This window comes from Rhizobium arsenicireducens, assembly GCF_964021225.1.
On record NZ_CAXHYK020000001.1, the window covers coordinates 1,357,158 to 1,413,253 of the forward strand.

Here is a 56,096-nt window from a genome sequence, read left to right on the forward strand (position 1 = left end):
GGGGAAATCGCCGAAGCGCCAGCCGAAATCGGTAAGCACGGGCTCGACCACCGAGACCGAGATGACCTCTTCGAGGCCCTTCAGCTTGCGGCCGATCAGGGTGCGCGAGGCCCAGGGGCAGATCAGCGCCACATAGAGGTGATAGCGGCCGGCCTCGGCCTTGAAACCGCCCGTACCGGTCGGTCCGGCTTCGCCGTCGACGGTCACCCAGTTGCGAAAACCCGAAGTCTGGCGCACGAAGCCGCCCTTGGCGTCGGTCGCCTGTACCGGCTGCCAGTCGGCCGTCCATTTTCCGTTGACGAGCATTGTGTGTCTTTCTCCGGGGTTGCGTGGAGACTACACATAGGGCACGCCGACGCTTGGCGAAACGTCTCAGGCTCGCTACAAACCGTTGCCGGATGCCGAACAATGGGCAGATCGGTGCGTGCGCAGGGTGACGACAGTGTCGCAGGCGATCAATATCGAATATATTCGATATATGGAGACGGCGGATTGACGGTGGAAGAGGGCGAGATCGAAGCATTGGTGCCGACGCCCCGCATGCTGGCCTGGTCCCGCAATTCTACGCTCTATCGGTTGTCGCGCCGGATGATGACCGAGCGAGAACTTTCCGACGCCATCGCCCGCAAGTCCAGGCAGAAGTTCGAGGGTATTTCGGAGGCGCAGGTGAAGGCTCTCTCGGCCGCGGCGGTGGAGTTCGGCCGCACCATGCTGGCGCTCGACGATACGGCCTATGCCGAGATCCGCACGCGCTCGTCGGCGCGCGGCGGCAAGTCGAAGCGCGCCATCGGCCGCAAGCTGATCGAGAAGGGCATCGATCGCGAGATCGTCCAGCAGGCGCTGGAAGAAACCGACGATTTCCACTCGGCCCTGGTCTTTGCCCGCAAACGAGCCTTCGGTCCGTTCCGCCGTCCTGACGTCGAGGTCGACGACAAACGTCGGGCGAAGGAGTTCTCCGCTTTCGCCCGCAACGGCTTCGGCTTCGAGATCGGCCGAAGGGTGATGGCGATGGAACGTGAGGAGGCGGAGGAGATTTTGGCGGACCGGCCGTTTGTCTGATGCCGGGGAACCCTGCGGATAAACCCAAGGGAAGCCCTGGATCGGACAGGGCCAACCCACACGATAGGATCGCATAAGATAGATTATGGAACTTTAGCGTCAGTCAATCGGCTGCGGCAGCGCAAAGCACCATGACCTTGGTCAATGTCAGAACGCGTGGAATGTCAGCGTCGTCAGCGTGCGATCGACATCGGGAATATCCACGAAGATCGCATTCACATATCGGCCGACATCCTCACCCTTGGGAACGTAGATCTTGGCCAGCAGATCATATTCGCCGCTCGTCGAATAGAGTTCGGAGACCACTTCCTTCTCGTAGATGCGATCGGCGACTTCGTAGGTCTTTCCCGGACGGCAGCGAACCTGGATAAAGATGCAGTTCATGATTTCTTCCTTCCCACGTTTCCGTCATGTTACCAATGATATACGACTGGTTCCTGAAGCCTTGGACAAGCCTATCAGAGTTCGACTGTGGTTTCGAACACCAGTTGGTCATAGGCCGGCTCGACATGCGGCGGCGTCTCGGCCATCACCGTCTCGTAGTCGAGCGGAATGTGCATGTGGGTCAAATAGGCGTGGCGCGGCTTCAGCCGTTCGATCCAGCCGAGCGCCTGTTCCAGCGACAGATGGCTCGGATGGTGCCGGTATTGCAACGCGTCGATGATCAGCACGTCGAGGTCGTTCAGTTTGGCAACGGTCTCGTCGGGGAAATCGCTGACGTCGCAGCAATAGGCAACATCGCCGATTCTGAGACCCAGTGAAGGAATGTCGCCATGTTGCTGGACAAGCGGCTGGAAGCGGATCCTACCGCCCTTGCCCGTGATCTCCAGCGGGCGCGACAGATCCTCGATGACGATCGGCAGGACGATCGGCGGATAGTTGCTACCGGCCGGCGTATCGAGGCAATAGCCGAACCCCTGTCGAATGCGCGCCATGGTGTCGGCCTCGGCATAGATCGGAATGCGATGCTTCTGCATGACGAAATAGCCGCGCAGGTCGTCGATGCCGTGCAGATGGTCCGCATGGGCATGCGTATAGATCGCCGCATCGACATGCTGCACCTTGGCGGCGATCATCTGCTCGCGAAAGTCCGGCCCGGTATCGACGATCACGGTGGTCATGCCGCCGTCGGGCGCGATCTGCTGCACCATGAAGGATGCGCGGGTGCGCCGATTGCGCGGATTGTTCGGATCACAGGCGCCCCAGTCGCCGTTGATGCGCGGAACGCCCGGCGACGACGCGCATCCGAGGATCGTGAAGCGGCGGCGATAGATCATGCTCAGAGCCTCGGCATCTTGGAAAAGATACGGAAGGCATTCTCTGTGGTGATCCGCGCCATCTCGTCGACGCTGACACCCATGGTCTCGGCCAGCACTTCGGCCGTGTTGACCACATAGGACGGTTCGTTGCGTTTGCCGCGCCAGCGCTTCGGCGCCAGATAAGGCGCGTCAGTCTCGACCAGCAGCCGGTCGAGCGGCAGGCCCTTGGCGATGTCGCGCAACTCCGTCGACTTCGGAAAAGTCAGTATGCCGGAGAAGGATACATAGCCGCCGAGCTCTATGCCCGTCTTTGCCAGCGCTTCACCGGACGAGAAGCAGTGCAGGATGAAAGGGAAGGCCCCCTTCCCCATTTCCTCGGTCAGGATCGCCGCCATGTCCTCGTCGGCGCTGCGGCTGTGGATGACCAGCGGCAGCTGCGTGCGGCGCGAGGCCTCGATCTGGCGCAGGAACCCGGTTTTCTGGTCTTCCGGCTTCTGCGTGTCGTAGAAATAGTCGAGCCCGCATTCGCCGATGGCGACGATCTTGTCGTGACTTTTGGCCAGGCGGACGAGGTCGTCGGCCGTGACGTCCAGTTCCTCGTCGGCATTGTTCGGATGGGTGCCGACCGAGCAGAAGACTCCCGGATAGCGTTCCGTCAGGGCCAGCAGCGTGTCGAGCTTCTTCACCCGGGTGGAGATCGTCACCATCTGGGCGACGCCAGCCTCTCTTGCACGGGCGACCAGTTCGTCGCGTTCCGCGTCGAAATCGGCGAAGTCGAGATGGCAATGGGTATCGATCAGCATCGCGTCATCAGGCCTTTGCTTCGGCTTCCGGTGCCACGTAGCGCGGGAAGACCGGCGCCGGCGCCTGAAGCTCGGTGCCGGGCGTCAGACGGCCGGCTTCTCCGAGCGCGGCGAAATCGCGCTTGTCGGCGGGCGCGGCGACCAGATCCAGGAGCTTCGCAGCCGAATCCGGCATGATCGGCTGGAACAGAATGGCGATCTGGCGCACCACTTCGGCCGTGACATAGAGCACGGTTTCCATGCGCGGCACGTCGGTCTTGCGCAGCACCCAGGGTTCCTGCGCGGCGAAATAGCGGTCGGCCTCGTTGACCGTGCCGATGATGGTGGCGACGGCCTTGTGGATCGCCTGCTCGGCCATTTCCGCGCGGCAGGTGGCGAGCATGGCGTCGGCGATCGCAAGCATCGCCTTGTCGGCGTCGGTCAGCGGACCGGGCGCGGGGATCTTGCCGTCGCAGTTCTTGGCGATCATCGACAGCGAACGTGAGGCGAGATTGCCGATGCCGTTGGCGAGGTCGGCGTTGATGCGGGTGGCGATCGCCTCGGCGCTGTAGCTGCCATCGTGTCCGAACGAGACTTCGCGCAGGAAGAAATAGCGCACCTGGTCGAGGCCGAAATGGTTGACCAGGTCGACCGGGTCGACGACGTTGCCGAGCGACTTCGACATCTTCTCGCCCTTGTTGAGCAGGAAGCCGTGAGCGTAGACGCGCTTGGGCAGCGGCAGGCCCGCCGACATCAGGAAGGCCGGCCAGTAGACGGCGTGGAAGCGGATGATGTCCTTGCCGATGATGTGTACGTCGCACGGCCAGTACTTGGCGCGCGGGCCATCCTCATCTTCGACATAGCCGGTCGCGGTGATGTAGTTGGTCAGCGCGTCGACCCAGACATACATGACGTGCTTGGGATCGTTCGGAACCTTGATGCCCCAGTCGAAGGTGGTGCGCGAAATCGACAGGTCCTTGAGACCGGATTTCACGAACGAGATCACCTCGTTGCGGCGCTCGTTCGGACCGATGAAATCGGGCTGGTCCTGGTAGAGCTTCAAGAGCTTGTCCTCATAGGCCGAGAGGCGGAAGAAATAGCTCTCCTCCTCGACCCATTCGACCGGCGTGCCTTGCGGCCCGTAGCGCACGCCATCGGCGCGCACCTCGGTCTCTTCCTCCTGGTAATAGGCTTCGTCGCGAACCGAGTACCAGCCGACATAACTGTCCTTGTAGATGTCGCCGTTCTTCTCCATCCGGCGCCAGACTTCCTGGACCGTCGTGTGGTGGCGCTGCTCGGTGGTGCGGATGAAATCATCGTTCGACGAATTGAGCATCCGACCCATTTCGCGGAATTCGTCGGAATTGCGCTTGGCGAGATCCTCGACCGCAATGCCTTCGGCCCGCGCCGTCTGCTGCATCTTCTGGCCATGCTCGTCCGTTCCGGTGAGGAAGAAGACGTCCTTTCCGTCGAGCCGCTGGAACCGCGCCATGGCGTCGGTGGCGATCAGCTCGTAGGCATGGCCGATATGCGGCTTGCCGTTCGGATAGGCGATGGCTGTGGTGATGAAGTAGGTGTCGTTCATGGTCGGTTTTATGATCCGCGTCGATTGCGCCTGTGGGAGTATCGCCGGTTCTTAGAGCATTCTTGCGCCTTTAGAAACAGGCGTTTTATCGAAGCCCTGCCCTGCGCCACGATGATGGCGCAGCACTAGGCCTGGGACCGGCGATCTAAGCGGTAACGACGGCGAGAATGTCGAGGATAGTCTGCTTGCGCTCGAGATTGTAGGCGCTGGCGATCGCCAGTTGCTCCGTGACCGTCGACGAAAGCCGGGCATAGTGCTCGGCGCGCGCCAGGTCGCCGACAAGAACTGCCGCGCGCGCCTGTTCCACCAGAAATTCTCCGAGGTGTTCGGTGAAGAAGCCGAAGACGACGTCGCTGTCCTTCGCGCTCATGGCCTCCGCGAGCTTGTACATGGTCTTGCGCGCGGTAGCCCCCTGCTCGCCGACCAACTTGCGGAAGGCTTCGATGATGTCGGCGCCGCCGTAGTTGGCGAGTTTCAGCGCCTGGGCGACGCTTCCCTTGGAAAGCGCGAGTACCGTTTCCGCCTGTGTCTGTGGGACCGCCAGTCCGAGCGCGCCAAGGGCCAGGCGCATGGCATCGTCCGAAAGGGGCGTCAATCTGAGCGGCAGGCAACGCGACCGGATGGTCGGCAAGAGCTTGCCCGGCGCATGGGACAAAACGAGGAACATCGCTCGTTTGGGTGGTTCCTCCAGGATCTTAAGAATAGCGTTCGCGGCGTTGCGATTGAGGTCGTCCGCCGGGTCGATGATGACGATACGCCAGTTGCCCGTGCCTGAGGTCTGCGAGAAGAAATGCCCTGCCCGCCGCACCTCGTCGATGGTGATCGCGGTGCGCGTCTTGCCGGTCTTCTCGTCTATCGGACGGGTGAGATAGAGCAGGTTGTGGCTTGCGCCCGAAGCGATCTGGCGGCTGACGGGCGACGCCGGATCTGGATCGCCAATGATTTCGGGAGCCGTTTGCGGGTCGGGATAGCACAGCACATGATTGGCGAAGCGGAAGGCGAGCGTCGCCTTGCCTATACCTTCCGGCCCCTCGATCAGGATGGCGTGGTGCCCCTTGCCCGATCTGTAGGTGCGCGCCAGAAACTCTTCTGCCGCTTCATGACCGAAAAGCCGCGTGTTGATGGCTGGCGCAATGGCCCCGTCGAGCACGCCGTAGCGTTCCTCGCTCATTCTGCGCCAACCGTTTCCAGCTGGACCGCCGGCTTGAGACGGGCGAGCAGAGGCTGGACGGCCTCGTTGATGCTCTTGGCAATCTCGCCGACGGTTCTATTGGCATCGATCACCCGGCAGCGCTCGGGATGTTCAGCGGCAATGTCGAGAAAGGCCTGGCGGCGCTTTTCGTGGGTATCGAGTTCCTCCCTCTCGAAGCGATCCGGCGCAGTAACCTCACTCGCCTCGGCGGCAAGCCTGCCCCGCGCGCGCTCCAGCCCGATGGCTGCGGGAAGGTCGAGCACCAGCGTGAGATCGGGGATGACGCCGTTGACCGCGATGCGCTCCAGCGCATCGATGAATTCGACCTCGAGATTGCCTGTGACACCCTGATAGACGCGCGAGGAATCCATGAAACGGTCGCACAGAACGACGAAGCCCTTGGAGAGCGCCGGACGAATCACCGTCTCGACGTGGTCGTTGCGGGCGGCGGCGAACAGCATCGCTTCCATGCGGATGCCGAAAGGTTCAGCCGCGCCGGAGAGCAAGACATGGCGCAACGCCTCGGCGCCGGCCGAACCGCCAGGTTCCCGAGTCGTTATGACGTCATGGCCCTTGTGCCGCAGCACGTCGGCCAGGCGGCGAATCTGGGTCGACTTGCCGGCCCCTTCGCCTCCTTCAAAACTCACGAACAATCCGGCACCCGTCGACAATCTCTTCGCCCTGCTCTTTCGGCTCGTCGCCCTGCTCTTTCGGCTCGTCGCCCTGCTCTTTCGGCCGCGACGGTCGTTTCGCCCTGTTTAGCGCATTACTTAGGGCCGCGAAACCGCATTCGAAAGCCCTAAAGCCAGAAGAACAGGAGTTCGAACAGGGCATCACCGGCCTTTTGCCGAAGCGTCCCCTCGCCCACGGCCTCCGCACTCTTCAGCGTCACTTCCCGCAGGAGGCGTTCTCCTTGCGAGATCTTCAAGACCCCGACATCTGAACCGGCGTCGAGCGGTGCCCGCAGTGGCCAGCGATAGACGATCCGCGCCTGCAGGCGCTCGGGATCGTCGGCAGCCACATAGACGTCGACAGGACCTGTCGCGAGAAGATCCACCTTCGCCTTGTCCCCACCATAGACGCTCGCCGCTCCGATCGTCTCTCCGGGGTCAAAGAGATTGCGCATCTTGAAGGCGGAGAAGCCCCAATCGAGCAGGCGAATGGCCTCCTGGGTCCGCTCCCGGTCGCTCGGCAGCCCAGCAATGGCGAGAAACATCCGGCGGCCATCTCGTTCGGCCGAGGTCACCAGGGCATAGCCGCTATCCTCAGAGAAACCGGAGGCCAGCCCGTCCACGCCGCCGCTGCGGTTGAGGAGTGGATTGCGGTTGCGCTGAAGGATCTTGTTCCACTCGAACTCGGGCTCTGAAAAAAGGCCGTAAAATTCCGGATATGTCGACTGCAGGTGGCGGGCGAGCACCATCATGTCGCTCAATGTCGTGCTGTTATCCGGATGCGGAAGACCCGTCGGGTTGGCGAAATGACTGGTCCGAAGACCAATCGCCTTTGCTCGATCATTCATCCGGGCGGCGAACTTCTCCTGGCTGCCGTCCATGCCCTCGGCCAGGATGATGCAGGCGTCGTTCGCCATCTGCACCGCAATGCCTCTGAGCAGGTCCTCGACGCGTAGCTGCGACTTCAAAGCCGCAAACATGGTCGCGGTCCGCGACGGCGCGCCGCCCGTGCGCCAGGCATGTTCCGACACGCTGTAAACGGTGTCGAGGCTGATCGCGCTGCGCCGGATGGCATTGAACACCACTTCAAGCGTCATCAGCTTGGCGAGCGATGCCGGCGCAAGCGGCTTGTCCTCACCCTTGGCAAGCAGCACTGTGCCGGTCGATGCCTCGATCATCAGCACCTGAGCGGCCTTCGTCTCGAACTGACGAGCCGGCGCATTCTGGGCGTGAGCAGATTTGACAACGAAAAAGGCGAAAAACAGCAGGGCTAGGGCAAGGCTATGTCGCATGGTCACTTCTGTTCATCGCCGTAGCGCCTCGAACCCCATCAGCGGCGGCTCGATTGCCCTCGTGTCTAGCGACGCGGGGACAGCCTGGTGGCGCCGCGCGCGACAGAAGACAGAATCGACGCCTCCGTCAGACCGTCATTGCGCACCATAATCGCGTCGAAGGCAAGTGCCGCAGGCGCGACAGGCATCTCGGCGGCATAGGCCGAGGCTGAAGTCGGACGCCAGTATTGGCCGTCAAGCGGCCTCTCACTCGGGAATGGACCGTATTCGGGCAGAATGAACATGCCGTCGAAGACGCCGTTTGATGCCACCTCCTGCCCGGAGGCCGAATAGGACGCGGAAGGCGTAGGACCGGCAAGACTGGTCATGGTCGGAACGGCATAGGACGGGCCGGTCGGCATCGCCGAATTGTCGGCAGAGGCGACCATGACGCCACTGGCGATCTGGCCCTCAGGATTGACCGCCGGCGAACGGTCTCCCTTCTTGATATAGGATGCCATCAGATAGGGCATGTCGTGACCGTCCATCCGCGCCGGCCCTATATATTGCACCCGCACCGTTCCGGTTCCGCTGTGCTGCATATCAAGAAGGTCGGCGGCCTTGTTCGACAGGTCGATGATGCGGCCGGCATGGAAAGGTCCGCGATCATTGATGCGTACGACCACCGAGCTGCCGTTTTGCACATTGGTGACGCGCGCATAGCTCGGCAGCGGCAGCGTCGGGTGGGCGGCGGACAGGTGATGTTGGTCGTAGAGCTCCCCATTGGCCGTCTGGCGACCATGGAAGGCCGAACCGTACCAGGAAGCAATGCCGGTCTTGTCGTAGTCCGGATTGTCCTTGGGCACATAGACCTTGCCCTTGATGTTATAAGGCTTGCCGACCATGTAGCGGCCACCGCCCTTGGGAACCGGGCCGCTCTTCACCACACGCGGACTGGCCTTCACGCCATATGCCGCTTCGGAGAAATATTCCTTGGAGCGCTTTTGCTTCGTGGTGCCCTTATCGCCGCTCGTTGCGCAGGACGCGAGACTGGCGCAGAGGAACGGCAATGCGAGCCATTTGGCTCCGCTGACCAGAGTTCTGCCGCCGACCTTGAATTTCATCTGTCCCACTTGCCATTGCTCCGGTCACGGCCCCCTGCCGCCGCCGTTTGCCCTAAAGCAAATGGCTGACCGTCCTGTAACCATGAAGTAATTCGGCGAGAAGATGGCAGAATTGCGAACAAGTGGTTTCGATTGTTCGGGAGTGTTCCTGTTATGGTTAATGCATCCCTAATCATTACTGCGTCATACTATGCCGAAGTTGTTTGTACCGAGACGACTGGACGATCCAGTGTCGGTGGCATTCGGCTGCTCTTCGGTTCGTGCAAATGGTCTTGCAATGCGTCGCCGCTTTGCGCATAAGGCGATGGTCCGGAGGAGTGTCCGAGCGGTTTAAGGAACCGGTCTTGAAAACCGGCGTGCGGGAGACCGTACCGTGGGTTCGAATCCCACCTCCTCCGCCACCCCATCCGCGTCCATACCGAAGACATAGGTAACCGTTTGTCCCTAAGACATGGGTGACAACCTCGGGCCGAACGGGTTGTCGATGGTTTGCCAGGTCGTCTGCTCCTGACCTGAGACCCCTTTTCCTACCGGCTTTTGGGGATCGGAGCAGCTCAGACGCAGATGGGGATCGTCGCGATCGCGGCCTGTCGAGACGTTTCCAGTTCTTTATGGACCGAGTGGAGGGTAATGGCGTCTTCCCCGATCGCCGCCTGGTCGACCGAACCGATGGACGATATGGTTCTGCTCGGTTAAAATGCCTCTGTCTTTGAGGACCGGGATCGAAAATATAGCCGGGATCCGTTCGGATTTTACCGATGCATTTAGGTGGACCGGAACCAGTTTTGCCGCAATGTCGTTATAGGAGAGAGCATCAGGAGCAAATAATGCGCGCCATATTCCTAGTCATCATTGCCTCGGTGCTCAGCATCCTGGCGTTTAAATACAACGACAACTCGATGGGCCAGAATGAGCTCATGGCCTCGCCGATGGATGTCGCCGCGCAAAAATGACCGTCGGACGGGGCTGCCACCTATGGCCGCCCTTGGCCGCCCCTAACCTATCCATTGGCGAAGCCATTCGGGCGAGAGCCGCATCTCCAGCTCTTCCGCCAGTGAATCGAGCGCATTCTCCACGCTCGCGCGATAGTCGCCTCCCCCACCACTGATGCCGAAACTCTCCAGAAGTCGTGCGCGGTAGGAATCGCTTGAGAACAGACCATGCAGATAGGTGCCCATCACGCGCCCGTCGGGCGAGCGCGCTCCGTCCGGCCGTCCATCGATGATGACCGCCGCGCGCGCGCAGTCCCGTCCTTCGGTCACCCCGAGATGGATCTCGTAGCCCGATAGATCCACATCGAATTCCCCCGACCGGGCGAGGCTGTTTCGCACCGTCTTTTCCGGCGCCATCACGGTATCGACATCGAGCAACCCGAGGCCGGCGACCGTGCGGCTTTCCCCTTCGAGACCGAGAGGATCCGAGACGCTGCTGCCGAGCATCTGATAGCCGCCGCAAATGCCGATCACCCGACCGCCGCGTCGGACATGGGCTGCCAGATCGGCATCCCAACCGTTGGCGCGCAGATCCTCGAGGTCGCCGATCGTCGATTTCGACCCCGGCAGGATGACCAGTGCGGCATCAAGCGGCAAACGCTCGCCGGGGCGGATATAGGCGAGTTCGACAGAAGCCTCGGCGGCGAGCGGATCGAAATCGTCGAAATTGGCGATACGCGACAACACCGGGACGGCAATCTTCAAAGCGCGCCGCCGCCCCGCCGCCAGACGCTCCAGCACGACCAAATCCTCGGCCGGCAGCCGTCCGGCCGCCTTCAGCCAGGGTACAATGCCGAAACATGGCCAGCCGGTGAACCGGCCGATGGCGTCGATCCCCTCGTCGAACAGGCTGACGTCGCCACGGAATTTGTTGATGATATAGCCGACGATCTGCCGACGATCCTCCTCCGGCAGAATCGTGTGGGTGCCGACCAGCGAGGCAATCACCCCACCCCTGTCGATGTCGCCCACCAGCACGACCGGCACGCCGGCGCGCGTGGCAAAACCCATGTTGGCGATATCGCCTGCTCGCAGATTGATCTCGGCCGGCGAACCCGCCCCTTCGACGATCACCAGGTCAGCGCCCGCTTTCACGGCTTCAAAGCTCTCCAGCACGGCGGAAAGCAGTTGCGGTTTGAGCCTCTGGTAGTCGCGCCCCTTGGCCTGCCCGAACACCTTGCCCTGCACTATGATCTGGCTTCCCGTCTCCGATTGGGGCTTGAGCAGGACCGGGTTCATATGCACCGACGAGGGCACCCGGCAGGCCAGCGCCTGCAACCATTGGGCCCGGCCGATCTCGCCGCCGTCGTCCGCGACTGCGGCATTATTGGACATATTCTGCGGCTTGAACGGCCTGACGATTAGCCCGCGATTGGCGGCAAGCCGGCAGAGGCCGGCAACAAGGACCGTCTTGCCGACGTCCGAGCCCGTGCCTTGCAACATCACAGCCTTCGCCATGGAGATCTCGTCCTCTTGACGGTCTGCGCCTTTGTCGACGGATGGTGGATTCGGTGGCACTCGGACCGGCCGTGCGGAGTTGCATGCCGGCGACGCGCGGTCAAGCCATCGATATTAGACCCAAACCGAAAGACCGGCTCCAAGACTTTCGCACGAATCGCCCGGCGCTTCTTCGCCGGGTTAAATCGCGCCCGGTACGCACTACCTTGACCGGGACGCGAGCGGCATGGCTGCCTCACCGACACAATTAGCCAGACAACCTTACCATAAGGTTTATGGCAGCCGCGCCAGGCCGAGGACGACCTGCGCGCTCCTCGCCACCGCCCCTGCCCCGACCCCCAACGATCCGTGCAAGTCGCTGGCGTCACAGCCTTTTCACAATCAGCTCCATCTCGCTCATGGCGCTTTCGAGTTGGGCGAACGGGGGCCGGAGACGGGCGCATGGCGGCACAACATATTGCGACATAGAGTAGATTTGTCGTCGTCCATTGTATTTTTGTGGCCCTGGACAGTTGATTTCCGCGACCGGGAGCCTACCCTACAAAGGTCGGCTTGAGGTCAGGCTCGTTCAAAGCCATGCGGTTTTTGCGTGGCCACTCGTCGTCATCGCACATCTGTTTTGCGCTGAGGTGCTTCACCTTGCGCCTTGTGCCATTCAACTTCACCAATCGCCTGGCCATGCAGCGCGCCGGCACGGTTAAACTATAACGCTGCGAAAGAAATTGAGACTTGGAGGTCTTGCACCATGAAGAAACTCCTGGCATCCACCGTATTTGCCGCCGGACTTTATGCCGCGACCGGCGCCGCCCAGGCCGCCGACTGCGGCAATATTTCGATTGCCGAGATGAATTGGGCCTCAGCCGGTATCGCCGCCCATGTCGACAAGATAATTTTGGAGAGCGGCTACGGCTGCGACGTGACCCTCGTGACCGGCGACACGATGCCGACCTTCACCTCGATGAACGAGAAGGGTCAACCGGATATGGCGCCGGAAATGTGGGTCAACTCAGCCCGCGAGCCGCTGGAGAAGGCCGTTGCCGAGGGGCGGCTGTTGCAACTCGCGCCGATCTTGAGCGATGGCGGGGTCGAGGGGTGGTGGATTCCGAAGTTCATTGCAGACGCCAATCCCAAGATAAAGACCGTGGAGGACGCCCTCGCACATCCGGAACTGTTCCCGGCTCCGGAAGATCCCTCGAAAGCCGCCATCATCAATTGCCCGTCAGGTTGGAGTTGCCAGATTTCAACTGCCAATCTCTATAGGGCGATCGGCGCCAAGGAGAAGGGTTTCGAGCTGATTGACACAGGTTGGGCCGCCGGTCTCGATGGCTCGATCGCCAGCGCCTTCGCGAAGAAGACGGGCTGGCTCGGATACTATTGGGCGCCGACAGCCATCCTGGGCAAATACGAAATGGTCAAGCTCTCTTTCGGCGTGAAGCATGACAAGGCGGAGTGGGACAGCTGCACGGCGGTTGCCGATTGCCCCGAGCCGAAGGTGAACTCCTACCCGGTGTCCGACGTCTTCACGGTCGTCACCAAGGAGTTTGCGGAAAAGGCGAGCGTCGCCATGGACTACGTGAAGACGCGCAAATGGGACAACCTGACGGTCGGCCAGGTCCTGGCCTGGATGGACGAGAACCAGGCCACCAATGAGGAAGGCGCCGAATACTTCCTCAAGACCTATCCGGACATGTGGACCGCCTGGCTTCCCGGAGACGTCGCCGAGAAGGTGAAGGCGGCCCTCTGATCCTGCCGCTGCGCGGTGGTGACGTTTTCACCCCGCCACTATCGACTTCATTGTGCCGCCCCTACGGGCTGCCTCATTTCTGAATACCCGTCGCGGGCACCACCACCGGTGCCCGCGCGCGTTGATGTTTGCCGTCTGGCCAACTGCCTTCGGTTTCGTGTCATCGGCGGTCCGCCATGCGTGAAGCGCGGCGGACCGACGGGGCTTTAAAGGGGGACCATGACATGGCTTCTGGTATATGCAGTTACCTTCCCGAACTGCTCTGCACATTTCCGTCCATCGACAACAACCTTCTGCGAGCGTTCAAGAAGAGCGTCGACAGCGGCTTCAAGTCCTTCGTGCGCGCCTATGGCGATACGCTGGATGCGGCCGTCCAACCACTGCAATGGTTCCTGAACTGGCTTCAGGACCTCTTCGTCGATGCGCCCTGGATCCTGTTCCTGCTTGCGCTGGCGGCCATCATTCATTTCACCGGCCGCAACGTACGGATCACCATCGGTACAATTGTCGCCATGATCGCCATCGGCCTGATCGGCCTTTGGGAAGACACGATGGTGACGCTCGCAATGGTGACCGTCTGTACCCTGATGGCCATCGTCATCGGTATTCCAATCGGTATCCTCATGGCCCGCTCGGATCGCGCGCAGTCGATGGTCAATCCGATCCTCGACGTCATGCAGACCATGCCGAGCTTCGTCTATCTGATCCCCGTCGTCATGATCTTCGGCATCGGCAAGGTGCCAGGTCTGATCGCCGTCGTCATCTACGCAATCCCGCCGATGATCCGGCTTACCAATCTCGGCATCCGTCTGGTTGATCGCGAGGTGTTGGAAGCAGCCGATGCCTTCGGCTCCTCGTCGCGCCAGAAGCTCTTCAATGTGCAGATACCGCTGGCACTGCCCACGATCATGGCGGGCATCAACCAGACCATCATGATGTCGCTTTCCATGGTCGTCGTCGCGTCGATGATCGGCGTCGGCGGGCTGGGCAAGAATGTCCTGCAGGCGATCACCAACCAGTTCTTCACGATCGGCTTCCTGAACGGCTTCGCCCTGGTGGCCATCGCCATCATGTTCGACCGCACCAGTCAGGCCTTCGGCAAGCGGCTCCAGAAACACACGGAGGTCATCCATGGCTAGTCACGGCATTGAAATCCGCGAACTCTACAAGATCTTCGGACCCCATGGCGAAGACTACATCGATCTGGTCAAGGGGGGCATGACCAAGGCCGAGCTCAATGACAAGCATGATCACGTGCTCGGCCTCAAGGACATCAACATTTCGATGCCCGCTGGCGGCATCACGGTCATCATGGGCCTTTCAGGCTCCGGCAAGTCCACGTTGATCCGCCATATCAACCGGCTGATCGATCCGACCGCCGGCCAGGTCCTCTACGAGGATGTCGACATTTGCCAGATGTCCCAGGCGGCGCTGCGCGATTTCCGGCGCCACAAGACAGCCATGGTGTTTCAGAAGTTCGCTCTCCTGCCCCACCGCACGGTGATGGAAAACACTGTTTACGGCCTCGAGATACAGGGAATGCCACGTGTCGAGCGAGAGAAAAAAGGCGCCTACTGGATCGAACGCGTCGGCCTGGCCGGTTTCGAGAACAACTATCCGAACCAGCTTTCCGGCGGGATGCAGCAGCGTGTCGGTCTCGCCCGGGCACTGAGCAATGATGCCGACATCCTGTTGATGGACGAAGCCTTCTCGGCGCTCGATCCCTTGATCCGGGTCGATATGCAATCAGTGCTCCTCGATCTGCAAGATGAACTACAGAAGACCATTGTCTTCATCACGCACGATCTCGACGAGGCGCTGCGCCTCGGCGACATGATCACCATCCTGCGCGATGGCGAGGTCGTGCAGCAGGGCACGGGCCAGCAGATCGTCCTGCGCCCGGAGGACGAATATATCTCGGCCTTCGTCAAGGAAGTGAACCGCGCGCGGGTCATCCAGGTGAAGACCATCATGTCGCCGCTCGAGGGGCCTCCGGTCGGCCTGCCGCTGAAGAGCAACACGGTCCTTGAGGTTGCCGCACGCGCCATGACCGAAGCGGGACAGACCGATGCCCATGTCGTCGACAAAAAAGGCACGCCCATCGGGACCGTCGACCTTTCGGCGATCATCTCGTCCATGGTGACGCCCACCAGTCATCTCGATCGGCAGGTCGCCGCCGAATAGATCATCATCGCCACACAGGCCGGGCCGCGCATCTCATGGCGGCCTGGCCTGTCGCATTTGGACGTTGCAGATCCGGCGCTGCGCATCTTATATCGAACCTCAATCCGATCCGAAGGACATCCCATGGATACCGCAACCAATCCGCTTTCAGAACTGCTGGCGCAGAAGGGCGTGCTGCTCGCCGATGGCGCCACCGGAACCAACCTGTTTGCCATGGGACTGGAGGCTGGCGAGGCGCCGGAACTGTGGAACGAAAGTCAGCCGGAGAAGATCACCAGGCTGCATCAGGATTTCGTCGACGCCGGCGCCGACATCGTCCTCACCAATTCCTTCGGCGGCACGCGCTACCGGCTGAAGTTGCACAATGCCCAGGACAGGGTCTTCGAACTCAACAAGAAGGCGGCAGAGATCGCCCGCGCCGTTGCCGACAAGGCGCCGCGCAAGGTCATCGTCGCCGGTTCCGTCGGACCGACCGGCGAACTTCTGCAGCCGCTCGGCGCCATGACCTATGACGAAGCGGTCGCGTCCTTTGCCGAGCAGATGCAGGGCCTCAAGGCCGGCGGCGTCGACGTCGCCTGGATCGAGACCATGTCTTCGGCCGACGAGATCCGGGCTGCGGCCGAAGCCGCCGTCAAGGTGGGCCTGCCCTATACCTACACCGGCTCGTTCGACACGGCCGGCAAGACGATGATGGGGCTCGATCCCAAGGACATTCATGGCGTCGCCGAAGACATCGGCGGCGGACCGCTTGCCGTTGGCGCCAATTGCGGCGTCGGCGCCTCCGACATTCTCGCAAGCCTGCTGGACATGACCGCCGCAGATCCGGCTGCGACCGTGATCGTCAAGGGCAATTGCGGCATCCCGGAATTCCGCGGCACGGAGATCCACTATTCCGGCACGCCGCCGCTGATGGCCGAATATGCCAGGCTGGCGCGCGATGCCGGTGCAAAGATCATCGGGGGTTGCTGCGGGACGTCCTGCGGCCATCTCGCCGCCATGCGCGCCGCAATCGACGGCTATACGCCGGGACCGCGCCCGACCATTGAGACGATCGTCGAGAAGATCGGCCCGCTGCGCAACAAGACCGCGACGGAATCCGGCGCCCAGGAAAGCAGCCGGCGCACCCGCCGCCGCGGCTGACCGCGCCTTCGTTACCGGCTCAGGCCAAACCCATCAATTGGGCTTGCATCACGGAACCGGAATTGTCAGAGCCCATCAGGGCGGCGTCCAGCTTTCCATTCAAGCCGGCGCCGCCGACTGATACCACTCCGTTCGTCGCGCCCCGAACGCCAGCCTTGGTACAGGCTCACCCAATAGGGTCGCGCCAGGATCGCCCTCACGAATTCACGGAACTGCAGCCTCGAATGCGACACGATTTGCAGAAGCGCGTCTCGGTTCGTTCGTGTCCTCCCGCGCCCGGTACGTCATCGTGCACGATCCAGCCCTTTTCGATATGCCAAGCAAGAGGAGGCCTATATGCCACAAACCCAGACATCATCGGACAGCATCGCCGACAAGCTCGGTGGATTGAACGAAACCGACAAGTCCTATCTTCAACTTCTGTTCGAGAACCCCAACCTTGACGACATCCTGTTCGTCGGCATTGCAATCTATCTCGACCGCGCGAGCGCTGCACGCTTCTTGAACACGCTCAAGCTCGAGCGCTGTGGGGAATGGCTCGGCAATGCCGCGCCGGCCAGGCTGCAGATTCGCCTGATGGAAGCCGCCCGATCCAGCCAGCATCCCGCCTATCTCGCCCTGCGTGATGGCCTGGTTCGCTCTGGCGGGCTCGAGCGCGCCTATCCCAAGGCTGCGGTCTGAGTGATCTGCACCGGCTATCTCAGGGCAGGGTGCCGATCACGGCGATGATCGGGCCGAGCGGAAAGAGATGGTCGCGCCTCCCGGTGCTGGCGGCGTAGAGGCTTGAAATCGTCCCGTCGAGATAGAGGGCATTGCGGCAGCCGAGCCCATCGCGGAACAGGAGAGCGAAGTCGTAGAACCGCACCGGCACTTCCGAGATCAGCATGTGCACCCTGCCCTTTTCGTCCACACCGATCCCGTTGCGGATCTTCAGACTGTCGCTGTCGGCTAGAAACCGCGGATGGATCTCACCGTCGATCACCAGCATCGGCCCGGACTGGGTCGCATAGTCTGGCTTCAACCCTCGGTCGGTAAAGCGTGAAGTCTCCGTCACCCCGGCCTTACCATCCTCGAGCCAGAACACGCCGTTCGGCAGCAGATGGAAATTTCCCCAGCCACCCTTGGTGCTGATCGCCTGGCGCTCGATGCCGTGCTCGATGAACAGTCCGACCGCCGACAGATCCGCATGATACATGCCACCGTTCATCGCCGCGATCAGAGTATGTCGCTCGTTCCACAACTGCCTGATCAGGGAATCAAAGCTGCCAAAGGGCTGTCCTGCGGGGTTGCGGTGATAGATTCGGATCACGGATTCCGCCGGATCGAAGCTGCACAGCGTATAGCGTAGCCCGCCCTCAACCTTGGCCTCGCAGGTCTCCCCCGCCGTCGCGCCGCGCGTTAGGCCCGAAGAAAGAAGCAGAGACAACACAATTAAAATCAGACGCATGAGTGGCCCAAGGTAAAGTGGATTGTGAGCGCAATTTATGTCGTGCCATCAACGAGACAGGGCTCAGCGGTATTCAAGCAGTTAACGAAAGACCGCAACCGTTTACACTTCATTAACCACCGCTGCCAACGATGTCGTTCGAGGCAGCATGAGACATTTCGCTGCGGCTTGGAGCAATGACTTGGCTCGGACCTTTGTTTCATGAAGGAAAAGATATGCCAGTACTGACATTTGCCAATACCAAGGGCGGCGCCGGCAAGACGACCGCAGTCCTCATTCTCGCCAGCGAACTTGCCGGCCGCGGCAACCGCGTCACCATCCTCGATGCCGATCCGCGCGGCTGGATCAGCCGCTGGCACGCGATCGCCGGCGCAAGCAGCCTGATCTCCGTTGCTTCGGTCAACGAAGAAACGATCGAATCTGCAACCGCCAGGGCAAAGAAGCGCGGCGGCTATATCCTCATCGACTTGCCGTCGAGCCACGATGCCCTGCTCGCCAAGGCCGTCGGTCTGGCCGATCACGTGCTGATCCCGGTCCAGGGGTGCGCGATGGACGCCCATGGCGGCGCCGAAGTGCTCGAACTGCTGAAGGAACTCGACCAGTCCTGCGGCGTGCGCATTCCGCATTCCGTCGTGCTGACCCGCGTCAATGCCGCTGTGACCACGCGCGCGCTGCAGGCAGCCAAGGACTTCCTCGCTGACCGCGGCATCGCCACGCTTTCGACCGCAATCGCCGAGCGGGCCGCCTATCGCGACGTCTTCGACAAGGGAGGACTGCTACAGGCGATGAACCCGATGGAAGTGTCCAACCTGGTCAAGGCGCTGGATAATGGTTCCCGCCTCGCGGACGAGGTCATGGCCTTGATGCCGCAAAAAACCGCCCGCCCGGCAGCGGCGACCCGCAGGGCGCCGATCGCCAAGGCCGCCTGACACCCAGCTAGCCGGGAGGCGGGCCGAGCGCTTCCATATGGAAGCGCAACTGGCCTTCCGGGTAGCGGAAACCTGATCCGACGGGACAGGCGGCACGGGCATGGCAACCCTTGTCCATGCAGCCTTCCCTTCCCGCATCCGACGCAAGAAACTTCCGGCAGGCCGCGACATCGAAGCGGTCCGCCGCCACCGCCCCGGCCGGACAGGCCGCCAGGCACGGCCTGTCGGTGCAGCCGTCGCAAGGATGCGGTCGGCTTGGGCCTGAACTGGCTTCTCCCTCGAACACATGCTCGGCAAACCCCAAGGCGCCGCGATAGCCATGCCAGAGGCCAAGGGCCGGGTGGATGAGAATGCCAAGCGGCGAAGCCTTCAAGCCCTCGGCCAACATCGCCCAGCGCTGGAATGGCTGATAAGGCGGGTCCGACGGATAGAAGGCCGTCGCGCCGATCCCGGCGGCGATCGCGCCGATCACCGCCTTCGACCAGTTGTCGAGCGGATTGGCCCCTGCCCGGCCGGGCTCCGCGGCGCGCCAATCGCAGAACGGGCGCCACATCGATCCGCCGACATTGCCGATCAACAGGACCAGGCACGCCGACCGGCCATCGTCGAGCAGCGGTCCGCCCGCGCCGCCCGGAAAGCGCGCGAAGCCCCGCGGATGCAGACCGTGCGGCGCAAGCGCCGCCGCGATTTCCGCGTGCAGACGCGAAAGGCCGCTCATCGCGGCCCCTCGTATTTGTAGTGCGGTCGCCAGACCGACTCCTGGATCATGTCCGCGACCTTGGTCGCTCCGCCTTGCTCCCTGGCGGGACCGGGATCCCTTCAGGTGAAGGCGTCGGGCATGGAGTCCTTGCGCCCGGCGATATAGGCGGTCAGCGCCTCATCGATTGCCGGATCGAGCGGCGGGGCCTCGTAAGTATCGAGCCAGGAGCGGCAGAGCGCGTTGGCGCGGTCCTCGATCCGCTTCTTTCCCTCGATTTCCCACTGTTCGAAGGAATTGTTGTCGGCGAGCGCCGAGCGGTAGAAAGCCGTCTGGAAGTTGGCTTGCGTATGCGCACAGCCGAGATAGTGCGCGCCGGGGCCCACCTCGCGGATCGCGTCCATCGCCTGGCCGTCATCCGAAAGGTCGACCCCCATCGCCATCTTCTGCATCATGCCGAGTTGGTCCTGGTCGATCATGAATTTCTCGTAGCAGGCGGACAGGCCGCCCTCGAGCCAGCCGGCGGCATGCAACACGAAATTGGTGCCGGCGAGCAGCGTCATGTTGAGCGTATTGGCGCTTTCATGCGCGGCTTGCGCATCGGGAACCTTGGAGGCACAGAGCGAGCCGCCGGTACGGAACGGCAGGCCGAGGCGACGCGCCAGCTGGGCGGCGCCATAGGACACCAGCGCCGGCTCCGGCGTACCAAAGGTCGGCGCGCCGGACTGCATCGAGATCGAGGCGGCAAACGTGCCGAACAGCACCGGCGCACCGGGGCGCACCAATTGGGTAAAAGCGGCGCCGGCCAGCACTTCGGCAAGGATCTGTGTCAGCGTCCCGGCAACCGTCACCGGGCTCATCGCGCCAGACAGGATGAAAGGCGACACCACGCAGGCCTGGTTGTGGCGCGCATAGACTTTCAGCGCTCCCAACATGGTCTCGTCGAACACCATCGGCGAATTGGCGTTGATGAGGTTCAGCGTGACACAATTGTTCTCGACAAAATCGTCGCCGAACACCAGCTTGGCCATGGCCACGGTGTCCTCGGCCCGCTCCGGTGCGGTGACCGAACCCATGAACGGCTTGTCGGAATATTTGATATGGCTGTAGACCATGTCCAGGTGGCGCTTGTTCACCGGAATGTCGACCGGCTCACAGACCGTGCCGCCCGACGCGTGCATCGACGGCGCCATATAGGCGAGCTTGACGAAGTTGCGGAAGTCCTCGAGCGTCGCATAGCGGCGGTTGCCGTCGAGGTCGCGCACGAAGGGCGAACCATAGACCGGGGCAAACACGGTGGCATTCCCGCCGATCCGCACGCTGCGCTCCGGATTGCGGGCATGCCAGGTGAATTCGGAGGGCGCGGTCTTCAGCAGTTCGCGGCACAGGCCCTTGGGGAAATGCACCCGCTCGCCCTTCACGTCGGCGCCGGCCTTTTTCCACATGTCGAGCGCTTCCGCATCGTCGCGGAACTCGATGCCGATCTCCTCGAGAATGACGTCCGCATTGCGCTCGATGATCTGCAGGCCTTCCTCGTCGAGCACCTCGTAGACGGGGATCTTGCGCTGGATGTAGGGCATCGACGGCCCCGCGCCACCGCCGGTGCGCGATGCGCGCCTAGCGGCTGCGCCGCGACCTTCGCTGCGGGTGCGGCGGCCAGCGCCTGCGCCGGTCTCTGATGTCGTCTCGTCCATCTTGCGTTCCTCTATGTCGCGCGCTGGCGCACTGTTTTCATCAATATGCTATTCGAATTTCGATGGAAGACATTCCTTAAAGCGCCAACCACTTGCATGAGACAGACATCGCGCCAGCCGCATCTCGCCGTCCGTCGCTTTTCGCCGTGAGCGACGTCGTTTTCGAAGGGAGATTTTCGCCGGCTTGAGGTTTAATTGCCGATGAGGCAGTCTTTTCGACTGCGTTACCATATTCGCGCACCACCAGCCGGGAGGCACCCATGTCTGACGACGAAATCATTCTCTCGGAACTCTCTGACGATGAACTCGTGCAGCAGATGCACGACGACCTCTATGACGGCCTCAAGGAGGAAATCGAGGAGGCGACCCATATCCTTCTCGAACGCGGTTGGGTCCCCTATGACATCCTGACCCAGGCGCTGGTCGAGGGCATGCGTATCGTCGGCATCGACTTTCGCGACGGCATACTTTTCGTACCGGAAGTGCTGCTGTCGGCCAATGCGATGAAAGCCGGCATGTTGATCTTGCGCCCGCTGCTGGCGGCAACCGGCGCCCCCAAGCAGGGCAAGATGGTCATCGGCACCGTCAAGGGCGACATCCACGACATCGGCAAGAATTTGGTCGGCATGATGATGGAGGGCGCCGGTTTCGATGTGATCGACCTTGGAATCAACAATCCGGTGGAAAATTATCTCGAGGCGATCGAGCGGGAGAAGCCCGATATCGTCGGCATGTCGGCGCTTCTGACCACGACTATGCCCTACATGAAGGTCGTCATCGACACGCTCAAGGAAAAGGGCATGCGCGACGACTATATCGTGCTGGTCGGCGGCGCGCCGCTCAACGAGGAATTCGGCAAGGCGGTCGGAGCCGATGCTTATTGTCGCGATGCCGCCGTTGCGGTCGAAACCGCCAAGGAGTTTATCGCCCGCAAGCACAACAGCCTGGCAGGTCAGGGCTGAGGCCTATCGCCAAAAGGCTGACCGCGATCAGTGGTCGGCGACGAGAAGGTCAACGGCTGGACCGCTGGACCCGGTCGCACGGGGATGAAGACCGTCCCAGAGGCTCACGCCGCCGGCGGACACTATGACGGTTAGGATATAGGCGGCGCTGAACTTTGCGACTGCGTCGAGTGTCATGCTCCGGTCTCCCGTAGCTCCAATTATTGGGGATGCTGCCGGGGGACAAGCCCGGCAGGCTGTTTCATGTCTGCCAAGGCTGGTCAGTTCGCGGCGTTCCCGATGTCTTGTCCGGCCCGTTGTGTGGCATCGACGGTGTTGGCGGTGTCCTTGCCAATGCCGCGAATGGTATTGCCGCAGGAAGCAAGGCCAAACGCGGAAGCGACGAGGACCGCCAAGAGGGTGAGTTTCCGGGTATTCATGATAAAAAGCTCCAGGTTGGGTGCGCAAATATGAAATCTGTCGAGAATACGACCATGAAACGCACGAGTGCGGAAAAGGTTCAGATTATCGCATGCGGGGCGATCGCCCGCGAGATCGTTGCCATCTGCAATGCCAACGGCATGGATCATATCGACCTCGAATGCCTGCCGGCGATCTGGCATGTCCATCCGGAAAAGATCGCACCGGCGCTTCGTCAAAAGATCGCCGCGGCGAGGGCCGCCGGTTACGGGCGCATCTTCCTTGGCTATGCCGAATGCGGGACCCAGGGCCAGATCGACAAGATCTGCGAGGCGGAAGGCATCGAGCGGATCGCCGGACCGCACTGCTATGCCTTCTTCTCCGGCACGGAGAAGTTCCTTGGCCAATGCGAGCACGAATTCACGGCCTTCTATCTGACCGACCTGATTACGCGCCAGTTCGAAGCCTTCGTCATAGAGCCGCTGAAGCTCGACAAGCACCCGGAACTGCGCGACATGGTGTTCGGCAACTACACGAAGATTGTCTATCTGGCGCAGACCGAGGATCTCGAACTGCAGCAAAAGGCCAGATGGGCGGCCGACTATCTCGGCCTCGCCTATGAGTACCGCTTTACCGGTTACGGCGACCTCGAGCCGGCGCTACGGGCACTCCAAGCGCCAATGAACAAGGCGGGATGATCTTCTTCACTTTACCGAATTGACGACGCTGCGTCCGGCGTCCTGTGTCGCGTCCACGGCATTGCCGAGATCGCGGCCAACGCCCCGAATGGTGTTGCCGCAGCCGGTGAGCAAGACCAGAGAAAGGCCGAGTGCCACCGCAGAAAGAACCGGTCTTACCGTCATCGAACGTCTCCCGAATGGAAAAATAGAACGCTGGCGTCCATTGCACCGGCTTTCGCCGAAATCAAGGCGACAAATCTCATGCGCGGTCCGCTTTCCCGTGTAGACTGGCAGTTTGGATTGCCTCAGCCGTATAGGCCGACGGTCGCGCAGTTCTTCATGCGCAATGATTTGCACGTCACCTTAATACCTCTGCAATCAGTCGATAACAGAATGAGATCACGTCGTCGGAAGAATGAAAAGGCAAGAAACAATGACCGATGAAGTAGGAGCGAACGTGGGTCCATTCGCCGCCTCCGGCGAGAGGCAGAAACCGGAGCATCTGTCCGATCTTCTCGTGCGGCTCTCGCGTCGCAGCGATGACAGCATCACGATCCGTGACGTCGCGATCGCCCTTCAGGACCGTTCCTTCGGTGCCTTCCTGTTGGTCTTTTCCGTGCCCAACCTCGTCCCCATGCCGCCAGGCGCTACAATCCTCCTCGGCCTGCCCCTGATTTTTGTCGCGTGGCAGATGTTCGCGTCCCCCCAGGGTCGCATTTACCTGCCACGCCGGATCGGCGACTACGGCGTGACGACCGCTACCTTTCAGAATGTCGTCAACCGCATCCTCCCTTGGCTCCGGCGGGCGGAGACATGGGTAAAACCGCGATTTTGGTTCCTTGAAACACGATTTTCCGAACGCCTGCTTGGCATCTTTGCGCTGGTGCTCGCCATCACCGTCTTCCTGCCGATCCCGTTCGGCAACTGGCTCCCTGCGCTGGCGCTCGCCATCATTGGTTTTGCCCATTCGGAGTGCGATGGCATCGGCGTGCTGGTCGGTTCATTTGTCGGCGTGCTTTCCATCGTCGTTGCCGCATTCGTGATCTATACCGCTGGCGCTGTTCTGCTCATGGTGTTCTGATCGGGAGGGCCTTTCCAAATGAGTGAACCAGGTTCAACAAACCTCTCTTCCGCAACCGTCATGGTCATGACCGCAGGCGGGCCCAATCCGGCGATCGTGATCAACGCACTCGCGCGGCGTTTTCCAAACCTTCATGTCGTGCGCGAGCAGCCGGAAGGGAAATGGGCGCTCACCCGTCGCAGGGCGCGCCGTGTCGGCTGGGCCAATGCGCTCGGCCAGATGGGCACCATGATCGCCGCTCGTCTGCTGCGCCCGCTCGCCAAAAGGCGGATAGACGCGCTTCTCCAGTCAAATGGCCTCTCTCCGGCCATCGCGCCGGATATTCCAATCCACGACGTCGCCTCGATCAACGATGCCGAGACCATTTCCCTCGTCGCTGATCTGAAGCCCGCGGCAATCCTTCTTGTCAGCACACGGCTGATGTCCCGAGCGGCACTGGCCGCCATGCCCTGCCCCGTCATCAATCTCCACGCGGGAATCAATCCCAACTATCGCGGCCAGATGGGCGGCTATTGGTCGCTCGCCGAGGAAGATGCCGCCAATTTCGGCGCGACGCTCCATCTCGTCGATGCCGGCACGGATACCGGCGGCTCGCTCTACGAGGTTCGCACCCTGCCGGACCAGGGTGATTTCATCGCTACCTATCCCCTGGTCCTGACCGTCGCGGCGATCGACATCACGGTGCAATCGATCGATGATGCGGTGCAAGGCAGGCTTCTGCCCTACCAGGCGGAGGGTCCATCGGTACTGCGTTATCCGCCGACCCTCTGGACCTGGCTTAACAACGGCTTCCGGCGCAAGATCTGGTAATTCTTGGCCACGTCGCTTTTCGCTCTATGCGACGTCGTCGCAAGCGCAGTCTGCTGCATTCGCCCTGTGCATTGTGCATGAAAAGGGGAGTATAAGGACATGGCCGACAGGATCATCGTCTACTGGCGCGACATACCCGCCCAGGTCATCGTCAAGCAGGGCAGGACAACGGCCAAGCGCGCGCTGTCGCTGCGCTTCACCGAGGCGATCGACATGGCCGCCATGCGTTCCGGCGCCGCCGAGAGCGACGATTATCTCGCCGAATGGCGCAAGGGCGATCCGCTGCCGGTCGGCGACGATCTCGAGGCGGAGGCCGACAAGGCCGCCGCCGAACTCGAGTCGGCCTACGATAAGGCTCGTCTCCTTTCCCTCGTTCATGCCGGAGGCCACGAGAATGGCTGACGGTAAACCCGCTCCCGGCCCCATGCCTGGCAATGCCACCCCGGCCGCCAAGGCCGCCACCGGCGCCTATACGCCGGGCGGCGTCTCACCCAACCGGCGCGCCCGCCGCTCCTACACGATCCGGCTGTGGTCGGTCCGCCATTCGCGTTTCCTCGAATGGTTCTACGGCCGCTTCGCCAATGCCTTCCTCGTCCTGCATCCGCTGTGGAACAAGCTCGGCTATGCCCGCGTCGAGCGGCCGGTGACCTTCGTCGAGCGCAACGTCAAGGGCCTGCTGTTCGACTGTCGCATGTGCGGCCAGTGCGTGCTCTCGTCGACCGGCATGTCCTGCCCGATGAACTGTCCGAAACAACTGCGCAACGGCCCCTGCGGCGGCGTTCGCGCCAACGGCCATTGCGAGGTCGAGCCGGACATGCCCTGCGTCTGGGTGCAGGCCTGGTCGGGCTCGCGCGCCATGGTCCATGGCGACGCGATCATGGCGGTGCAGAAGCCGGTCAATCAATCATTGCGCGAAACCTCCTCCTGGCTACGGGTGACGGCGCAAGCCGCAGCCATCCGCGAAACCACCCCGTCGGAACAGAAACCATGAGCCCGGACATCAACCCGCAAGATCCCGGCGCGCCGCTCGATCCCCTGCCCGGCCATTCCTCGCGCGGCCGGCTGGAACGGGTGCTCAGGCGCGGCGAATTCGCCGTCACCGCCGAACTCAACCCACCGGACAGCGCCGACCCGCAGGACGTCTTCGAGCGCGCCGCGGTGTTCGACGGCTGGGTCGACGGCATCAACGCCGTCGATGCCTCCGGCGCCAATTGCCATATGTCCTCGGTCGGCATCTGTGCCCTTCTGACCCGCATGGGCTATGCGCCGATCATGCAGATCGCCTGCCGCGACAGGAACCGCATCGCCATCCAGGGCGACGTGCTCGGGGCGGCTGCCATGGGCGTACAGAACATCCTGTGCCTCACCGGCGACGGCGTGCAGGCCGGCGACCAGCCGGGCGCCAAGCCGGTCTTCGACCTCGACTGCATGTCGCTGCTCGAAACCGTGCGCACCATGCGCGACGAATCGAAATTCCTTTCGGGCCGCAAGCTTTCGACCCCGCCGCAGGTCTTCCTCGGAGCGGCCATCAATCCCTTCGCCCCGCCTTACGACTTCCGCCCCTACCGGCTTGCCAAGAAGATCGAGGCCGGCGCGCAGTTCGTGCAGAGCCAGTACTGCTTCGACGTTCCGATGTTCCGCGAATACATGAAGAAGGTGCGCGATCTCGGCCTGCACGAGAAGTGCTTCATCCTGGTCGGCGTCGGGCCACTGGCTTCAGCCAAGACGGCCAAGTGGATCCGCTCCAACGTGCCCGGCATCCACATTCCGGATTCGGTCATCAAGCGCCTCGAAGGCGCCGAGGACCAGAAACGCGAAGGCAAGCAGCTCTGCATCGACATCATCAACGAGGTGAAGGAGATCGAGGGCATTTCCGGCATGCATGTCATGGCCTATCGCCAGGAGGAATATGTCGCCGAGATCGTCCATGAATTGGGCGTGCTGAAGGGCCGCAAGCCGTGGACGCGCGAGGCCAATGCCGCCGACGCCATGGTCGCCGACCGGCTCGAGCATATCCGCGAGGAAAAGGTCGAGGACCAGCAGCAGATGGCCGGGCTCGCCGCCCAGCACCAACAGAAAAATTCGCACTGACCAGCGGCGCGGCGCACTTGGCCCCGCACGCCTGAACCCAATTTGAGGCCCGCCAGACCTTGTCCCAGACCTTGCCCAAGTGGCCGACCGGAGAACCACAATGACCCGCACCATCGTCGCATCCGCTACCCGCGAGATCATCATCGGCTTCGACCAACCCTTCTGCGTCATTGGCGAACGGATCAATCCGACCGGCCGCAAGAAGCTCGCCGCAGAGATGATCGAGGGAAATTTCGACACCGTCATCAAGGATGCGCTGGAACAGGTCGCCGCCGGCGCCACCATGCTCGACATCAATGCCGGCGTGACCTCGGTCAACCCGAACGAGACCGAGCCGGGCCTGCTGGTAAGGACCATGGAAATCGTCCAGGGGCTGGTCGACGTGCCGCTGTCGATCGACAGTTCCGTCTCCGCCGCCATCGAGGCGGCGCTGAAGGTCGCCAAAGGGCGGCCGCTGGTCAATTCGGTGACCGGCGAAGAGGAAAAGCTCGAAGCCATCCTGCCGCTGTGCGCCAAGTACAATGTCCCGGTCGTCGCCATCTCCAACGACGAGAGCGGCATTTCCCAGGACCCGGACGTCCGCTTCGCGGTGGCCAGGAAGATCGTCGAGCGCGCCATGGACTACGGCATCAAGCCCTGTGACGTCGTCGTCGATCCGCTGGTCATGCCAATCGGCGCGATCGGCTCAGCCGGCCTGCAGGTCTTCGCCCTGATCCGGCGTCTGCGCGAGGAACTGAAGGTCAACACCACCTGTGGCCTTTCCAACATCTCCTTCGGCCTGCCGCACCGCCATGGCATCAACGCCGGCTTCATCCCGATGGTGATCGGCGCCGGTATGACGTCGGCCATCATGAACCCGTGCCGCCCGCAGGAGATGGAGGCAGTGCGCGCCGCCAACGTGCTGAACGGCACGGACGAGAATTGCTACAATTGGATCAAGACCTACCGTGACTACAAGCCGGCCGAAGGTGGCGCAGCTGCCGCTCCTTCACCCGCCTCCGCCTCCACCGGCGGCGGCCGCCGTGGCGGGCGCGCCGCGCGCGTCGGCGGTGGCGCAAGCGAGTGATCCTGAAAGTCCCCCTCCGGCCGACAGGCCAGAGGGGGTAATTCCACCCGTGTTTGCGAGAGCGCATAACTGATGAACGATAAGCCCGCCGATCCCCTCGTCCTCTTCATGCCGTCCGGCAAGCGTGGTCGCTTCCCGGTTGGCACGACCGTGCTCGACGCGGCGCGTTCGCTCGGCGTCTATGTCGAAAGCGTATGCGGCGGGCGGGCCACCTGCGGGCGGTGCCAGATCGAGGTCCAGGAGGGCCATTTCGCCAAGCATGGCATCACCTCGTCCGCCGACCACATCTCGCCGGTCGGCCCGAAGGAGAAGCGCTATGCCGAGGTGCGCACGCTGCCTGAAGGCCGCCGCCTCTCCTGTTCCGCGACCATCGAGGGCGATCTCGTCGTCGACGTGCCGCAGGATGCCGTGGTCAACGCCCAGGTGGTGCGCAAGGCCGCCAGCGACCGGGTGATCGAACGCAATCCCGCCGTCCATCTCTGCTATGTCGAGGTCGACGAGCCCGACATGCACAAGCCGCTCGGTGATCTCGACCGCATGATGGTCATGCTGGAAAAAGATTGGGGATACAGCGACCTGCAAGTAGAACCTAATCTTCTGCCTCAGGTCCAGAGGATCCTGCGCAAGGGCAATTGGACGGTCACGGCCGCCATCCACCGCGACAGCGAAACCCAGCGCCCCTCGATCGTCGCGCTGTGGCCCGGCCTGCACAACGAGGCCTATGGCCTTGCCTGTGACATCGGCTCGACGACGATCGCCATGCATCTCGTCTCGCTCTTGTCCGGCCGCGTCGTCGCCTCCTCGGGTGCCTCGAACCCGCAGATCCGCTTCGGCGAGGACCTAATGAGCCGCGTCTCCTACGTCATGATGAACCCGGACGGCCGGGAAGCCATGACCAAGGCCGTGCGCCAGGCGGTCTCCGAACTCGTCGACCAGGTCTGTGCAGAAGGCGGCGTCGCCCGCACCGACATTCTCGATTCGGTGTTCGTCGCCAATCCGATCATGCACCACCTCTTCCTTGGCATCGATCCGACCGAACTCGGTCAGGCGCCCTTCGCGCTTGCCGTCTCCGGGGCGGTCTCGTGCCCGGCGAGCGACATCGAGCTCGTCCTCAATCCCGGCGCCCGCACCTATCTGCTCCCCTGCATCGCCGGCCATGTCGGGGCGGATGCCGCGGGTGCGACGCTCGCCGAAGGACCGCACCGCCAGGACCGCATGATGCTGCTGGTCGATGTCGGCACCAATGCCGAGATTGTACTCGGTAACCGTCAACGCACCGTTGCCGCCTCCTCGCCCACCGGCCCGGCCTTCGAGGGCGCGGAAATCTCCTGCGGCCAGCGCGCCGCCCCCGGCGCCATCGAGCGCGTCCGCATCGATGCGGAAACGCTGGAGCCGCGTTTTAAGGTGATCGGCGTCGAGCAGTGGTCGGATGAGGACGGCTTCGCCGAGGCCGCAGCAAGCACCGGCATTACGGGCATCTGCGGCTCGGCGATCATCGAGGTGGTGGCCGAAATGTATCTCTCCGGCGTCATCTCCGCCGACGGCGTCGTCGATGGCGCCATGGCGACGCGCAGCCCGCGCATCCTTGCCACCGGCCGCACCTTCTCCTACCTGCTGCACGAAGGCGCGCAGAATATCACCGTGACCCAGAACGACGTGCGCGCCATCCAGCTCGCCAAGGCCGCCCTTTATGCCGGCATCAAGCTCTTGATGGAAAAGCTCCGCGTCGAGACCGTCGACACCATCCGCCTCGCCGGTGCCTTCGGCTCCTTCATCGATCCGAAATACGCCATGGTGCTCGGCCTCATCCCGGATTGTGACCTTGCGGAGGTCAAGGCGGTCGGCAATGCCGCCGGTACCGGCGCGCTGATGGCGCTGTTGAACCGCGACCACCGACGCGAGATCGAGGACACGGTAACCCGGATCGAAAAGATCGAAACCGCGCTGGAACCGCATTTCCAGCAATTGTTCATCGACGCCATGGCGCTGCCCAACAAGGTCGATCCCTTCCCCAGGCTCGCTTCGGTCGTTACGCTCCCTGAACGCAAGATCCTGTCGGACGGCGACGGCGAAGGTGGCGGTCGCAGACGGCGCAGAAGCCGGGAGTAGGCGGACACCCGTTGCGCCGACTTTGCATGCTGCGTAACACTGTCGCCGTGCGCAGTTGCCCGGCCGGCAATTCGCGCCCTGCGGAAGACCTCCCGACGCCACAGGCCGATATCAGGAAACCTCCAGCATGCGCAGTATCGAAGACAATGCCTTTCTGTTGCTGATCATCACCGTCTCGCTGGCCTTCGCATGGATACTCTGGCCTTTTTATGGGGCGATCCTGTGGGGAACGATCATAGCGATCCTCTTCGTTCCGGTGCAAAGACGCATTTTGAGCTCGACGCAACTGGGTAGAAACCTTGCTGCCGTCCTCACGATTCTCGTCATCGTCGTGATACTGATCCTGCCGATGGCGCTGGTTGCCGCTTCGCTGACACGGGAGGCAGTTGGCTTCTACACCAGCATCCAGTCTGGCGAAATCGATCTCGCTCTTCTGTTCCGTCAGGTCTTTGCCCTGTTGCCGCAATGGGTCACCGACCTTCTCAATCGCTTCGGACTTGTCAGTCTCGAGGCACTGCAGGGTGAAATAACGACCGGCCTCATTTATGGCAGCCAGTATATCGCCAACCAGGCCATCGTCATCGGCCAGAGTACATTTCAGTTCATGGCGAATATCGCGGTCATGCTGTACCTGCTGTTCTTCCTGCTTAGGGACGAGGGCCTGCTGTACAGAAGAATAAGTTACGCCATCCCGCTGCGCCTGGAGCAGAAGCAGGAATTTCTGAAAAAGTTCACGGTCGTCATCCGCGCCACGGTCAAGGGCGATCTGCTGGTGGCGCTCCTGCAAGGGGCGCTCGGCGGGCTGATATTCTGGCTCCTTGGAATTGGCGCCCCGCTGCTGTGGGCGGTGGTGATGGCGGTCTTTTCCCTGCTGCCAGCGATCGGCTCCGGCCTTGTCTGGGTTCCGGTGGCCATCTATCTCCTGGCGACCGGCGCCATAGGCAAAGGCGTCATCCTGATTGCATTCGGCGGGCTCGTCATCGGTATCGTGGACAATTTCCTCCGCCCGATCCTGGTCGGCAAGGATACGAAGATGCCCGATTACGTGGTGCTGATTTCCACGCTGGGCGGCATTGCCACCTTCGGTCTCAACGGTTTTGTCATCGGTCCCGTCATCGCGGCCATGTTCATCGCCGCCTGGGACATATTCTCGGCGTCGAGGCAACGCATTGAGGGAAATGACGGCATTCGCTGATCCCGAGGAGGTATCAGTTCCAGGCGGCATCACGTTTCCCGCCTTCCCCTGATCTTTGTCAATTTACCGGCGGGTCAACTGGTATAGGCTGACCAAGCCAGAATGTGGCATGGCAAGCCGTTTGAGACGGTTCGGTTCATCGGCCACAAGGGAGCGACCACCATGGGAAGCATGAGCGACAAGACGGCAGGCCTCGCAAATCAGGCGGCCGGAACGATCAAGCAGAAGATCGGCGAGACGGTCGGCAACGAGCGCCTTCAGGCCGAAGGCTCGGCCCAGGAAGCCAAGGGGCATGTGCAGGAGGCGGTCGGTGATCTGAAGGCCGCAACGAAGGATGTCGCCAACAAGGTCGCCGACACGATCAACAAGAAGCTTTGAATTCAAGATCGATCAAGGCAGGAGGCCGGCTGTTCGTCCGGCCTCTTTGCTTGTTGGCAGAATTGCGCCTGGCCAGTCAGTCACCTCGTGAGTGACGAAAGCCCCATTCGCCGCTTCATCACGCCGCAATCCCGATCATCTCGGAAAAGGCGAACCGTACGCTGTCGGCGACTGCACGGATCGGGTCGCTCGTTTCCTTGCCGGTCAGCAAGCGTACCTCGAACGAGCCGAGATCCGGCAGCCCCTGCTTGGACCCGAGCGCCGTCATGTCGTCCGTCAGGTAGCTGCGCGGCAGAGGAGCCACCGCCAGGTCGGCGATCACGGCGGCGCGCTGGGCCATCGTATGGGCGGACAGATAGGCGATCCGATAGGGGCGCTTGTCGCGGTCTAGTCGCGAAAGCGCATCGGCCCGCCAGCAGCAGCCATCCTCCCAGATCGACACCGGCAAGGGATCGCGCAGATGCGCGGTGCCGCACTTGGCGCCTGCCCAGACCAACTGCTCGGTATGGATCACCTCGCCGTCGTGGCTCACCATGCCGGGCGCGCAATTAACCAGTGTGAGATCGAGGCGCTGTTCCTGCAGCCGGCGTCTCAGCTGCCCGGAGGTATCGACCGTCAGATCGACCATGATCGCCGGATAGATCTCGGCAAAGCGCCGCAGGATAGTCGGCATGAAGCGCTCGCCGATGTCGTCCGGCGCGCCGAGCCGCACCACGCCCTTCATTTCCGGCATACGGAAGCGTCCAACCGCCTCGTTGGAGAGCGCCAGCATGCGCCGGGCATAGGGCAGCAGCGTCTCGCCGCTCTCCGTCAGTGTCACAGAGCGCGCATCGCGCAGGAAGAGCGTCGCATTCAGCTGTTCTTCCAGCTTCTTGATCTGCATGGAGACGGCAGACGGCGTGCGGAACACACGGTCCGCCGCAAGGGTAAAGCTGCTGGTTTCTGCGATCGCCACGAAGGTGCGCAGGATATCGTTGTCGAGCAGCGGCAGGGGCTGGCGAATGGTCAGGGTCATTGGCGCACATCCTTCAATAAAACTGATCCTAAAGACGATATCATCGCGTTTGATTGAATGTCAATCAGGGTGCATCCTGCAACCATCAAGAGAAAAAAGGAGGCAACGATGTTGATTGCAGCCCTGCTCCACATGACCCGCCGCTTGCGAGACGGCGTCTTGCAAGCCCCCGCCGAACGCCGCAAGCGCGTAGCGCTCCGCCAGCTGGCGTCTCTCCCTCCCGAACTGAAACGCGATATCGGCTGGCCACCGGAGCGGTATTCGGTCAGCCCGACGCAACGAACACACCACAAAAACAGATCGATCACATCATAAACATTCGCTTGAATGATGAATGCAACGCGAGCAAAACCCCTGTGCCCATGGGCCGTTGGAAAGGATGAAGACGATGACCATCGTTGGTTTTGACAGCCGGATCATTTTAGGAAGCCGCCGTTTGCCGACGGTCGCGAATTCCATCACAGTGCTGATGACGGCGGCCAGGGCAACACGCCGCTGGCGCGAGCGTCGAGCGAACGCCAGAATACTGGAATCCTTGCCTTTCGATCTGCGCAAGGATCTGGGCTGGCCGCCCATCGACCGGCCGGCACGTAACCTCTGACGCCTCATGCGACGTGGTCAGCCTGCCACGTCGCAAACAGGCCGAGCCGCGTCTATTCCAATTCTCGGCGCTTGCCCGAAATTCGGTCGGTGTTTCAAATTGATGCGTCATTTGCCAAACTCTTGTCACGACGGCCGAGGTCGCAATGAGAAAAGTGGGTCGAGGAGATCGCAGTTTCGTCCTTCCCGCGCTATTCTGCCGTGTTTGTAATGATGCGTGACGCATTCGGAACATCGCCATGACGCCTGCCACGCGAGGAATGGTGAAAACAAGCGGGAACACTGGGCATCAAACATGAACAAGACGCCGACCAGGATTCGTTCACTGGTCTTCTTTCTCGTCCCCAATTTCACGCTCCTGCCCTTTGCGGGTGCGATTGAAACACTGCGCATTGCCAACCGCATGCTAGGCTATCAGGCCTACGAATGGCGCCTTGCCTCCACCGACGGACAGAAGGTGAATTCGTCGAGCGGCATCGGCATGGAGGCCAGTTCGTCATTGGCTGACGAGCGCCGCTACCTGTCGGGCGAAAACCGCCCGAGCATGGTGATCGTCTGTTCCGGGGTCTATGTCGAGGAATTCCACAACAAGTCGGTCAACGCCTGGCTCCGCGAGGCCTATAACCGGGGCATAGCTGTCGGCAGTCTCTGCACCGGGGCCCATGTTCTGGCCCAGGCCGGGCTCTTGAACGGCAAGCGTTGCGCCATTCATTGGGAAAACCTGCCGGGCTTCTCGGAGTCCTTCCCGCAGGCGGAAGTCTATGCCGATCTCTACGAGATCGACGGCAATCTCTATACCTGCGCCGGCGGCACCGCCTCGCTCGACATGATGCTCAATCTGATTGGAGAGGATTTTGGCGAGGGCCTGGTCAACAGGGTCTGCGAGCAGCACCTGACCGACCGGGTGCGCAGCCCAACCGACCGCCAGCGCCTGCCGCTCAGGGCCCGTCTCGGCGTACAGAATTCCAAGGTGCTGTCGATCATCGAATTGATGGAAAACAACCTCGCCGAGCCTCTGTCCCTGCTCCAGCTCGCCGACAATGCCGATCTGTCGCGTCGCCAGATCGAGCGCCTGTTCCGCCAGGAAATGGGCCGCTCGCCGGCACGCTACTATCTCGAGATCCGGCTCGACCGCGCGCGTCACCTGCTGGTGCAGTCCTCCATGCCGATCGTCGAGGTAGCAGTCGCCTGCGGCTTTGTTTCCGCCTCGCACTTCTCCAAATGCTATCGCGAACTCTTCAATCGCTCGCCCCAGCAGGAGCGCGCTGAGCGCAAGCTCACCAAGTCCGCGAACCGCGCCAGCGTCCTCGCCTGACGCCGGCAGCGATGCCGATTCAACCGTAGAGGCTGTAGAAGAAGCGGCCCGAAACGAAAAGCAGGAACAGGCCGAAGCCGATCTCCAGTTGGCGTTTGCTCATTGCATGCGCCAGCTTCGCGCCGTGGGGGGCGACGATCAACGTGACCGGAATGATCAATGCAACGGCGATCCAGTTGATGTAACCCGTCGACAGCGGCGGAAGGCCTTCTTCGCCCCAGCCAGCCCAGATGTAGCCGAACAGGCCAGGCAGCGAGATCAGGACACCGACGCCGGCGGAGGTCGCCACCGCCTGGTAAATCGGCCTTCCGTAGAGGCTCATGAAGGTATTGTTGAGGACGCCTCCGCCGATCCCCATCAGGCCAGAGAGCACGCCGATCCCGGTGCCGACAGTGAAGCGTGTCGGCTCGCCCGGCAAATCGGTACCGAGGTGCCAGCGGGAGGAGAAGAACATCATGCGGAAGGCGAGCAGCAGGGTAATGATTGCAAAGATCAGCCGCAACGCCTCGCTCGACGCCTTGGCGGCGATTACCGCGGCGAGGATCGCCCCGAGCGGCACGGCGATGATCCAGCCCTTCAGCAGCTGCATGTCGACGGCGCCCCGCCGCCGGTGTGCGGCAAAGGACCTGAGCGAGGTCGGCACGATAATGGCAAGCGACGTGCCGACGGCCAGATGCATGCGCACCGCATCGTCGATGCCGACGAGCGCGAAGACCTGGTAGAACACAGGAACCAGCACCGCGCCGCCGCCGATGCCGAAGACGCCGGCAAGTAGCCCCGCCACGCCGCCGGCTATCACCAGCAGGCCGGCAAACATCATCAATTCCGAAACAGGCGGCATCGCAGCGGTCCTTTCCCGGCACGAACGCCGCAAGGGCCCGCGCCTGTCATCAATCCGTGATGCTTCTATCCTATCGTCCGCATCAGGCAAGGACAGGCTGGCGCAAAGCGGTACGCCCCCTGCAGAAGCCCAGCCTCAAGAAGCGCCGCAGGCCTTGCCAGATTTCGATACAGTCATTTCAGACAGGCATTTTGATCCATTCCTTTGCGACCGGCGGCAATGTCCCCCGCCCCATTGTCACACGGTCAAAGAGCCGGCGTTCGCGCCGGCTTTTTATCATGGTGCTTAGGAGCCCTGCTTCACGGCCTCCGCTAAAGCGCCGGATCGGCCGCCTGCCCCTGCGGCGGCAATAGGGTCGTGGGATTGTCGGTGCCGATGCCGTCGACCACCGTATGGCTGGTCTGCCCTTCGGCGATCGCCATGGCGCCCTGCGGCACGATGATTTGCGCGGCAACCGGTGCCCGGGGCGCCGGCGTTGCGGCATCGCCCACGCCCAGCACATCTTCGCCGCCGACGCCGAGTTCGGCATCGATATTCACGCCCTCCTCCGGGATGGCATAGGCATCTGTCTGCGGCATGGGTTGCTGCCCAGACGGCTCGAGCATGACCGACTGCTGATCGACCGTTGCTGCCGGCGCGTTCGAGCCGGCAATACCAGTGCTGCTTCGCGGGTCGTCGACACCGAGCGGGTCATCTTCTTTACGGCTCACCCCGGCAAGGTTCGGCGTATCGAGATAGTCTGCCGCCGCAGAGCCACGGTAGGTGCGCGAGGATCCCGCTGTAGAGGCGACAGGCGCTCCGACGGGACCGAGCAGTTCGTCGTCCGCGACGCGGCCCTCAAGTCGAGGCGGAGACAATAAGGAGGGAGGCGCGGCACCGATCTTGACCGGCGGCCCCATGACGTCACCGATACAGGAGACAAGCAAGGCAGCCGGTACGATGACCAGCGCGGTGCGCTGCAGGAAGGTTGAATACGCCATACGGATGACCACTCTGCCGCAACCGGAGACCGGCACTCTGCTGCACCTGAGGCTAGCACCAGGCCGTTAAGCCTTGGTTTAGGCACCCTGCCCGCCCGCTATTCGGCCGCCGCCCCCGCCGCCTTCATCCGTTCGAGCCATTTCTGCCGAGCGCGTCCATCCTTGCTTTCGACATTGCCGATCAGGCTTGCCCGGATCGGCTTGAAGCCGACGAAACGGAAGATGCCGACCTTCATCGCCTTCAGGCTGTGCGCGCCATAGACCAGCCGGTAGAAAAAGGCCGGCATGCCCATGGTGATGACGATCCTGAGCGAGCGGCCCTTGAGCATCGCGCCCTTGAATGGCCCCCCGTCGCTTCCATAGGCGAAGCCCGGCCTGAGCGTCTGCTCAAGGAAGGCCTTGACCAGCGCCGGCATGCCGCCGAGCCAGAGCGGGAAAATCAGAACGACATGGTCGGCCTTGGCGATCCGCGCCTGCGCTGCAGCGATGTCAGGCCCGACCGTGACGCCTTCCTGCTCCTTCTGCGAACGCAGAAACCTTATGTCGATCGCCGCCAGTTCGAGCCGCTCGACGGAATGGCCGGCCAACACCGCACCGGCGGCATAGGCATCGGCCAGCGCATGGCAGAAGTGGGCTTCACTATCGTCCGGATGCCCCTGGATGATCAGGATGTTTCGCATGCGCCACCCCCTTGGCCTTGATCGAACGCGCGATGATGCCACGAACCGAGTGCTTGTCCAACTTTTCCAGGCGGACCTCGGCCGGATCTGCACCGCTTGGCATCAACCTATGCTGCGCGCCGACCAAGCGAACGGACAAACGAAAGCGCCGGCGGGAATGACCCACCGGCGCCCATTTCTCATTCCGCCAGACCTCAGGCCGCGTGACGACGGCTCGGCTGCGACGAAACCTGGGCATCCAGCTTGAGCCGCGACAGCAATTCGCGCAAGTGACGGCTTTCCTCCGCCAGCGTCTGGCCGGCGGCCGAGGTTTCCTCGACCATGGCGGCGTTCTGCTGGGTCATCTGGTCCATATGGTTGACCGAGGTATTGATCTCCTGAAGGCCGGTTGCCTGTTCGCGAGACGCCGTGGCGATGCTGGTGACGTGGTCGTTGACCTGGTTCACGAGCTTTTCGATCTCGATCAGCGCCTCGCCGGTCGAGCGTACCAGCGCCACGCCGTTCCCGACCTCGGAGGCCGAGTCGCTGATCAGCGTCTTGATCTCCTTCGCCGCATTGGCAGAGCGCTGCGCGAGTTCGCGCACTTCCTGGGCAACGACGGCGAAGCCGCGACCGGCCTCCCCGGCGCGCGCCGCCTCGACGCCGGCATTGAGCGCCAGCAGGTTGGTCTGGAAAGCAATCTCGTCGATCACCGAGATGATCTGGTTGATGCGCGCCGAAGAGCTTTCGATGCGGCCCATGGCATCAACCGCGTTGCGCACGATCTCGCCCGACCGGTTGGCGCTCTTCTTGGTTTCGGCGACCATGTCGCGAGCTTCGTTCGCACGCTCCGAGGCGGTGCGGACCGCAACCGTGATCTCGTCAAGCGCAGCTGCGGTCTCCTCGAGGGCGGCTGCCTGCTGCTCGGTCCGGCGCGACAGGTTGTTGGTCGCTTCGCTGATGTTGCCGGCGCTGTCGCTGACCACGTTGCTCGTCTGGTTGATCGAGCCCATGACGCTGCTGAGCGCTGCCACGGCGGCGTTGAAGTCGCGGCGCAGCTTGTCGTATTCGGCGCTGATCTCGCCGACATTGACCGTCAGGTCGCCCTGAGCCAGACGCTCCAGCGCGTCGCCGATCTGGTGGATCGCTTGATCCTGACGCTCAGAGGCGGTGCGCAGAACGGTCTCGTTGTTCTGCCGCTCGGCGTCCAGCCGCTGCTGCTGCTCGGCTTCCCGACCGCGCATGGTGATGCGATCGTGCACGGAGTCGCGCAGTACGATTAATGTGTCGGCCATGCCGCCGATCTCGTCCTTGCGGCCAGCGTCGATGATGTCAGTGTCAACCTTTTCCTCGGCGATCCGGCCCATGGCATCCTTCAGCCTGCCGATCGGACGAACGACGCTGCGAACCACGGCATAGGCGCAGGAAAGGATGACGATCACGCTGACCGCGATGATCGCACCGAACCACCAGGCATTGGTGTTAAACATGGCGGCCAGGTCGTCGGCATAGACGCCGGTGCCGACAATCCAGCCCCAAGCCTCGAAACCGACGACGTGGGAGAATTTCAGGACAGGCGCTTCGAAACCGGGCTTCGGCCAGTAATAATCGACGAAGCCTTCCTTGCTTGTTTTTACCGTCTTCACGAATTCCAGGAAGATATGCTTGCCGTTCGGGTCTTTGTTCTCGCTCAGGTTCTTCCCGTTCAGCTCCGGCCTGATCGGATGCATCACCATCACAGGCTGCATGTCGTTGACCCAGAGATAACCGTCCGTGCCGTAGCGCATGGCGGCAACGACCTCGAGTGCCTTGGCCTGCGCTTCTTCGCGGCTGAGCGCCCCGTCCTGTTCCATCTTGTGGTACTTGGCGAAGACCGCGAGCGCCGTTTCGTCGATTGCGGCAAGGCCGGCACGGCGCTCGTCCGCCAGCGAATTATAGGAATGGAACAGGCTGAAGGTCAGAGTCGCCACGAGCACGCTCAGCGCCAGCGCCACCAACAGATACAGCCTTACAGATATGCTCAAATTCTTCACGGTAGGAACTCCCCCAAATATTCATGGGCCATGATTCCATGAGAAACTTACGAAATCGATAAACGACGATACCCTAAATTGGGGGAGGCTTACCTAGACACAAGGCCGCGAGACAGCGTGTTGCCGCAGGAAAGGCAATTGCCTAATCTCACCCTTTCCGCCGGGCAATTCCTTCTGCAGGACACAACCTGGATCGGGCGACATCGGACAGGAAACAGGATGAACAGTACAGCAGGACCGGCCGGCGAACTCACCTTGAGGACACTCGCCATGCCTGGCGACGCCAATGCCGCCGGCGACATCTTCGGCGGATGGGTCATGGCACAGATGGACCTGGCCTGCGGCATCCGTGCCGCCGAACGGGCCCGCGGTCGCGTGGTCACCGCAGCCGTCCAGGAAATGGCCTTCGCCATGCCGGTAAAGATCGGCGACACGCTGTGCGTCTATACCGATATCGCCAAGGTCGGCCGCACCTCGATCAAGCTTGCGGTGGAGGTCTGGGCCCAGCGCTATCTGACCCACACGATGGAAAAGGTCACGGCCGCGACCTTCGTGATGGTTGCGCTGGACGACCAGGGCAAGCCAACGCCGGTGCCGGCCGAATAATCGCCAGCGCCGCCGCCCCCTGCCTTCCGGGGCGCGAAGACCGCCCTGCTCGCCCCACCATCCACCATTCCGCATCCCTCTCGTGCGGCTGCGGATATCAGAAGGTCGCGTCGGCACCCCGACTGCCGTTACTTTGTCGCGCTTTTCCCGGGACTCCTCCGCCACCAGCCTATGCCTCCCCCTACCCGCTCACGCGCGAAAGATCAGAGCGGCGCCGCCGGCAATCATCGCGAAACCGAGGAAGTGGTTGATCGTCAGCAATTCCTTCATCCAGAAGACCGAGAAACCGGAAAAGATCAGTAGTGTAATGACCTCCTGGATCGTCTTCAGCTGCGCCGCGGAATAGACCTGCGCACCGATCCGGTTGGCGGGCACGGCCAGACAGTATTCGAAGAAGGCGATACCCCAGCTCACCAGCACCACCAGATAGAGTGCCGAGCCCTTGAATTTCAGGTGGCCATACCAGGCGAAGGTCATGAACACGTTGGAAAGCGCCAGCATAACGATCGGCCATACGGCGGCGGGACTAAAGGTCGGCATTGGAAATCCTTGGAATGATGACTGGACCCGCCGATCTCCGGCACTGAACGTGGCGCGAGTACCGGCGACGAATCCGTCGATGAGAGGCAGACCTTGCCGCAATCACCGGGCCACGTCCATTCCGTCCTGGCCACTTCTGGCCAGTCCCGGCCACGGCTCTCAGGTCCCGCTTCACAACCACAAGTACAGGTACGGAACATGCCTGGAGCAGCGCGAACACCAATCGTCCGCAGCGTTAAATGAATTTTATCAGAATGGTGCAACCTTGGGAGATAGGAGACCCTTCCTTTTTTTTACAGCACAGCAGTTTTCAATCGGATATTGTATTTGAGACAGCAAGCATCGACCTCCAACGCAAAGTTCGGCCCCGCGACAAGAGGGGCGCAAGCCGCCTACATCGTTGGCGGGCTGCGGTCGACGCTGGTCTTCAATGTCGCGATCTCCTTGTCCGCTGTCCTGATCGTTGCACTCACTCAAGGCTTCTCGCCTGCCATCATGGGATGGTTGGCAGCGACAATCGTCGCAGCGGTCATTCGCGCCGTCGCTGCATACCGCCTGGTGCGCTTCAACTATATTGACACCAACCCGGACTTTGCCCTGCGACACATGACTATTGGCGCCCTCTTGTCCGGTTTGGCCTGGGCCGCGTTGCCGTTCTGCGTCAACGATTTCACCGCGGTTGGCAAGGATGCGGCGATCTGCCTGATCATGGTCGGCATAGCGGCCGGGTCGATGATCCGCGGCATAGGCTATTCGCAACTGTCGATGGCCTTCTCCGTCCCGATCCTGCTGTCGATCATCGCATGGCTGTCCTATCAAGGTGGTTCACACGCCATCATCCTGGCGCTGGACGTGCTCGGTCTACTGTTGGTGATGGTCCAGAGCAACCGTTCCGCCGAAAGGGTCTTTGTCAGCAACGAAGTCGCGAAGCTCGAGGCGACGGCGCTCGCCGAATCCCTGGAGATCGCAAATCTGGACATCCAGCAGAAGAATTCCCGGCTTGAAGTGCTGGCGAACCGCGACCCCATCACGGGCCTCGCCAACCGCATGCACTTCAATGGACGTCTGCTGGGCGACATCGCCAGGGCCAAGGCCATCGGAGGCGAAGTCGCCTTGCTGCTGATCGACCTCGACCGCTTCAAGCAGATCAACGATACCCTCGGCCACAGTGCCGGCGACGCCATGCTGCGCGCAGTCGGCGAGCGCCTCAGCGCGACCGTCCGCGACGATGGCCTGATCGCCCGCCTGGGTGGCGACGAGTTCGCCATCATCGTTGCCGGTCCCAACGCCAGATGGCGTTGTCGCGATCATGCCGAGGCACTGCTGCAGGAAAGCCTCGCACCGATCACCTTCGGCAGCAGCCAATCGGTCATTGCGCTGAGCATGGGCCTGGCGACGTTCCCCGACCACGCCTCCAGCGCCGATGAACTGCTGGCGTCGGCCGACATGGCGCTCTACAACGCCAAGAGCAAGGGACGCCGGCAGATCCGCGAATTCGATCCGGGCCTCAAGTCTCTCGCCGACCGCCAGAGGTTGGTCGAACAGGATCTGGCAGCCGCCATTCAAGCCGGCGGGGTGGAGACCTGGTTCCAGCCGCAGATCGATCTGGAAACCGGAGAGATTGCCGGCTTCGAGGCGCTGATCCGCTGGCACCACCCGCAGCTCGGCTTCGTGTCGCCTCCGGAAATCGTCGCGGCCGCGCAGTCGCTTCATCTGACGGAGACACTCACCGGCCACGTCGCAACCGCCGTTTGTCAGTTGCTCACACGCCTGCCCGCGCTCGACCTGGCCGAAGCGACCGTGGCGCTCAACGTTTCGCCGCTCGAGTTTGCCATCTATTCCGTCGCGGACATGCTGGAACAGGTGACCACGCTGCACGGCATCAACCGGGCGCGCCTGGAGATCGAGATCACCGAGGAAGCCATCCTCGATACCGACGGAGCCGGCGAACAGCTCAAGCAGCTGGAAACCGCCGGCTACAAGCTCGCCGTCGACGATTTCGGCATGGGTCACTCGTCGCTCGCCTATCTGATCAGCCTGAAGGTCGACCGCCTGAAGATCGACCGCAGTTTCGCCAAGGGCGTCGCGGGATCGCGCGCCAATCAGGACCTGATCGCCGCGCTCGTCGGTCTCGGCCATGCCCTGAAGCTCGACATCGTCGTCGAGGGCGTCGAAACCGAGGAGGATGCCGCCGTGCTCGAAATGCTCGGCTGCCGCATTGCCCAGGGCTATCATTTCGCCCGCCCGATGCCGGTCGAGGCCCTCATCGCCTGGATCGCCCGCCGCGCCAAGAGCGAAGTCCGCCGCGCGGTTGCGTAACGGCGAGCCGATCGCATTGCGGCCCTGCAATTGCCGCATGACAGTTCCTGTCAGCAATAGATTACACGTTTCACTTTTGTTCCATCGTTGACGCGCCGCCCCCTTTTCTTTGCAGGCGGGATTCTCCATATTCGCCGCATGGCCAAATCACCGAAGAATCCCGCCGTCCGTCCGGGCGAAGAACGGCAAGGACAAGCGCCCGCTGGAGATCGTTCCGCCCCCTCCGGTTTCGCGGAGGCGCCCCAGGCACCGTTCGATGGCGCGCCCCTGTCCGGGACGCCCTTCGAGAGAAGCGAGAAGGATCGGCCAGTCCCGGCGAACGAATTGTCCGGCAGTGTCTCCGACTGGGTCAAGCAGCTCGAGGCCGAGGCCGAGGCGTCGACCGTCGAGAGCCAGCGGGAGCTCGCCTCCAAGGCCGGCAAGCATCGCAAGAAGATCGAGATCGAGGCGCGCAAGCACAGCGAAAAGGTGGCCATGGCGAAATCCTCGCGCGGCACCTCGATGGGTGTCTCGTCGGATCCGAAGACCCGGGCGGCCGCCGGCCTCAATCCCGTCGCCGGCATGGACGTCAGCCTCGAGGACGCCGGCACGCTCGCGCCCGGCGCCGTCACCGCCACCGTCGAGGCGCTGTCCTCGCTGATCGAAAGCGGCAATCCGCTGTTCAAGGACGGCAAGATCTGGACGCCGCACCGCCCGGCCCGGCCGGACAAGTCCGAGGGCGGCATCCCGATCCGCATGGTCTCCGACTACCAGCCCGCCGGCGACCAGCCGACCGCCATCAAGGACCTCGTCGAGGGCCTGGCCAATGACGACCGCACCCAGGTCCTGCTCGGCGTCACCGGTTCGGGCAAGACCTTCACCATGGCCAAGGTGATCGAGGCGACCCAGCGCCCGGCCGTCATCCTCGCGCCCAACAAGACGCTCGCCGCCCAGCTCTATTCGGAGTTCAAGAACTTCTTCCCCGACAATGCGGTGGAATATTTCGTCTCCTATTACGACTACTACCAGCCGGAAGCCTATGTGCCGCGCTCCGACACCTTCATCGAGAAGGAATCGTCGATCAACGAACAGATCGACCGCATGCGCCACGCCGCCACCCGCGCCATCCTCGAGCGCGACGACTGCATCATCGTCGCCTCGGTCTCCTGCATCTACGGTATCGGCTCGGTCGAGACCTATACCGCCATGACCTTCGAGATGAATGTCGGCGACCGGCTCGACCAGCGGCAATTGCTCGCCGACCTCGTCGCCCAGCAATACAAGCGGCAGGACATCAATTTCGTCCGCGGTTCCTTCCGGGTGCGCGGCGACACCATCGAGATCTTCCCGGCCCACCTTGAGGATGCCGCCTGGCGCATCTCCATGTTCGGCGACGAGATCGACGCCATCACCGAGTTCGATCCCCTGACCGGCCACAAGACCGGCGAGATGAAGTCGGTGAAGATCTACGCCAATTCGCACTATGTCACGCCGCGCCCGACGCTGAACGGCGCGATCAAGTCGATCAAGGACGAACTGAAGGTTCGCCTCGCCGAGCTGGAAAAGGGCGGCCGCCTGCTCGAAGCGCAGCGGCTGGAACAGCGCACCCGCTACGACATCGAGATGCTGGAAGCGACCGGCTCCTGCGCCGGCATCGAGAACTATTCGCGCTATCTGACCGGCCGCCGCCCCGGCGAGCCGCCGCCGACGCTGTTCGAATATATCCCCGACAATGCGCTTCTGTTCATCGACGAGAGCCACGTTTCCGTCTCGCAGATCGGCGGCATGTATCGCGGCGACTTCCGCCGCAAGGCGACGCTGGCCGAATACGGCTTCCGCCTGCCGTCCTGCCTCGACAACCGCCCGCTTCGCTTCGAGGAATGGGACGCCATGCGGCCGCAGACGGTCGCGGTCTCGGCCACGCCCGGCAATTGGGAGATGGAACAGGCCGGTGGCGTGTTTGCCGAACAGGTCATCCGCCCGACCGGCCTGATCGACCCGCCGGTCGAGGTGCGCCCGGCCAAGTCCCAGGTCGACGACGTGCTCGGCGAGATCCGCGAGACGGCGCTTGCCGGCTACCGCACGCTGGTCACCGTGCTCACCAAGCGCATGGCCGAGGACCTCACCGAATACCTCCACGAACAGGGTGTCCGCGTGCGCTACATGCACTCGGACATCGACACGCTGGAGCGCATCGAGATCATCCGCGACCTGCGGCTCGGCGCCTTCGACGTGCTGGTCGGCATCAACCTTCTGCGCGAGGGCCTCGACATTCCGGAATGTGGCTTCGTCGCCATCCTCGACGCCGACAAGGAAGGCTTTTTGCGCTCGGAGACGTCCCTTATTCAGACCATCGGCCGCGCCGCCCGAAACGTCGACGGCAAGGTCATCCTCTATGCCGACCGGATCACCGGCTCGATGCAGCGCGCCATGGACGAGACCTCGCGCCGCCGCGAAAAGCAGACGGCCTACAATATCGAGCACGGCATCACGCCGGAATCGGTCAAGGCGCATATCTCCGACATTCTCGACTCGGTCTACGAGCGCGACCATGTCCGCGCCGACATTTCCGGCGTCGCCGGCAAGGGCTTTGCCGATGACGGCCATCTGGTCGGGGCCAACCTCCAGGCCCATCTCAACGCGCTGGAAAAACAGATGCGCGACGCCGCCGCCGACCTCGACTTCGAGGCCGCCGCGCGGCTGCGCGACGAGATCAAGCGCCTCAAGGCCGTCGAACTCGCCGCCATGGACGACCCGATGGCCAAGGACGAGGCACGGCAACTGGAACGCGGCGGCGAACCCCGCATCTCGCTCTCCGGCCGCTCCAAGACCGGCCGGCCGCGGGATAGCCACCTCCCCCCTCAAGGGGAGAGTGACAGTGCTTCGCCCTCCTACTTCGCCAAGCCGACGCTCGACGACATGGGCCCGGGGACCGACATGCCGACGCCGGCATCCAGAAGCCTGTTCCGCCAGAACAGCCTCGACGAAATGACGGTGGGCCGCACCGAAAAGCCGGTGCCCGGCAAACTGCCGCAGAAGCCGAAGATCGAGCCCGACCGCGGTCCGATCTCCCCCCTTGAGGGGGAGATGTCGCCGAAGGCGACAGAGGGGGGTGTCTCCCGGCCCGCCGCCGACGACCCCCGCCCGATCATCCGCGCCAGACCCGGCGCCGGCTCCTACGAGGATCCGGGCGACCAGAAACGCAAGACCCGCACCAAGGGCAAGACCGGCCGGCCGGGACGCTGACCTTCTCCCCCTCGGTGGGGGAGAATGGAATTTCAGCACCTTAGCAAAGCTAAGTGCTAGAAATTCCAAGTGAGGGGGCAAGACCGAACCTCGGCGATCACCCCTCACCAACAAAATCCAACACTGAACCTTCGGCTAAGCCGTTGATTTTGTAACCTCTCCCACAAGGGGAGAGGTGGGTTTCGGCCGCCGGGCAGGACGGGCACCCTCCCCCTTATGGGGAGCATTGGGGGGCAAGGCCCTCGCCGCATCCGACCCGGCCCCACGGCCCTGCCCCGCCCCTTGCCCACCCGGACCTTTTTCGGTCCAAGCGGCAAAATCCCGCCGCTTCGCCCGCGCCGGGCCACGCGCCGTTCACGCTCATCGGCTATGGTGGCGCCCGCAACAATCCGGCCCGCCCAAGGAGCACGCCCATGAAAACCCTCGCCACCGCGGCCTTCGCCGCCCTTCTCCTGACCACCGCCGCAAAGGCCGGCGAACTGTCCTTCCCGTCCGACTCGCCGATCGCCTCGATCACCGTGCCGGACAGCTGGACGCTGGACGAAACCGACACCGGCGCCGAGGTCACCTCGCCGGACGAGGCGATCTACTTCTTCATCGACGTCGCCGACGCCAAGACCACCGACGCCGTCATCGACGACGCCGCCGACTTCCTCACCGAGAACGGCGTCACCGTCGATGCGGCCAGCCTCAAGCAGTCGACCGACAAGCTGAACGGCATGGACATGGTCAATCTCGATTGGGACGGCACCGACAAGGACGGCCCGGTGTCGATCGGCATGTCGATCGTCCAGCCCAACCCGGAAAAGCTGCTGGTCATCACCTACTGGGGCACCAAGGGCGAACAGGAAAAACACGCCACCGACCTGGTGGCGATCATCAACTCGCTGAAGCCGGTCAAGTAAGACCTGACGCGGCAGCCTCCTCTCCCCAACGAGGGAGAGCATAGTTCGCCCCAAGAGGCGAAGCCGATTGGCGAGGCGAACTTGGTGAGGGGGTCTTTCGTTTTGCAGGCACACCCCCTCACCAACAAAATCTAACCCTTAGCCTTCGGCTAACCTGTTGATTTTGTAACCTCTCCCACAAGGGGAGAGGTGGCGCCACCAAACCCGCACCGGCCCTCACGATCACCCGACCGACCAAAAGGGAAAGGGCCGCACCAAGGGCAGGACGGGGCGACAGGGACGTTGACGTTCCTTGTTTTTCAACAGCTTGATAACTACTTAGAGGTGTTATATTCCAAGATAAATTGGTAATCTTGAAAGAGGTAGACCGGTGCAGAACATAACATTCCGCACCCACTTGGTGGGCGCCGTCAGCGATTTCTGCGCTGTTAGTAAATTAGCCATAGTGAATCCGGTGATTCACCTTGCAGAATTGATCGTTCTGCTGGCCCACTACAAAGAAGAGGGCGTGAGACTATCTCCACAAGTGTATTTGACTAATGACATTGATAAGGCAATGTCTATGTTGCCAGATGGAGAGAAAATCACAATTGGGGCTGCCGATACAAGCTCCAGCGGAATCAAACAAGCTCTAAAAAGGTGTGCGCCCCTAGCTAGTGAAACTTGGCTCATTTACATCAGCGAGATACGGCCAGGGGCGATCGAATTCGGATTATTCAGGGGCTCAACACGGTCTATTGCGGTTCCAGTAGATAGTGTCCTTATGAGCGAAGGCTCTCCGGACCTCGTTCTTATAAAGCTCTTTCAAATCGCAGAAGAGTGCATAGAGCTAAAATCTAACTTCAAGAAATCTCACTATATCTTCCTCAACAATCGTGAGGAAGGGAGCGATCCACCGCTAAAGCATCTCGATAGTCTCATTCAGGCCATAGCAAGAAATGCACCAGACGACACAAAAGAAGCGCTAACAAGTTATCTTTTTAAAATTTTATCTTCTTCTCTTCAGGCGTCACACGGCTCACTTGTGGCTGTGTCCAGCAGCACAAAAACTCCAAACTTCCTTGCCGCTGATGGAGTTATCCTTACTCATCCAATCAATTTCGTTAGGCTGATTGCGCAGATGTGGGATGACGATTCAAGCGAGCCGTACTTGAACACTAAATCTGACTTGGTAAAGGGCATGTTCGCCTCAGACGGGATTGTGCTATTTAATAACTGCGGCGCGCTGTTAGGTTACAACTGCTTTACAAGCATTCCCAAAAAAAACGCAGTCGTTGGAGGCGCACGTCGGCGAGCTTTCAAGACGCTTGCATCAAGAGTAGGGAATGGACTGTCCGCAGCGTTCATGCAATCGCAAGACGGTTGGACAGAGTTTCAGGGAATATGAGCATGGAAAGCAAGTTAGCGCTGTGGCAGCCGGATAGTGGGCAGATTCTGCCGTCGTCAGCGAAGCTGCCTGCCGAAATTGTCACCTACGCCCCTCAACTCGGCCCGAGAGATCGCAAACAGATCGTTGCCGCATTTGACTCCGAATTCTATGAGATGGGAATCAATTTCCTCTGGGGCAAGACGGTAACTGCCCTGCGGAAAGAGCTTTCTACAGTCGGCATAGGCCTCATTGGAGAGATGCTGGGGCGCACCGACGTCAACGAAGACGATGATATCGAGGACGTCCTTACGACGCGCGATGCGCTTCGTCTTGCGGAAGAACTGGGTGTGGTATCATCAACAGATGCGATGCGACTTCGACATACATATGAGATCGTGACGCATTTTTCCAAACTGGACATGACGGAAGCGGCTAACGAAGAGATTGATCATTCAGAGGCACTGGCTGCCCTCAAAGCGTGCGTGAAAGGGGTGCTCGGGCGTCCAAAAGTGGAGGTCGCCAAGAAGTTCGTTGAATTTAGGAGCGCCCTCGAAGGTGCAACCATCGATAAGGACGACCCCAAGATCGAAATGCTTAGATCGTCGCCTTATTTCTTTTTGAAGCTCACGATAAGTGTTCTGATGAATGGTACGAAGAAAAAGACAGGAGCACAGCTCGAACATGTGTTGGCTAACACCAACACCATAGTGCCCTCCATATGGAGTACCTTGCGCGATCCGGAAAAATGGCAGATCGGTCATACATACGCTGAGGTTTACTCGGACGGAAAAAAGACGTCGGTCAGCGGACTGAAAAGCGTCCTACTAAAAGTAAGAGGTTTCGACTTTGTACCAGAAAATCTCCGAAGTGACACTTTCATCAAAGCCGCAGATGAAGTAATGCGCGCGCATGAGGGAATGAATAATTTCTACAACGAACACGCTCCGGTTAAAAATCTAGCTAAACTTGGAACGACTATTCCAACTCCAGCTTTCCCCGCATGCGCTACTGCGTTGCTTTCTATTATTCTCGGTAACCGCTATGGGGTTTCATGGGCTGCGGCCGCAGAAGCCAAGAAAATTGTTGACCGCTTCACTGCGGACCGGTGGCAGTATTACCTTAACCAAGTACTACCTACGGACACACAGGTGCTTATTAAGCTTCACGATAGCAAACCGGCGGCTCAGTGGGCCAAGCTTGTCGATGAAACAAATATTGCTTTACTAGACATCAAGAATAAATCGGTTTCTGCGCTGATAAAATCCGGACTAACGAACAGTCCTGAAGCAGTCAGAAAAAACGCTCAAAAGGTGTTGGCCGAGTTCTATGGCAAATCGCAGTGAGTGCTTTCAAAATCACACGCGATGTAAGTGCAAGATAGTAGTCATTTCATGGCCAGGCAGATTGTGGGCTATCGCGGAAAAGAAAGGGAAAAACTTCCCAATTCCCCCAACAAAATCAACACCCCGCCCCCCGCCATTTCCCCGCCCTCATCCCCCGCGCTTACACTAGCCCCCGTCCCGCCCTCGGATACACCGGGTGTGCGTGCCCGGCGAGGTGGGATCGGCGCTGAGGGGTTCGGGCGATCGCAGGCCCGGTCCTTCGGGGTCCGCGGAAAATGGTCTCCCCCTGGCGACGTGGGGGCAAGGGTGAAGGCTTTGGACAGCCCAAACCCTTGCCGGCCCTGACAGCGCGCCGGGAGCGCCTGTGTGGCGTGGCATGGTGGTAAGACCGGGTTGTCGAGGGTGTGCGGGCGTCCGCCGGTGAAAACCGGGCCTGCCTGAAAAATCCCCGGCAAGGGCCGGCGCCGCAGAGAGATCGAAGTCGCGGGGCAAAAACCGCCGAACGGGGCGCTGGAAGGTGCCATATAAACTAATCTTACGAGGCAGCTGACAGCGCCCCGTCCGTCCCGGCTCGCCGGGAGAATGAAGAAGACCGGAGAAACCGGAGGGCGAGAGGCCCGGCCGGCGAAAACCCGTGCCCTTGGCTGAGGGCGCGCAACGAGGGGCCGCCGGACGGCGGGAGCCGGCAAGGCCGGGCAAGGGAGAGAAGCCATGAACGATGCCGTCGAACTGCCGGACCCCAAAGTCCCCGAGATCGACGATGACATCCGGGAGCCGCTGATGGCGCGCACGGCGGAACTGCTCGGCGTGCCGGTGCGCGCCTGCCCGGTCCGCGCCTGCTGGCGCAGCGGCGCCTGCCGCTATGTCGACCCCGACACGGCCCCCTTCCGTCCCTGGTGCGTCCACCAGTTGACGGAAACGGAGCGGGCCGGCTTCGAAGCGCTCTATACGCGGGTGCGGGCGGCGCTCATCATCCTGCTGCTGGACGCCGAACCCCACCCCTCGCCCGATCCGGAGACCCGCGAGCTGCAGGATGCCGCCCTCGAGATCGTCGCCACCGTGCTGTGCGATGATCCGGACAACCGGCCGGTGGTCCGCCGGTGGATCCGGCGCCGGCGCGACAAACTGCCGGCGCTTCTGGAGGGCGACGCGCTCAAGGCCTATCGCGCCGTGGTTGCCGGCGTGCCGCGCGAAATGCTCAAGGGTCTGCCCTGGACACTGTGAGAGCGCATGATCGGAACGATGCGCCGTCCCGGCCGGCCCCTATTCCGCCGCCTCGGCCTCGGCCTTGGGCGGCGCGACCGCCTCCAGCTCGTAGGAATAGCCCTCGAGCATGGCATAGGCCCGCTCGATCGCGGCGATCTGGGTTTCGGCGGCGCGGATGGCGTCGGTGATCGACTGGATGCGGGCGCGCAGCATGGAGCCGAGCACGTCGTTTTCCGGCCGCCGGCCGATGCGGTCGGCGTGCTGGCGCACCCGTGTGCGGTGGCGCTCGAGTTCGAGAATATGGAAGCGGGCCTTGAGGAGATCGTCGGTCAGCTTGCGGCGCAGGCCGGCCACCGGATCGAAGCTGCCGGGCGCGCGCTCGTCGAGGATCATCTCGTTGACCAGCGTCTCCAGCATCATCAGGCCCTTGAGGTCGGTGGCGTCGGCCAGTTGCGGGTCGTAGCCGGTGTCGTCATAGACCTTGCGGCGCACCGGGTCCTTCAGCAGCTCGTAGGACGCGGTGAGCGCGGCGAAGCGGTCGAGATCGCCGCCGGCGTCGGGATGGGCGCTCTTGGCCATCTTGCGGTAGGCGGCCTTGACCGCCGCCTCGTCGGCGTCGCGCTCCAGTTCGAGCTGTTGATAGGGATCGATCACGGCGCAGGCATCCTCGGCATGTCTTCATTGGCCCCCGCATGTCTGGTAAAGCGTCCGGGCGCCCGCTTCAAGTCGCAAGGCCGCTTGTCCAAAGAATGGCGAGGGAAGCCTCCGCCCGGCGGGCGGCAAACGTGGGTGCTGTCCCGCGCGCATGGCCGCAGCCGCGCGCCGCCGCCGGCCGCGGCGCCCGAGCACCCCTCAAATCTTAATGGATTCAGGTGCTTGCCTCACAACTGCCACGGCAGCGCCCACATTTTCTCCCTTGCCAACTGTGGAAAAAGCCCTTAAAAAAATCGCGTTCGGGCAACCAATGATCCCGGAGACTGGACCGACTAAGACGACCGCCCTGCGGTCCTGGGGGCTTTCTCCCGCTGGTAGACGTTCTTTCCCCGATATCGCCACTCCGACTAGCCCGTCACACTGAAGGGCATGCCGCCCCCCCTTCCGGCTCGCCGGGCGTGGGGAAAACCAGACAAAAGGGACAAAGGAACTCTCCCATGGCCACCAAGGGCACCGTAAAATTCTTCAACCAGGACAAGGGCTTCGGCTTCATCACCCCGGAAGGCGGCGCGAAGGACGTATTCGTCCACATCTCCGCTCTCCAGGCTTCGGGCATCCAGACGCTCCGCGACGGCCAGGAAGTGTCGTTCGACACCGAGCCGGACCGCATGGGCAAGGGCCCGAAGGCCGTCAACATCCAGGCTTTCTGAGCCTGTTCGCCACCCGGCGATGATCTTTTTGAACGGCGTCCCTCGGGGCGCCGTTCTGCATTCGGCGCTCGGCTGGGCGCCTACCCTTGGCGGAATTGCTTGACGCTAGGGGATGCAAATTCGGCTGATGGGTCGAAAAAAGCCCCCGCAGGGGCAAGGCGTGAGAGACTGGAACGCGCTTCAGCAGGCTCTAGATTGCGCTTGGCTGTCGCGTTTCGGGCATGACCTTCGGCCCGCCGGCAATGTCGACGGCGGCAAAGGCCTCGGCGATGATCTCCGGCCCGGCCGCCGGTTTGGTGGCGTCCGACAGGATCTGCCGATAGCGCCGCGCGCCGGCAAAGCCCTGGAACAGGCCGATCATGTGGCGGGTGACATGGTTCAGCCGCCCGCCAGAGCCCATGACGCGATCGGCATAGGCGATCATCGTATCGCGCACCGCGTCCCAGTCGGGCGCCCTGGCCGGTTCGCCATAGATTTTTTCATCCACCTCGGTCAAAAGCGTGGCATTGTGATAGCTGGCCCGGCCGAGCATGACACCGTCCATCACCTCGAGATGCCCAACCGCCCTGTCGAGCGTGTCGATGCCGCCGTTGATGCCGAGGAAGACCTTTGGGTTCTCCCGTTTCATCCGGTAGACGAGATCGTAGTCGAGCGGCGGGATGTCGCGGTTCTCCTTCGGCGACAGCCCCTGCAGCCAGGCCTTGCGCGCATGGATCCAGATCGCATCGGCGCCGGCGGCCACCATGCGGGCGAGGAAATCCGGCAGCACCGCCTCCGGCGCCTGGTCGTCCACCCCGATCCGGCACTTGACCGTCACCGGCACGCTCGCCACCTTCGTCATCGCCGCGACACAGGCCGCCACCGTCTCCGGCTCGCGCATCAGGCAGGCGCCGAAGGTTCCCGACTGCACCCGGTCGGACGGGCAGCCGACATTGAGGTTGATCTCGTCATAGCCGTAATCCGCCGCAATCCGCACCGCCTCGGAAAGCTTTCCCGGATCCGACCCGCCGAGCTGCAATGCCACCGGATGCTCCTCCGGCGAGAAGCCCAAGAGGCGGTCGCGATGCCCGTGAATGATCGCATCGGCCACCACCATTTCAGTGTAGAGCAGCGCACGGCTACTCAAGCGCCGATGGAAGAACCGGCAATGCCGGTCCGTCCAGTCGATCATCGGGGCGACCGCGAAGATCTTCGTCCCCGGGCTTAAGAGCGGTGCTATCGTCATGCGGCGTCAGATAGCCTCGTGAGGCGCCGTCCGCAAGGGTGTCGGCTTTTGCCGGGCCGGTTGTTTGATGATCGAGGATTGGTGCGGACGCACGGCAGGAGCGCTCACAGCAGCCCGAGCTCAGCCAATTCGCGCTTCAAGTCTTCGGGCATGTCCTCGAGATTGGCGCCCGAGGCGTTCAGGTCTCTCGGGGCGGCGTCCGGCTCGAGGTAGCGCCAGCCCTGAAACGGGCGGCGAGGCGCCGGCGCGGTTTCGATCACTTCGGGGCCGAGCACCAGTTCGCAGCGGGTGATCCCGTCCGCGCCGGTGAAGGTCTTGATGTCGAGCAGCGTCTGGCGCGCGGCGACCTGGCCCTTGATGACCCAGTAGAGCGATCCGCCGTCGAGCAGTTCGTCCATACGCTTCGGCACCATGCGCGTCACATGGCTCGACTGCGGTTCGAGGCCGGCCGCAACCGCGACCAGAGCGCGCTCGGCCACCCATTCGCGAAGATCGTCGAGGCTGTCGGCGCCGACGCAGAGCTTGATCATGTGCAGTGTCATGGCGGCGGTGATAGTCCGCTCACCGCCGGCGTCAAGGGCAAAGCGGCCCGCCGACTGGCGCCGTCAACATTCGCCGTCAGCATTCCACCACGTTGACGGCCAGGCCGCCGAGCGAGGTCTCCTTGTACTTCTCGCTCATGTCATTGCCGGTCTGCCGCATGGTCTCGATGCAGGCGTCGAGCGGCACGAAATGCTGGCCATCGCCCTTCAACGCCAGCGAGGCGGCGGTCACGGCCTTGACGGCGCCCAGCGCATTGCGCTCGATGCAGGGCACCTGGACGAGACCGGCGACCGGGTCGCAGGTCATGCCGAGATGGTGTTCCAGGGCGATTTCGGCGGCATTCTCGATCTGCTCCGGGCTACCGCCCATCACGGCCGCCAGACCCGCGGCCGCCATGGCCGAGGCCGAGCCCACCTCGCCCTGGCAGCCGACTTCGGCGCCGGAGATCGAGGCATTATGCTTGATGATGCCGCCGATCGCGGCGGCGGTCAGCAGGTAGTCGCGGATGCCGTCCTGGTCGGCGTCGGGATGGAAATGCAGGTAATAGCGGATGGTCGCCGGCACGACGCCGGCAGCCCCGTTGGTCGGCGCGGTGACGACGCGACCGCCGGCGGCGTTCTCCTCGTTGACCGCCATGGCGTAGACCGAGAGCCAGTCATTGGCGAGTAGCGGGTTCTGCCGGTTGGAGCGCCACTCCTCCTGCAACTGGTCGTGGATGGAGCGGGCGCGGCGGCGCACGTTCAAGCCGCCCGGCAGGCGTCCGTCCTGCTTAAGGCCGCGGTCGATGCAGCCGCTCATCGCATCCCATATGCGATCGAGGCCGGCATTCAGCGCCTCGCGGTCCATGACCGCCTCCTCGTTCGCTCGCTTCATCTGGGCGATCGTCAGGCCGGAGCGGCGCGCCATGTCGAGCATCTCCTTCGCCGAGGCGAAGGGATAGGGCACCTTGTTGCTGGACGTTGCCTTCCTGGCCTTATGCAGAGCAAGAAGCTCGGTGTCGGTTACGACGAAGCCGCCGCCGATCGAATAGTAGATGGTGGTCAGCAGCACCCGCCTGTCCTTGTCGAGGGCGGAGAGCCGCATGCCATTGGCATGACCCGACAGCGGGACCTTCTTGTCGAACACCAGGTCTTCGGCGGGATTGAAATGGTAAGCCGGGTGGCCGGGCGGCGCGACGCGATGGGTTCGTTCAACCTCGGCGACGATGGCATCCATGCGGTCCGGATCGATCCTGTCCGGGGCCTCGCCGGTCAGGCCGATGATCACCGCCCTGCCCGTTCCGTGGCCGATGCCGGTATAGGCGAGCGATCCGTGCAGGCTGGCTTTCAGCGCCGCGACCTGGGCGCCCTGCGGCCGCGGCCAGCTGTCGGACGCAATCAGGTCGAGAAACCGGTTAGCCGCTGTCATCGGCCCCATCGTATGGGAAGCGAAGGGCCTACCCCGATCTTGAACACATCGAAAACCGAAAGAAACATGTCGCTGCACCGCCTCCAGGCTGATTTGCCTCACGCTAGTTCAACATGCTTAGCGAATGCGGCGGCGAACCGACATCCTTTTTCATCGGCGCGACATGAACGGGGCTCAAAACGACAACAGCGCGGGTCTTGAGACCCACGCTGCCTGAAACCGTCATTCGTGATTTCGGATCAGATACTGCCAAAGAGATAAGCCAGGCACAAAATGCCAGCAAATCCCACCAGAGCACGAATTGTAACGCCCCAGCAGGATTTTTGGATGCTGTCTTCCATGAAGACTCCGTTTTGAACGTTGTTGGCAGAAAGCCGTCCCCCGACCGCTTTCGTGCGAAACGATTTATTAAAAATCGGTCGGCTTCGCAACTGCAAAAACGGCCAAAGCAAGGCGTCCCTTGCGTGACAGCCATGCGCGGAGTGCATACATTTTATAAACTTCAATGGCTTAGCAACTGGCGCCGTTGAACCTCCCTTGCCCCGTTTTAGACCAAGGTCTTGCGACCTGGTTAATTCGCTTGTGGAGAACGGCCCAAGTCC

At 62.2% G+C, this 56,096-nt stretch carries 55 protein-coding genes, 1 tRNA gene and 1 pseudogene (1 of these 57 only partly in view); 31 read left to right on the forward strand and 26 right to left on the reverse strand.

Annotated elements, in window-relative coordinates; genetic code table 11:
* Positions 1-306, reverse strand: partial view of a glutathione S-transferase family protein gene (locus ACWPVA_RS06390; protein ID WP_454286886.1) — the beginning only. 672 nt of this gene lie to the left of the window's left edge; only the first 306 of its 978 coding nucleotides appear in the window; the start codon lies at positions 304-306; its stop codon lies off the left edge, out of view.
* 186 nt (positions 307-492) lie between these two features.
* Here ACWPVA_RS06390 and recX point away from each other — a divergent pair, with 186 nt between their 5' ends.
* Positions 493-1,059 (forward strand): recombination regulator RecX, encoded by a 567-nt coding sequence (gene recX / locus ACWPVA_RS06395; protein ID WP_454286887.1) that lies wholly within the window; start codon positions 493-495, stop codon positions 1,057-1,059.
* 147 nt (positions 1,060-1,206) lie between these two features.
* On the opposite strand, the gene ACWPVA_RS06400 is transcribed toward recX, so the two are convergent.
* The 8 genes from ACWPVA_RS06400 to ACWPVA_RS06435 form a co-directional block, all read right to left on the reverse strand.
* Positions 1,207-1,443, reverse strand: a complete 237-nt coding sequence (locus ACWPVA_RS06400) for an Lrp/AsnC ligand binding domain-containing protein (protein ID WP_454286888.1) — start codon at positions 1,441-1,443, stop codon at positions 1,207-1,209.
* A 74-nt stretch (positions 1,444-1,517) separates the two neighbouring features.
* On the reverse strand, positions 1,518-2,336 hold the full coding sequence (locus tag ACWPVA_RS06405; protein ID WP_454286889.1) for an MBL fold metallo-hydrolase: 819 nt from the start codon (positions 2,334-2,336) through the stop codon (positions 1,518-1,520).
* A 2-nt stretch (positions 2,337-2,338) separates the two neighbouring features.
* Entirely contained in the window at positions 2,339-3,121 is a 783-nt protein-coding gene (locus ACWPVA_RS06410; protein WP_454286890.1) for a TatD family hydrolase, read from the reverse strand.
* A 7-nt stretch (positions 3,122-3,128) separates the two neighbouring features.
* The gene (gene metG, locus ACWPVA_RS06415) at positions 3,129-4,685 is read right to left on the reverse strand and encodes a methionine--tRNA ligase (RefSeq protein ID WP_454286891.1); all 1,557 of its coding nucleotides are present in this window, start codon (positions 4,683-4,685) and stop codon (positions 3,129-3,131) included.
* Positions 4,686-4,830: 145 nt separating this feature from the next.
* Positions 4,831-5,856, reverse strand: a complete 1,026-nt coding sequence (locus ACWPVA_RS06420; RefSeq protein WP_454286892.1) for a DNA polymerase III subunit delta' — start codon at positions 5,854-5,856, stop codon at positions 4,831-4,833.
* The gene (gene tmk, locus ACWPVA_RS06425; RefSeq protein WP_454286893.1) at positions 5,853-6,548 is read right to left on the reverse strand and encodes a dTMP kinase; all 696 of its coding nucleotides are present in this window, start codon (positions 6,546-6,548) and stop codon (positions 5,853-5,855) included. The genes ACWPVA_RS06420 and tmk overlap by 4 nt, the downstream gene beginning before the upstream one ends.
* 128 nt (positions 6,549-6,676) lie before the next feature.
* The gene (locus ACWPVA_RS06430; protein WP_454286894.1) at positions 6,677-7,840 is read right to left on the reverse strand and encodes a D-alanyl-D-alanine carboxypeptidase family protein; all 1,164 of its coding nucleotides are present in this window, start codon (positions 7,838-7,840) and stop codon (positions 6,677-6,679) included.
* A 65-nt stretch (positions 7,841-7,905) separates the two neighbouring features.
* Positions 7,906-8,943 (reverse strand): septal ring lytic transglycosylase RlpA family protein, encoded by a 1,038-nt coding sequence (locus ACWPVA_RS06435; protein ID WP_454289543.1) that lies wholly within the window; start codon positions 8,941-8,943, stop codon positions 7,906-7,908.
* Positions 8,944-9,254: 311 nt separating this feature from the next.
* Between ACWPVA_RS06435 and ACWPVA_RS06440 the strand changes: the two genes are divergently transcribed.
* A tRNA-Ser gene (locus ACWPVA_RS06440) sits at positions 9,255-9,344 on the forward strand.
* A gap of 426 nt (positions 9,345-9,770) precedes the next feature.
* Positions 9,771-9,896 carry a hypothetical protein gene (locus tag ACWPVA_RS06445; protein WP_454286895.1) on the forward strand — a complete coding sequence of 42 codons (126 nt, stop codon included), beginning with the start codon at positions 9,771-9,773 and terminating at the stop codon, positions 9,894-9,896.
* A 42-nt stretch (positions 9,897-9,938) separates the two neighbouring features.
* Here the strand turns inward: ACWPVA_RS06445 and ACWPVA_RS06450 are convergent, their stop codons facing one another.
* Positions 9,939-11,393, reverse strand: a complete 1,455-nt coding sequence (locus tag ACWPVA_RS06450; RefSeq protein WP_454286896.1) for a cobyric acid synthase — start codon at positions 11,391-11,393, stop codon at positions 9,939-9,941.
* A gap of 745 nt (positions 11,394-12,138) precedes the next feature.
* On the opposite strand from ACWPVA_RS06450, the gene ACWPVA_RS06455 reads away from it, so the two are divergent.
* The 5 genes from ACWPVA_RS06455 to ACWPVA_RS06475 all read left to right on the forward strand — a co-directional run bounded on the left by ACWPVA_RS06455 (position 12,139) and on the right by ACWPVA_RS06475 (position 17,142).
* Entirely contained in the window at positions 12,139-13,137 is a 999-nt protein-coding gene (locus tag ACWPVA_RS06455; protein ID WP_454286897.1) for an ABC transporter substrate-binding protein, read from the forward strand.
* Positions 13,138-13,361: 224 nt separating this feature from the next.
* The gene (locus ACWPVA_RS06460) at positions 13,362-14,276 is read left to right on the forward strand and encodes an ABC transporter permease (protein ID WP_454286898.1); all 915 of its coding nucleotides are present in this window, start codon (positions 13,362-13,364) and stop codon (positions 14,274-14,276) included.
* Positions 14,269-15,321 carry a quaternary amine ABC transporter ATP-binding protein gene (locus ACWPVA_RS06465; protein WP_454286899.1) on the forward strand — a complete coding sequence of 351 codons (1,053 nt, stop codon included), beginning with the start codon at positions 14,269-14,271 and terminating at the stop codon, positions 15,319-15,321. Before ACWPVA_RS06460 ends, ACWPVA_RS06465 begins: the two co-directional genes overlap by 8 nt.
* A gap of 123 nt (positions 15,322-15,444) precedes the next feature.
* Positions 15,445-16,461 carry a betaine--homocysteine S-methyltransferase gene (gene bmt / locus ACWPVA_RS06470; protein WP_454286900.1) on the forward strand — a complete coding sequence of 339 codons (1,017 nt, stop codon included), beginning with the start codon at positions 15,445-15,447 and terminating at the stop codon, positions 16,459-16,461.
* Positions 16,462-16,797: 336 nt separating this feature from the next.
* A complete protein-coding gene (locus tag ACWPVA_RS06475; RefSeq protein ID WP_454286901.1) occupies positions 16,798-17,142 on the forward strand; it encodes a hypothetical protein in 345 nt (114 codons plus the stop codon).
* A 19-nt stretch (positions 17,143-17,161) separates the two neighbouring features.
* On the opposite strand, the gene ACWPVA_RS06480 is transcribed toward ACWPVA_RS06475, so the two are convergent.
* A complete protein-coding gene (locus ACWPVA_RS06480; protein ID WP_454286902.1) occupies positions 17,162-17,890 on the reverse strand; it encodes a phosphodiester glycosidase family protein in 729 nt (242 codons plus the stop codon).
* A 233-nt stretch (positions 17,891-18,123) separates the two neighbouring features.
* Between ACWPVA_RS06480 and ACWPVA_RS06485 the strand changes: the two genes are divergently transcribed.
* Positions 18,124-18,837: an AAA family ATPase gene (locus ACWPVA_RS06485; RefSeq protein ID WP_454286903.1), complete on the forward strand. Its 714-nt coding sequence runs from the start codon at positions 18,124-18,126 to the stop codon at positions 18,835-18,837.
* 7 nt (positions 18,838-18,844) lie between these two features.
* Here the strand turns inward: ACWPVA_RS06485 and ACWPVA_RS06490 are convergent, their stop codons facing one another.
* Both ACWPVA_RS06490 and ACWPVA_RS06495 read right to left on the reverse strand, forming a co-directional pair.
* Positions 18,845-19,555, reverse strand: coding sequence for a ferredoxin (locus ACWPVA_RS06490; protein WP_454286904.1), 711 nt, complete (start codon positions 19,553-19,555; stop codon positions 18,845-18,847).
* Positions 19,556-19,656: 101 nt separating this feature from the next.
* Positions 19,657-21,228 carry a trimethylamine methyltransferase family protein gene (locus ACWPVA_RS06495; RefSeq protein ID WP_454286905.1) on the reverse strand — a complete coding sequence of 524 codons (1,572 nt, stop codon included), beginning with the start codon at positions 21,226-21,228 and terminating at the stop codon, positions 19,657-19,659.
* Between the two features lie 260 nt (positions 21,229-21,488).
* On the opposite strand from ACWPVA_RS06495, the gene ACWPVA_RS06500 reads away from it, so the two are divergent.
* The gene (locus ACWPVA_RS06500; protein WP_454286906.1) at positions 21,489-22,190 is read left to right on the forward strand and encodes a corrinoid protein; all 702 of its coding nucleotides are present in this window, start codon (positions 21,489-21,491) and stop codon (positions 22,188-22,190) included.
* Positions 22,191-22,217: 27 nt separating this feature from the next.
* Here ACWPVA_RS06500 and ACWPVA_RS06505 read toward each other — a convergent pair whose 3' ends face one another.
* Positions 22,218-22,367 (reverse strand): hypothetical protein, encoded by a 150-nt coding sequence (locus ACWPVA_RS06505; RefSeq protein WP_454286907.1) that lies wholly within the window; start codon positions 22,365-22,367, stop codon positions 22,218-22,220.
* Between the two features lie 83 nt (positions 22,368-22,450).
* Entirely contained in the window at positions 22,451-22,609 is a 159-nt protein-coding gene (locus tag ACWPVA_RS06510; protein ID WP_454286908.1) for an entericidin domain-containing protein, read from the reverse strand.
* Positions 22,610-22,663: 54 nt separating this feature from the next.
* Here ACWPVA_RS06510 and ACWPVA_RS06515 point away from each other — a divergent pair, with 54 nt between their 5' ends.
* Positions 22,664-23,287, forward strand: a complete 624-nt coding sequence (locus tag ACWPVA_RS06515) for a DUF1638 domain-containing protein (protein WP_454286909.1) — start codon at positions 22,664-22,666, stop codon at positions 23,285-23,287.
* Positions 23,288-23,293: 6 nt separating this feature from the next.
* Here ACWPVA_RS06515 and ACWPVA_RS06520 read toward each other — a convergent pair whose 3' ends face one another.
* Positions 23,294-23,452, reverse strand: coding sequence for an entericidin domain-containing protein (locus ACWPVA_RS06520; RefSeq protein ID WP_454286910.1), 159 nt, complete (start codon positions 23,450-23,452; stop codon positions 23,294-23,296).
* 250 nt (positions 23,453-23,702) lie between these two features.
* On the opposite strand from ACWPVA_RS06520, the gene ACWPVA_RS06525 reads away from it, so the two are divergent.
* The 9 genes from ACWPVA_RS06525 (at position 23,703) to ACWPVA_RS06565 (ending at position 31,999) form a co-directional block, all read left to right on the forward strand.
* Positions 23,703-24,350 carry an exopolysaccharide biosynthesis protein gene (locus ACWPVA_RS06525; RefSeq protein ID WP_454286911.1) on the forward strand — a complete coding sequence of 216 codons (648 nt, stop codon included), beginning with the start codon at positions 23,703-23,705 and terminating at the stop codon, positions 24,348-24,350.
* A 60-nt stretch (positions 24,351-24,410) separates the two neighbouring features.
* Positions 24,411-25,160, forward strand: a complete 750-nt coding sequence (locus tag ACWPVA_RS06530) for a formyl transferase (RefSeq protein ID WP_454286912.1) — start codon at positions 24,411-24,413, stop codon at positions 25,158-25,160.
* Positions 25,161-25,259: 99 nt separating this feature from the next.
* Positions 25,260-25,562 carry a virulence factor gene (locus ACWPVA_RS06535; RefSeq protein ID WP_454286913.1) on the forward strand — a complete coding sequence of 101 codons (303 nt, stop codon included), beginning with the start codon at positions 25,260-25,262 and terminating at the stop codon, positions 25,560-25,562.
* Positions 25,555-26,151: a methylenetetrahydrofolate reductase C-terminal domain-containing protein gene (locus tag ACWPVA_RS06540; RefSeq protein ID WP_454286914.1), complete on the forward strand. Its 597-nt coding sequence runs from the start codon at positions 25,555-25,557 to the stop codon at positions 26,149-26,151. Before ACWPVA_RS06535 ends, ACWPVA_RS06540 begins: the two co-directional genes overlap by 8 nt.
* Positions 26,148-27,251, forward strand: a complete 1,104-nt coding sequence (locus ACWPVA_RS06545) for a methylenetetrahydrofolate reductase (protein WP_454286915.1) — start codon at positions 26,148-26,150, stop codon at positions 27,249-27,251. The genes ACWPVA_RS06540 and ACWPVA_RS06545 overlap by 4 nt, the downstream gene beginning before the upstream one ends.
* A gap of 100 nt (positions 27,252-27,351) precedes the next feature.
* Positions 27,352-28,317 (forward strand): methyltetrahydrofolate cobalamin methyltransferase, encoded by a 966-nt coding sequence (locus ACWPVA_RS06550; RefSeq protein WP_454286916.1) that lies wholly within the window; start codon positions 27,352-27,354, stop codon positions 28,315-28,317.
* Positions 28,318-28,389: 72 nt separating this feature from the next.
* Positions 28,390-30,426, forward strand: a complete 2,037-nt coding sequence (locus ACWPVA_RS06555) for an ASKHA domain-containing protein (protein ID WP_454286917.1) — start codon at positions 28,390-28,392, stop codon at positions 30,424-30,426.
* Between the two features lie 127 nt (positions 30,427-30,553).
* Entirely contained in the window at positions 30,554-31,621 is a 1,068-nt protein-coding gene (locus tag ACWPVA_RS06560) for an AI-2E family transporter (RefSeq protein ID WP_454286918.1), read from the forward strand.
* A gap of 162 nt (positions 31,622-31,783) precedes the next feature.
* On the forward strand, positions 31,784-31,999 hold the full coding sequence (locus ACWPVA_RS06565) for a CsbD family protein (RefSeq protein WP_454286919.1): 216 nt from the start codon (positions 31,784-31,786) through the stop codon (positions 31,997-31,999).
* A gap of 118 nt (positions 32,000-32,117) precedes the next feature.
* On the opposite strand, the gene ACWPVA_RS06570 is transcribed toward ACWPVA_RS06565, so the two are convergent.
* Complete coding sequence (locus ACWPVA_RS06570; protein WP_454286920.1) at positions 32,118-33,014, reverse strand: LysR family transcriptional regulator; 897 nt, start codon at positions 33,012-33,014, stop codon at positions 32,118-32,120.
* A gap of 108 nt (positions 33,015-33,122) precedes the next feature.
* Here ACWPVA_RS06570 and ACWPVA_RS06575 point away from each other — a divergent pair, with 108 nt between their 5' ends.
* The 3 genes from ACWPVA_RS06575 to ACWPVA_RS06585 all read left to right on the forward strand — a co-directional run bounded on the left by ACWPVA_RS06575 (position 33,123) and on the right by ACWPVA_RS06585 (position 34,929).
* Complete coding sequence (locus ACWPVA_RS06575; RefSeq protein ID WP_454286921.1) at positions 33,123-33,329, forward strand: hypothetical protein; 207 nt, start codon at positions 33,123-33,125, stop codon at positions 33,327-33,329.
* Between the two features lie 73 nt (positions 33,330-33,402).
* Positions 33,403-33,615, forward strand: coding sequence for a hypothetical protein (locus ACWPVA_RS06580; protein WP_454286922.1), 213 nt, complete (start codon positions 33,403-33,405; stop codon positions 33,613-33,615).
* 294 nt (positions 33,616-33,909) lie between these two features.
* Positions 33,910-34,929, forward strand: coding sequence for a GlxA family transcriptional regulator (locus ACWPVA_RS06585; RefSeq protein WP_454286923.1), 1,020 nt, complete (start codon positions 33,910-33,912; stop codon positions 34,927-34,929).
* 19 nt (positions 34,930-34,948) lie between these two features.
* Here ACWPVA_RS06585 and ACWPVA_RS06590 read toward each other — a convergent pair whose 3' ends face one another.
* From ACWPVA_RS06590 to ACWPVA_RS06605, 4 genes are all read right to left on the reverse strand, one after another.
* The gene (locus ACWPVA_RS06590; RefSeq protein ID WP_454286924.1) at positions 34,949-35,770 is read right to left on the reverse strand and encodes a sulfite exporter TauE/SafE family protein; all 822 of its coding nucleotides are present in this window, start codon (positions 35,768-35,770) and stop codon (positions 34,949-34,951) included.
* 311 nt (positions 35,771-36,081) lie between these two features.
* Positions 36,082-36,750, reverse strand: a complete 669-nt coding sequence (locus tag ACWPVA_RS06595) for a hypothetical protein (protein ID WP_454286925.1) — start codon at positions 36,748-36,750, stop codon at positions 36,082-36,084.
* A gap of 98 nt (positions 36,751-36,848) precedes the next feature.
* Positions 36,849-37,430: an NAD(P)H-dependent oxidoreductase gene (locus tag ACWPVA_RS06600; protein WP_454286926.1), complete on the reverse strand. Its 582-nt coding sequence runs from the start codon at positions 37,428-37,430 to the stop codon at positions 36,849-36,851.
* Positions 37,431-37,624: 194 nt separating this feature from the next.
* Positions 37,625-39,442: a methyl-accepting chemotaxis protein gene (locus tag ACWPVA_RS06605; protein ID WP_454286927.1), complete on the reverse strand. Its 1,818-nt coding sequence runs from the start codon at positions 39,440-39,442 to the stop codon at positions 37,625-37,627.
* Positions 39,443-39,661: 219 nt separating this feature from the next.
* Here ACWPVA_RS06605 and ACWPVA_RS06610 point away from each other — a divergent pair, with 219 nt between their 5' ends.
* Positions 39,662-40,048, forward strand: coding sequence for an acyl-CoA thioesterase (locus tag ACWPVA_RS06610; RefSeq protein WP_454286928.1), 387 nt, complete (start codon positions 39,662-39,664; stop codon positions 40,046-40,048).
* Positions 40,049-40,237: 189 nt separating this feature from the next.
* Here ACWPVA_RS06610 and ACWPVA_RS06615 read toward each other — a convergent pair whose 3' ends face one another.
* Positions 40,238-40,588: a DMT family protein gene (locus ACWPVA_RS06615; protein ID WP_454286929.1), complete on the reverse strand. Its 351-nt coding sequence runs from the start codon at positions 40,586-40,588 to the stop codon at positions 40,238-40,240.
* A gap of 327 nt (positions 40,589-40,915) precedes the next feature.
* Between ACWPVA_RS06615 and ACWPVA_RS06620 the strand changes: the two genes are divergently transcribed.
* From ACWPVA_RS06620 to ACWPVA_RS06645, 6 genes are all read left to right on the forward strand, one after another.
* The gene (locus ACWPVA_RS06620) at positions 40,916-42,907 is read left to right on the forward strand and encodes a putative bifunctional diguanylate cyclase/phosphodiesterase (RefSeq protein WP_454286930.1); all 1,992 of its coding nucleotides are present in this window, start codon (positions 40,916-40,918) and stop codon (positions 42,905-42,907) included.
* A 138-nt stretch (positions 42,908-43,045) separates the two neighbouring features.
* Positions 43,046-46,132: an excinuclease ABC subunit UvrB gene (gene uvrB, locus ACWPVA_RS06625; protein WP_454286931.1), complete on the forward strand. Its 3,087-nt coding sequence runs from the start codon at positions 43,046-43,048 to the stop codon at positions 46,130-46,132.
* A 413-nt stretch (positions 46,133-46,545) separates the two neighbouring features.
* Complete coding sequence (locus tag ACWPVA_RS06630; RefSeq protein ID WP_454286932.1) at positions 46,546-47,037, forward strand: histidine kinase; 492 nt, start codon at positions 46,546-46,548, stop codon at positions 47,035-47,037.
* Between the two features lie 370 nt (positions 47,038-47,407).
* On the forward strand, positions 47,408-48,424 hold the full coding sequence (locus tag ACWPVA_RS06635; RefSeq protein ID WP_454286933.1) for a hypothetical protein: 1,017 nt from the start codon (positions 47,408-47,410) through the stop codon (positions 48,422-48,424).
* A gap of 2 nt (positions 48,425-48,426) precedes the next feature.
* A complete protein-coding gene (locus ACWPVA_RS06640; protein ID WP_454286934.1) occupies positions 48,427-49,749 on the forward strand; it encodes a hypothetical protein in 1,323 nt (440 codons plus the stop codon).
* A gap of 711 nt (positions 49,750-50,460) precedes the next feature.
* Positions 50,461-50,973: a hypothetical protein gene (locus tag ACWPVA_RS06645; RefSeq protein WP_454286935.1), complete on the forward strand. Its 513-nt coding sequence runs from the start codon at positions 50,461-50,463 to the stop codon at positions 50,971-50,973.
* A gap of 39 nt (positions 50,974-51,012) precedes the next feature.
* Here the strand turns inward: ACWPVA_RS06645 and ACWPVA_RS06650 are convergent, their stop codons facing one another.
* Positions 51,013-51,609: a DnaJ domain-containing protein gene (locus ACWPVA_RS06650; RefSeq protein WP_454286936.1), complete on the reverse strand. Its 597-nt coding sequence runs from the start codon at positions 51,607-51,609 to the stop codon at positions 51,013-51,015.
* A gap of 497 nt (positions 51,610-52,106) precedes the next feature.
* Between ACWPVA_RS06650 and ACWPVA_RS06655 the strand changes: the two genes are divergently transcribed.
* On the forward strand, positions 52,107-52,319 hold the full coding sequence (locus ACWPVA_RS06655; protein ID WP_147178214.1) for a cold-shock protein: 213 nt from the start codon (positions 52,107-52,109) through the stop codon (positions 52,317-52,319).
* A gap of 190 nt (positions 52,320-52,509) precedes the next feature.
* Here ACWPVA_RS06655 and dusA read toward each other — a convergent pair whose 3' ends face one another.
* The 3 genes and pseudogenes from dusA to ACWPVA_RS06670 form a co-directional block, all read right to left on the reverse strand.
* On the reverse strand, positions 52,510-53,544 hold the full coding sequence (dusA, locus tag ACWPVA_RS06660; RefSeq protein ID WP_454286937.1) for a tRNA dihydrouridine(20/20a) synthase DusA: 1,035 nt from the start codon (positions 53,542-53,544) through the stop codon (positions 52,510-52,512).
* A 104-nt stretch (positions 53,545-53,648) separates the two neighbouring features.
* Positions 53,649-54,086 carry a DUF1489 family protein gene (locus ACWPVA_RS06665; RefSeq protein WP_454286938.1) on the reverse strand — a complete coding sequence of 146 codons (438 nt, stop codon included), beginning with the start codon at positions 54,084-54,086 and terminating at the stop codon, positions 53,649-53,651.
* Between the two features lie 76 nt (positions 54,087-54,162).
* Positions 54,163-55,562, reverse strand: a pseudogene (locus tag ACWPVA_RS06670) (L-serine ammonia-lyase).
* Positions 55,563-56,096 lie beyond the last annotated feature (534 nt).

Coding starts and splice junctions, on each gene's coding strand:
- ACWPVA_RS06550 (WP_454286916.1), top strand. CDS start 27,352: ATGACCCGCACCATCGTCGCATCCGCTACCCGCGAGATCATCATCGGC.
- ACWPVA_RS06420 (WP_454286892.1), bottom strand. CDS start 5,856: ATGAGCGAGGAACGCTACGGCGTGCTCGACGGGGCCATTGCGCCAGCC.
- ACWPVA_RS06410 (WP_454286890.1), bottom strand. CDS start 3,121: ATGCTGATCGATACCCATTGCCATCTCGACTTCGCCGATTTCGACGCG.
- ACWPVA_RS06515 (WP_454286909.1), top strand. CDS start 22,664: ATGAAACGCACGAGTGCGGAAAAGGTTCAGATTATCGCATGCGGGGCG.
- ACWPVA_RS06615 (WP_454286929.1), bottom strand. CDS start 40,588: ATGCCGACCTTTAGTCCCGCCGCCGTATGGCCGATCGTTATGCTGGCG.
- ACWPVA_RS06400 (WP_454286888.1), bottom strand. CDS start 1,443: ATGAACTGCATCTTTATCCAGGTTCGCTGCCGTCCGGGAAAGACCTAC.
- ACWPVA_RS06460 (WP_454286898.1), top strand. CDS start 13,362: ATGGCTTCTGGTATATGCAGTTACCTTCCCGAACTGCTCTGCACATTT.
- ACWPVA_RS06585 (WP_454286923.1), top strand. CDS start 33,910: ATGAACAAGACGCCGACCAGGATTCGTTCACTGGTCTTCTTTCTCGTC.
- ACWPVA_RS06405 (WP_454286889.1), bottom strand. CDS start 2,336: ATGATCTATCGCCGCCGCTTCACGATCCTCGGATGCGCGTCGTCGCCG.
- ACWPVA_RS06430 (WP_454286894.1), bottom strand. CDS start 7,840: ATGCGACATAGCCTTGCCCTAGCCCTGCTGTTTTTCGCCTTTTTCGTT.
- ACWPVA_RS06590 (WP_454286924.1), bottom strand. CDS start 35,770: ATGCCGCCTGTTTCGGAATTGATGATGTTTGCCGGCCTGCTGGTGATA.
- ACWPVA_RS06570 (WP_454286920.1), bottom strand. CDS start 33,014: ATGACCCTGACCATTCGCCAGCCCCTGCCGCTGCTCGACAACGATATC.
- ACWPVA_RS06510 (WP_454286908.1), bottom strand. CDS start 22,609: ATGAATACCCGGAAACTCACCCTCTTGGCGGTCCTCGTCGCTTCCGCG.
- ACWPVA_RS06475 (WP_454286901.1), top strand. CDS start 16,798: ATGCCACAAACCCAGACATCATCGGACAGCATCGCCGACAAGCTCGGT.
- bmt (WP_454286900.1), top strand. CDS start 15,445: ATGGATACCGCAACCAATCCGCTTTCAGAACTGCTGGCGCAGAAGGGC.
- ACWPVA_RS06485 (WP_454286903.1), top strand. CDS start 18,124: ATGCCAGTACTGACATTTGCCAATACCAAGGGCGGCGCCGGCAAGACG.
- ACWPVA_RS06535 (WP_454286913.1), top strand. CDS start 25,260: ATGGCCGACAGGATCATCGTCTACTGGCGCGACATACCCGCCCAGGTC.
- ACWPVA_RS06645 (WP_454286935.1), top strand. CDS start 50,461: ATGAACGATGCCGTCGAACTGCCGGACCCCAAAGTCCCCGAGATCGAC.
- ACWPVA_RS06520 (WP_454286910.1), bottom strand. CDS start 23,452: ATGACGGTAAGACCGGTTCTTTCTGCGGTGGCACTCGGCCTTTCTCTG.
- ACWPVA_RS06530 (WP_454286912.1), top strand. CDS start 24,411: ATGGTCATGACCGCAGGCGGGCCCAATCCGGCGATCGTGATCAACGCA.
- ACWPVA_RS06575 (WP_454286921.1), top strand. CDS start 33,123: ATGTTGATTGCAGCCCTGCTCCACATGACCCGCCGCTTGCGAGACGGC.
- ACWPVA_RS06490 (WP_454286904.1), bottom strand. CDS start 19,555: ATGAGCGGCCTTTCGCGTCTGCACGCGGAAATCGCGGCGGCGCTTGCG.
- ACWPVA_RS06450 (WP_454286896.1), bottom strand. CDS start 11,393: ATGGCGAAGGCTGTGATGTTGCAAGGCACGGGCTCGGACGTCGGCAAG.
- metG (WP_454286891.1), bottom strand. CDS start 4,685: ATGAACGACACCTACTTCATCACCACAGCCATCGCCTATCCGAACGGC.
- ACWPVA_RS06610 (WP_454286928.1), top strand. CDS start 39,662: ATGAACAGTACAGCAGGACCGGCCGGCGAACTCACCTTGAGGACACTC.
- ACWPVA_RS06445 (WP_454286895.1), top strand. CDS start 9,771: ATGCGCGCCATATTCCTAGTCATCATTGCCTCGGTGCTCAGCATCCTG.
- ACWPVA_RS06500 (WP_454286906.1), top strand. CDS start 21,489: ATGTCTGACGACGAAATCATTCTCTCGGAACTCTCTGACGATGAACTC.
- ACWPVA_RS06665 (WP_454286938.1), bottom strand. CDS start 54,086: ATGACACTGCACATGATCAAGCTCTGCGTCGGCGCCGACAGCCTCGAC.
- ACWPVA_RS06545 (WP_454286915.1), top strand. CDS start 26,148: ATGAGCCCGGACATCAACCCGCAAGATCCCGGCGCGCCGCTCGATCCC.
- ACWPVA_RS06630 (WP_454286932.1), top strand. CDS start 46,546: ATGAAAACCCTCGCCACCGCGGCCTTCGCCGCCCTTCTCCTGACCACC.
- ACWPVA_RS06465 (WP_454286899.1), top strand. CDS start 14,269: ATGGCTAGTCACGGCATTGAAATCCGCGAACTCTACAAGATCTTCGGA.
- ACWPVA_RS06595 (WP_454286925.1), bottom strand. CDS start 36,750: ATGGCGTATTCAACCTTCCTGCAGCGCACCGCGCTGGTCATCGTACCG.
- ACWPVA_RS06655 (WP_147178214.1), top strand. CDS start 52,107: ATGGCCACCAAGGGCACCGTAAAATTCTTCAACCAGGACAAGGGCTTC.
- ACWPVA_RS06600 (WP_454286926.1), bottom strand. CDS start 37,430: ATGCGAAACATCCTGATCATCCAGGGGCATCCGGACGATAGTGAAGCC.
- ACWPVA_RS06525 (WP_454286911.1), top strand. CDS start 23,703: ATGACCGATGAAGTAGGAGCGAACGTGGGTCCATTCGCCGCCTCCGGC.
- uvrB (WP_454286931.1), top strand. CDS start 43,046: ATGGCCAAATCACCGAAGAATCCCGCCGTCCGTCCGGGCGAAGAACGG.
- ACWPVA_RS06640 (WP_454286934.1), top strand. CDS start 48,427: ATGGAAAGCAAGTTAGCGCTGTGGCAGCCGGATAGTGGGCAGATTCTG.
- dusA (WP_454286937.1), bottom strand. CDS start 53,544: ATGACGATAGCACCGCTCTTAAGCCCGGGGACGAAGATCTTCGCGGTC.
- ACWPVA_RS06580 (WP_454286922.1), top strand. CDS start 33,403: ATGACCATCGTTGGTTTTGACAGCCGGATCATTTTAGGAAGCCGCCGT.
- ACWPVA_RS06495 (WP_454286905.1), bottom strand. CDS start 21,228: ATGGACGAGACGACATCAGAGACCGGCGCAGGCGCTGGCCGCCGCACC.
- ACWPVA_RS06540 (WP_454286914.1), top strand. CDS start 25,555: ATGGCTGACGGTAAACCCGCTCCCGGCCCCATGCCTGGCAATGCCACC.
- ACWPVA_RS06505 (WP_454286907.1), bottom strand. CDS start 22,367: ATGACACTCGACGCAGTCGCAAAGTTCAGCGCCGCCTATATCCTAACC.
- ACWPVA_RS06565 (WP_454286919.1), top strand. CDS start 31,784: ATGGGAAGCATGAGCGACAAGACGGCAGGCCTCGCAAATCAGGCGGCC.
- ACWPVA_RS06435 (WP_454289543.1), bottom strand. CDS start 8,943: ATGAAATTCAAGGTCGGCGGCAGAACTCTGGTCAGCGGAGCCAAATGG.
- ACWPVA_RS06555 (WP_454286917.1), top strand. CDS start 28,390: ATGAACGATAAGCCCGCCGATCCCCTCGTCCTCTTCATGCCGTCCGGC.
- ACWPVA_RS06455 (WP_454286897.1), top strand. CDS start 12,139: ATGAAGAAACTCCTGGCATCCACCGTATTTGCCGCCGGACTTTATGCC.
- ACWPVA_RS06560 (WP_454286918.1), top strand. CDS start 30,554: ATGCGCAGTATCGAAGACAATGCCTTTCTGTTGCTGATCATCACCGTC.